The organism is Paraburkholderia madseniana, assembly GCF_009690905.1.
GTDB lineage: Bacteria > Pseudomonadota > Gammaproteobacteria > Burkholderiales > Burkholderiaceae > Paraburkholderia > Paraburkholderia madseniana.
Genome location: NZ_VOSW01000042.1, coordinates 1 through 56,786 on the forward strand (window position 1 = coordinate 1; position 56,786 = coordinate 56,786).

Consider the following 56,786-nt stretch of genomic DNA (forward strand, 5'->3'; position numbering starts at 1 on the left):
CGTCATCGGTTTCGACTTCGATGCGCTTGCCGTTGTGCGAGTAGTGGTACCAGTACAGCAGCATCGAACCGAGCGATGCCATCAGCTTGTCGGCGATGTCGCGTGCGCCCGGCAGGTTGTGGTCGTCTTTCTCAGGCAGCACGGTGCCGAGCACCGACACGCCAGTGCGCATCACATCCATCGGGTGCGCGGCGGCCGGAATCCATTCCAGCGCGGCTTTGACGTTCGCGGGCAAACCGCGCAGCGCCTTGAGCTTCGTCTTGTAGGCGGTCAGTTCGGCCTGCGTCGGCAGCTTTTCGTGGACCAGCAGATACGCGATTTCTTCAAATTCGCATGCACCGGCGATGTCGAGAATGTCGTAGCCGCGGTAATGCAGATCGTTGCCGGTCTTGCCGACCGTGCAAAGGGCAGTGTTGCCAGCCGTCACGCCGGACAGGGCGACGGATTTCTTCGGTTTGAAGGCGCCTGCGTTCGGCGTGCTGTTATCGGCTTCACTCATCATTTCGTCTCCAACTGCGGGGTTGCGTTCGTGCGGCAATCAGCGCGCCGAGCTTGTCTTTCAGGGTTTCGATGCGGTAACCGGTGAAAACGGAGGCTATAACGCAAAGAATGGGCCATGCGGAACGCACGCCGCTAAGTGCCTGATTTAACAAAAAATCATGTCCTGGCCACCTCGCCGCCTGATTTCATAAGTGAAATCGAAGATTTCAAATTCGAAAACGACAGGTGCATAATAGGCGAACCTCTCGTCCTTCCCGCCTCTCTCTCCAGACAACGAGCCCCCGCCGTGAGCACGCCCCCCTTCGACCCCGCGCAGCGCCCTCGCATCTGGGCCGTCAGCATCAGCCGTCTGCGTGATCTGTTCTTCGACATTGCCGGCGAGTACGTCGAACGCGCCGATCTGCGCATCGTCTCGCATGGCTTCGAAGACGCCGTGCATGAGATCGACGCGGTCGGTGCCGGGCGTCCGGATGTCGTGATTGCCGGCGGCTCCAACGGCGCGTATCTGAAAACGCGTGTCAGCGTACCGGTCGTGCTGATCGGCCCAACCGGCTTCGACGTGATGCACGCGCTTGCGCGAGCGCGGCGCGACGGCGCCAGGGTCGCACTCGTCACGCACGGCGACACGCCAGACGAAGTGCGGCGCTTCATCGCCGCGTACGGCATCGATGTGACATTTGCGTCGTATCAGTCGGCGCAGGATGCGGAGAGTGTCGTTCTCGATCTGCGCGATCGCGGCATCCAGGCCGTGGTCGGCCCGGGGCTCATTGCCGACCTCGCGGCGAACGCCGGCATGGGCGCGGTGTTTCTGTACTCACGCGCCTCGGTACGCGCCGCGTTCGATACCGCACTCGAAGTCGCACAGGCCACTCGCCGCGAAACAGTTCGGCGTCAACGGCTCGACAATCTGCTGCAGCATCTGCGCGACGGCGTCGTCGCGCTCGATGCGCAAGGGCGCGTCGAAGCGATGAACCAGCGCCTTGCCAGCGTGCTCGGCATCGATGCGGCACAGGCAGTGGGCCGGGCGCTGCTCGAGCTCGCGCCGGATCTCGCCGGCAGCTTGCCGGACTCAGACGGCGACACGTTCTGCACGGTACGTGGCGCGAGCTACGTCGTACATCGCGGGCCGCTCGCGAGCAGCAGCTCGGCGGCAGGCACCGTGCTGACGTTTCAGGAATCGCGCGCGGTCGAACGGCTCGACCGCACGTTGCGCTCGCGCCAGCGCGTGCAGCAGTTCAGCGCGCGTTATCAGCTTGGCGATATCGTCGGCGTATCCGATTCGATCGAACGGGTCCGCACGCTCGTGCAGCGCTACGCGAAATCGGACGCCACCGTGCTGATTCTCGGCGAAAGCGGCACCGGCAAGGAGATGGTCGCGCAGAGCATGCATCAGTTGAGCGCGCGGCGCGACTTCGCCTTCGTCGCCATCAATTGCGGCGCGTTTCCTGAGGCGTTGCTCGAGAGCGAGTTGTTCGGTTATGAGGAAGGCGCGTTCACCGGTGCACGCAAAGGCGGCAAGGCGGGGCTGATCGAGGTGGCGCACCGCGGGACGCTGTTTCTCGATGAAATCGCCGAGATGCCGCTGTCGTTGCAGAGTCGGTTATTGCGTGTGCTGCAGGAACGTGAAGTCGTGCGGCTGGGTTCGACTGAGCCGACGCGAGTGGACATCCGGGTCGTCGCGGCAACGCATCGCGCGTTGACTGAAGGGATCGAGGCGGGCAGTTTTCGCGCGGACCTTTACTACCGGCTCAACATTCTGAGCATCGCGCTGCCGCCGCTGCGCGAGCGGCCAACCGATCTGCTGCCGCTCGCGGTCGAATTGTTGCTGCAGGCGGCGTCGCGTGAGCCGAGACTGGCGGCTCGCCTGCCCCATGCGGATGCGGCGAGACGCGTCCTCGCTAGTCTCAGTGAGCCGTTAAAGCGCTACACCTGGCCGGGCAACGTGCGTGAACTACAGAACGTGATTGAACGGATTGCGGTTGAACTGGCAGATGCGGACGTGGGCACGGGCACTGACTCAAACGGCGCAGCAGAAACCCTCTTCACGCGCGAGGTACTGCGCACCGTCGCGCCTGAAATCTTCGAGCTGCCCCAAGCGCGCACGAAGAAAGCAGCGCTAACGTTACGCGAGCGCAGCCGTCACGTGGAAGCAGACGAAATCCGCGCCGCCCTCGCCGCCTGCGATGGCGATCGCGATGCGGTTTGCCAGGCACTCGGCATCAGCAAGACGACGTTATGGCGGAAGCTGAACGCGGCGCAGTAGTCTGAACGACGCCGCCGTGTTTTGCCGCGTTCGCACCGGCGCGCGCGATGAACATGCTGGGCGTCATCCCGCAGCATCGTTTGAAATGCCGGCCAAAGTGGCTTTGATCGAAGAATCCCACCTCCGTGGCAACGACCGATCCCGGCACACCTTCGAGCAACAGAGTCTGCGCCCGCTGAATCCGCAGCCCGCACAGATAGCGATACGGTGACGAACCATACTGCTGACGAAACACCGTCGCGAAGCGCGACACGCTGAGCGCGGACAGCGCGGCGAGTTGCGCGAGCGTCACCGGCTCGTCGAAATGGGCTTCGATAAACGCCCGGGCGGCATTGAGACTGATGGACTGTTTCATGGCGTCGCGATGGTCGAGCGGGGCGCGGCTTGCTTCGCGAACCGGGTAACGGAAAACACGTCGAGGGGAATGTCCGTACTACCTGTATCGACGAGCTCGGCCAGCGTCTCGCCAACACCCGGACCGATCTGAAAACCCGAGCCGCAGAAGCCGAATGCGTAGTAAAGACCGTCGACCTTGCTGCTCGGGCCGATCACCGGCTCGCCATCAGGCAGATAGCTTTCCACGCCGCTCCACACGCGAATCACATGCAGCGGCGCCATCGCGGGCACGAGCCGCCGCAACTGCGCGACTTGTCGCACGGTATTGCGCGGCAGGACCGATGCGCGGCTCATCACGGCATCGGCGGGCCCAGCAGGACCGCCGCCGAGAATGATATTGCCGCGCGGAATCTGGCGGAAATAGATGCTCTCTTCCTTGATCGATGTGAACACCCCCATCGACGACTTGAACACATACGGCACCGGCTCGGTCACCGCCATCTGCGGTCCACTCGCGACGAGCGGAACGGGTTCGCCGAACTGTTCGGTGAGGCGGCTCGCCCAAGCGCCCGCGCAGATCACGAGTTGCGCGGCCCAATACACGTCACCGCCTGCGCTCTCCACGCGAAACCGCTCACCGTCTTTTTCGACGCGCACGATCTCAGTGTTCTCGATCACCTGGGCACCGAGCCGCGCGGCCGCACGACCAAACGCAGGCGCGGCGAGACGCGGATTGGCGTGGCCATCGAGTGGCGAAATCGATGCCGCCAGCACCTCGCGTCCGAGAAACGGAAAGCGTTGGAACATGGCGTCGCCGTGCAGCACGTTGAGGTCGAGACCATACGCGCGGGCGTCGATCGCATATTGATCGAAATTCTCCACGTCTTTCTGGTGGTAGCACACGCGTGTGTGGCCCGACGCCAGAAACTCGATGTCCTCGCCAAGCAGTTCCGTGGAGCGTTGCCATGTGCGCAGCGCACGATTCGCCATTGCCAGTTGCGGTAGCGCGCGCCCCTGCCGACGAATGCCGCCGAAGTTCACGCCGCTCGCCTGCTGTCCCGTGAGTCCACGTTCGAGCAGGATCACCGAACGCTTGCGCTGACGCAGGAAGAAGGCGGTTGTCGTCCCCATGATGCCGCCGCCGATCACGATCACATCGGCTTCGTTTGTAGTCGTCGCGCTCATTCGCTCACCTCTTCGGTAAGCGCCACAGGCAGCGGTTTGACCGGCGCCTGGCCGCGCAACCGTCCCACCGAAGACAACGGCACACAAGCCGCCGCCGCGATGATTTCCGCGCCTGCGTGGCCGCAATAGCGCCCCTGACAGCGGCCCATGCCGACGCGCGAAAACGCCTTCGCGCGATTGGCTTCCTGCGCGCCGGTCGCGTGCACCACACGGCGCAGTTCGCCGGCTGTAATTGCTTCACAGCGGCAGACGATCGTTTCATCCGGCAAGGACGCGGCGAATTTCGCCGGCCATGGGAAGGCTTCCCGCAGGCCCGTGGCAAAGCGCGTGAAACGTGCGAGTTCGGCGCGCAACTGCTCGACGCCTCCGACCTGCATGCCGTGATCGCGCAACGCCGCCAAAGCCGCGAGGCGCCCCGAACGTTCGGCTGCATCCGCACCGCGCACTCTTGCGCCATCGCCCGCCAGGTAGACGCCCTTGACGCTGCTACGGCCGTCGTCGTCGATTTGCGGAAGCCACTGCTGCGCGTTGTCGTCGAACAGGAAGCGGCACCCGGCGAGGTCCGCAAGCTGAGTCTCCGGACGCAGGTGATAACCGAGCGCGACGGCATCGCATGCCAGCTCTAAAAGCTCGCCGTCGGCCAAAGCAACCAGGACGCCGCTTACGCCGTCTTGCGGCGAGCCTTTGATCTCCAAAGGTTGCACGCCGCGATGAACCGGCACGCGAGCCTTTGCCAACACACGCGTCAACGCAATCCCCTTTTTGAGCGCGGCGGGAATCGCCAGCAAACGCGGCAGCGCAGCCACACGCTGCATGAATGTCGACGTATCGAGCACTGCGGCCACTTGTGCACCCGCCTTCACGTATTGCGCGGCCACGAGATACAGCAGCGGCCCGCTGCCCATCATCACGATGCGCGAGCCGATCGCGCAGCCCTGCGATTTCAGCGCGACCTGCGCGCCGCCGAGGCTATACGTACCGGCCTGGTGCCAGCCCTTCACCGGCATCAGCCGATCCGTCGCGCCGCTGCAAACAATCAGGGAATCGAACGTTAGCGTCTGGTAGCGTATGCCGCTTGCCAGATGCACGGTGTTCGGCGAGATATTCCAGACCAACGTCTCCGGCAGATAATCGATCTTGTTCTTCAGCGCATCGAAGCTTTGATGCAGCGAAGCGGCGCGTTCAGCCTCGGTGCCGTACAGCGTTTCGTAGCTGCGCGAAAACCCTTCCGGTTGCCGCCGATAGATCTGGCCACCGTCACGCCGTCCTTCATCGATGACCGTCGGCCGCAGCCCCGCTTCGACCAGCGCCTGTGCAGCGCGCACGCCCGCCGGCCCGGTGCCGATGATCACTACACGCGGGGCCATACACCCTCCGCAGCTTCGGCCAGCTTCGTCACGATCGACATGCCCGGCGCCGCAGGCGTACTGCACGCCCGCATGCGTTCGCCTTGCGCGGTCCAGACCCAGCAATCCTGGCACGCGCCCATCAAACAGAAACCGGCCCGGCGGCCATCGCCGAATTCGGAATCGCGCAACGTGCTCACACCGGTCAGCAAGGCAACCATCAACGTGTCGCCCTCGGCGGCCTCGCGCTCGACGCCGTCTACGGTAATCGAAAACGTCTTGCGGCCCGTCTCCGCGAGCCGCACAAATCGTCCGTTCATACCGGGGCCACCTCTTCGGTCTGCAAGCGATTCAACTCGGCGGCCGGATGATGGCAAAGAATCTCCGCGCCCGAAGGTAGTTTCTTCAAGGACGGCGGCGTCATATTGCACATACCGTCGATACGCACCGGGCAGCGCGCGCGGAACGCGCACAACTCGGGAATATCCGCGCACTCACCCATCGCCGGCAACGTGGCACAACCGATCTCGCGGCGCGCATCGAGCCAGCCCGGTTTCAAAGCAGGCACCGAATCCACCAGCAATTCCGTGTACGGGTGATACGGCGGCGCTGCGAGCACATCGCGTTGCCCGGCTTCCACGCGATGCCCCGCGTACAGCACGATCACTTCGTCGCAGATGGCGCGCACGGTCGAGATGTCGTGGCTGATGAACATGTAAGACACGCCGAGTTCACGGCGCAATTCGGCCAGCAGGTCGAGGATCGCCGCGCCGACCACCGTATCGAGCGCGGAGGTCACTTCGTCGCAAAGGATCAACGCAGGATCGGCCGCAAGCGCGCGCGCCAGATTTACGCGCTGCTTCTGGCCGCCGGACAGTCCGGCAGGCGTGCGCGTGGCAATCGAGGCCGGCAGCTTCACCAGATCGAGCAGTTCGAGCATGCGTTTTTTCGCAGCCGAGCCACTCAGATGGTGATAGAACGCGAGCGGGCGGCCCAGAATATCGGCGATCGAATGACTCGGGTTCAGCGCCGTGTCGGCGTTCTGGAACACGATCTGGATCTGGCGATACTGCTCCGGCGTGCGGCGCGACAGTTGTGCGGGCAACGGCTTGCCGTCGAACAACACTTCGCCGCCCGCACGATCGACAAGACCGGCCACCACGCGCGCGAGCGTCGTCTTCCCGGAACCGGATTCGCCAATCACGCCGAGCGTGCTGCCGCGCGGAATCGACAAACTGACGTCGTCGAGCACGCGCACCGCGGGATTGCCGAAGCGATCGATACGTCCGTAACCCGCCGAGAGTCCGCGAATTTCGAGCAGCGGCGGGATGTGCTTGCCGAGACTCTGCGGCGTCTCCAGCTCCGCTTCCGGACGACGTGTAGCGGCGAGCAGTTGACGCGTATAAGCATCCACAGGCGCGTCGAGCACTTGCGCGACCACGCCGTTCTCCTTCACCGCGCCGCCATTCAGCACGACAATGCGGTCCGCCATCTGCGCGACCACAGCCAGATCGTGCGACACGTACACGGCGGTCGTGCCCAGTTCACGAATCACTTTCTTGAAGGCCGCAAGCACCTCGATCTGCGTGGTGACATCTAGCGCGGTGGTCGGCTCGTCGAACACCACCACCGCGGGATCGGTGATCAACGCCATCGCGGCCATCAAGCGCTGCAACTGGCCGCCGGACACCTGATGCGGATACCGCTCGCCGATCGTCTCCGGCGCGGGCAGCGCCAACGCGCGAAACAGGTCGATCGCTTTCGCGCGCGCGGCGTCTTTCGTCATCAAGTGATGCAGCAATGCGGGCTCGGTCACCTGATCCATGATCGTGCGCGCCGGATTGAACCCTGCCGACGCACTCTGCGCAACATACGCCACAGTCCGTGCCCGCAGTGCGCGACGGCCCTTGGCATCGAGCGACAGCACATCCACCTCGCCGACGCGCACCGAGCCACTGCTGATCGAACATCCTGCCCGCGCATAACCGAGCAACGACAACGCGATGGTCGTCTTACCCGAGCCCGACTCGCCGATCAGCGCCAGCACCTCGCCCTTCTTCACCGAAAAATCGACGCCCTTGACGATCTCCGTCACCGGCCCCGGCGCCGCACCGGCGACGACCCGCAGGCCCTTCACTTCAATCATGTCCCGATCAGCCATCATGCACCTCCATGGCTACGGCCACGGCGCCGCAAGTTGTCGATCAGCAGATTCATGCCGATGGTCAGCGTCGCAATCGCAACGGCCGGCATCAGAACGGCAGGCGCGCCCTCGGACAAACCACCGATGTTCTCGCGCACGAGCGACCCCCAATCAGCATTCGGCGGCTGCACGCCAAGGCCGAGGAAACTCAGCCCGCTCAGCAGCAGCACGATGAACACGAAGCGCAAACCAAAATCGGCGAGCATCGGATGAATCATGTTCGGCAGCACTTCGACGCGTGCAATATAGAAGATGCCCTCGCCGCGCGCTCTCGCCACCTGCACGTACTCCAGACCCATCAGGTTCACCGCGAGCGAGCGCGAAATACGGAATGCGCCGGGGATGTAGGCCAAAGCGGCAACCGTCGTCAACATCGGGATCGACGAACCGAACGCCGCGATCACCACGAGCGCGAGCACCTTGCTCGGAATCGAAATCAACGCGTCGAACAGACGGCTCAGGATTTCATCGACCCAGCGCCCGGACACCGCGGCGAGCAAACCGAAGAACGTGCCGATCAAACTGGCGAGCACGGCTGCGGCCAGCGCGAGGCCCATCGTATAGCGCGCGCCGTAGAGAATCCGGCTCAACATATCGCGGCCGAGATAGTCGGTGCCGAGCGGATATGCCGCGCTATAGCGGCCGAAAATCTCCGTCGACGTCAGCGTGCCGCCTTTATACGGTGCAACCAGCGGCCCGATGAACGCGACGATCAGCCAGAAAGTCACCAGCACGAGGCCGATCAGGCCGAGCACGGAGAAACGGTGCACCAGCCGTTTCAACAGGCCCTGCTTCAGCGTTGCCGTCTCGACGACCAGCGGCTCGACGGTGGGTTCATCGAGGCCCAGGTCGTACAGCTCGGTGCTGGCATGGGGAACATGAGGAACGTGGGGATTGGTAGGTTGGCTCATCATCGACGCAGCCTCGGATTGGATACGATTTGACACAGGTCGGCGATCAACACCAACGCGAGATACGCTGCGCAGAACACCATCACGCAGCCCTGCACGAGCGGCATGTCACGATTGGTGACGGCATCCACCATCAGGCTCGCGAGGCCAGGATAGTTGAAGATCGATTCCACGATCACCACGCCGCCGAACAGATACGACAGGCTCAACGCCACCGCATTGGCAATCGGGCCGATGGTGTTGGGCAACACATGCCGCAGCACCACGCGCGCAGGCGACGCGCCCTTCAACACCGCCATTTCCACATACGACGAATTGAGCTGATCGAGCACCGCGGCTCGCGTCATGCGCGCCATCTGCGCGACAATCACGCAGCACAGCGTCATGACCGGCATCGCGTAGATGCGCAGCAGCGCGCCGAACGAATGCACTTCCGAGAGATACGACAGCGCCGGCAGCCAGCGCAGCTTGACAGCGAAGATCAGCACCGCGATGGTGGCGATCAGAAACTCCGGCACGGCCACCGTCGACAGCGTGAGCACGTTGAGCGTGCGATCGAGCAGCGAACCACGGAACATCGCTGACGAAATACCGATCAGCAAGGCCACGGGCACCGAGACCAGCGCCGTCAGCCCGGCCAGCACCAGCGAATTCGGCAGGCGCGTGGCGATCAACTCGCTCACGGGCAGATTGTTCGACAGCGAGGTGCCGAAGTTGCCGCTCACAATATGAATGAGCCACTCGAAGTAGCGTTGCAGCGCCGGCTGGTCGAGCCCGAACTGATGCCTCAATGCCGCGACGGCTTCCGGGGTTGCCGCCTGGCCGAGCGCCTGTTGAGCGGCATCGCCGGGAAGCAGCCCGGTGATGGCGAACACGACCGCGGAGACCAGCAGTAGCGTAAGCAGCGCGAGGCCAAGGCGCGCGGCGATGAGTCGTTGCGCATGTGCTTTCATCGAAAGTCTCCTCTGTCGACCAGAGTTAGCGCTTTAGCTGTCGACTGGAGTTAGCGCTTTAGCGCTTACTCCGGTCCCATGCAAAGCACTTACTCTGGTCCCATGCAACGCAGTTGCCGGTGAAGCCGCACGCCGCGAACAAGCGGCGTGCGTATTGCCGGGTTCGACTTCCCAGTTCGTCAGACTGGAAACCCTTTGTTACTGTCCGTCAGGCACGGCCGGCTCAAGCATCCAGCCAGACGTTTTCCGCGAACATGAAGCCCATCAGGCCGGCCAGCGGAATCGAGCCAAGGCCCTTGAGTTTCGTCGTGTATGCATCGAGCGAACTCTGGAACAGCGGAATGCCGACGCCGCCGTTTTCATGCACCAGCACCTGCATGTCGCCGTAAATCTTCTTGCGCTTCGCATCGTCCGGTTCGCCGCGTGCCGCAAGCAGCATCTGGTCGAACTTCGGGCTCTTCCAGTTCGCTTCGTTCCACGGTGCGTCCGACTTGAAGAACTGGGTGAAGATCACGTCGGCGCTCGGACGCGCGTTGACGTTGCCGAAACCCAGCGGATGCTTCATCCAGTGGTTCGACCAGTAACCATCCGACGGCACGCGCGACACCTGCAGATTCAGACCGGCTTGCGGCGCGACCTGCTGCAGGAACATCGCCATTTCAACGGAGCCTTCCGCTGCCGGCGACGCGAAAATCTGGATCGGCGCGCTGCCGACCTTCGCCTTCTGGAAATAGAACTTCGCCTTGTCCGGATCGAAGGTACGCTGCGGCAAACCGGCCAGGTAGTACTTGTTGGTCGGATCGATAGGTTGGTCGTTGCCGATCGCGCCGTAACCCTGGAAGATCGCGCGGCGCATCTGCTCGCGGTCCTGCAGGTACATCATGCCTCGCCGAAAATCGTCGTTGCCGGTAATGCCGCCTTCGTCGCGAACAACCAGGTCGGTGTACAGACCCGTCTTCGTCTCCAGCACGGAGAATCCGCCGGCGCCCTTGATCTGCGTGGTCGAACGCGGGCTCACCGCGTTGATCAGTTGCACGTCGCCCGAGAGCAGCGCGTTCACGCGCGCCGATTCGTCGCCGATACCGATCAGTTCGACTTCGTCCAGATGCGGCAGGCCCGGCTTCCAGTACTTCTCGTTCTTCACGCCAACCGTACGCACGCCCGGCGAGAATTCCTTGACCTTGAACGGGCCGGTGCCGACCGCCGTTTTGAAGTCCTTGGTGCCATCCTTGATGATCTGGAAATGCGAGGTGGCGAGAATTACCGGCAGATCGGCGTTCGGACCTTCGAGCGTGATCGTCACTTCGTTCGGACCCGTCGCCTTCACTTCCTTGATCTGATCGGCGAGCGTCTTCGCTTTCGACGCCGTCGCCGGATCTTTATGGCGCATGATCGAGTACACGACGTCTGCCGGCGCGAGCGACTTGCCGTCGTGGAACTGCACACCGGGGCGCAGCTTGACGACCCACACCGTCGCATCCGTCGTCTCCAGCGAGGTGGCGAGCGCCATCTTCGCGCCGAGATGCGAATCGAGTTCGGTCAGGCAGTTGTAGAACATGAAGCCGCGGACATAGTCCGTGCCGAGCGCCCCCTTTGCGGGATCAAGCGTGTCGGCGGCCGATGCGGACTGCGTCGCCACCCGGATCTTGCCGCCCTGCTTCGGCTTCGCTTGCGCAAATGCCTCGCCGCTCGCGGTCAACAGGCCGGCGCCCGTCACCGACATCATCCCGGCCGCGGCCATCGCGCGCAGCACGCCGCGCCGCGACGTGCCTTTTGACGTCAATCGCTCCAACTCGGTGCCGAGTTGAAGAGCGCCATGTTGTGAGGTTTCCTTATTCATCGAACTTCTCCGCGAGGGTGACAGGGATAGCAGCGTGGTTTCTAGTGGCAAATACAACAGTGAAGAATCAATAGAAAATGTCTTTGATGCGGTAGTACGTCCCTACCAGCGGCAGGAACCAGGGTTTGCCGGTGTGGCCTGGAATCGCGGGCCACTCGGACTCACGCCACGGATTGCGCTCTTCGTGGCCGTCCATCACGTCGGCCATCACCTGGCCCATGTGCGTCGACATCTGCGTGCCGTGGCCGCTGTAACCCAGCGAAAAATAGATGCCGTCGTGCTGCCCGGCATGCGGCAGGCGGTCCGCGGTCATGTCCACAAGGCCGCCCCAGCAATAGTCGATGCGAGCGTTGGCCAGCATCGGGAACATCGCCGCGAGACCTTGCTGCAGAATTCTGCCGCTCTTCGCGTCCGATGGCCGCTCGGACGCCGTAAAGCGTGCACGGCCACCGAACAGCAGACGTGAATCAGGCGTCACGCGGAAGTAGTTGTGCATCAGCCGCGTGGTGGTATACGCGCGCCGGTTCGGAAACACCTGTGCCAACAGTTCCGGCGACAGCGGTTCCGTCACGACGATGAACGAACCGACCGGCGCAAGCCGCCGTCGGTACCAGCCGAACGGACCATGCCGTGAGGGACCGGTGGCGATCAGCACCTGTTTCGCGCGTACTTCGCCTCGTGCGGTCGTGACCTTGAAGCCGGCGCCGTCCTTCGCGATCGCGGTGACCGCCGCGTTTTCATACAGCTTCGCGCCGCGACGAACCGCGGCATCGGCGAGTCCGACCGTGAACTTGCCCATATGCATCTGGCCGCCGTGCCGTTGCAGCAGTCCGCCGTAAAAACTGTCCGACTGGATCTCGCTGCGAATCCGCTCACGTCCGATTAATTCGATATCCGTATCGACTTCGCGCCGGATCAACTCCGCCGTCTTCTCCAGATGCGCGAGGTGATGCGGTTTCGAGGCCAGCTTCAGCTTGCCGGTTGCGCTGTAATTGCAATCGATGTTTTCCTCGCGAATCAGACGCTCGACCGTATCGACCGCATCCGAAAACGCGCGGTAGCAGGCGCTCGCCCGCTCCACACCGAGTTGCGCGACCAGCGCGACGAAGTCCTGTGCGACGCCGGTATTGACCTGCCCGCCGTTGCGCCCGGACGCGCCGCCGCCGATTCGCCCCGCGTCGAGCACCGTCACCGAAGCGCCGCGCTTGCCCAAGGCCTGCGCCGCCGACAGCCCGGTGAAGCCGCCACCGATCACGACGACATCGGCCTGGCCCTCGACCGGACCTTCACACGCCGAAACGAGCGGCGGTGCGGTGTCGAGCCAATAGGAATCGAGCTTCATCCGGTCTGTCCTTGAGATGGGCAATGAGCGAGGCGGTAAATGTGCAAACGTCGCTTACAGGCCGAGTTCCGCGGCCAGATGCGGAATGTCGTTGACTTCGTAGTACTGGTAGTACGGCGTCGACGGTTCGTGGCCGCGCTTGACGAAGGCCTTGTGTTTGACTCCCATGTCATGCACTGTCATCAGGTCGTAGCGCAGGCTCGACGACACGTGCAGCACGTCTTCCGGATTGCAGTTCAACTGGTCGAACATGTATTCGAAGCCTTGCATGCGCGGCTTGTACGACTGCGCCTGCTCGGCGGTGAAGACTGCGTGGAACGGCGCGCCGAGCTTGTCGACGTTGCTCTGGATCTGGTTGTTCGACGCGTTCGACAGAATCACCAGCTTGTACTTCTTCGCCAGACGCGAAAGGCCTTCCGGTACGTCCGGATGCGGACCCCAGGTCGGCACCGCCGTGTAGATCTTCTCGGCTTCGACTTCATTGAACTCGACATTCATGCGCTTGCAGGCGCGGCGCAACGCATTGACGACCACGTCGCGATACGGCTTCCATGCACCGAGCACTTCGTCACGACGATAGCCGGAGTAAAACGTAACGAGCTTCTCCAGGTCGTCGCCTTGCAGCACGTGGCCGAACATTTCGCGGGTCATGTCCGCCATGCGAAATTTGGTCAGCGTGCCGTAGCAGTCGAAGGTGATGTACTTCGGTTCGAATTCGATCATGGTGCAGTCCTATCGTGGTGGTGAACCCACATTGAGTTCAGTGACGAAAACAGATAAAGCTCATTCCTGTTAAAGATTTAATCAGCGCAAAAACATAGATGTTCCTGATTAGGGCGCTGCTGATGACACAAACCATGCGTTTTGAGGCCGTTGCGCAGCACAGTCTGCGGTGGGTGGGCTGAAAGCCCCGTCCGTATTGGTTTTGCGGGATTCGGTGCTGGCCGGTTCGTTGTACGGGCCGATGAAACCCGAACCCGTGGAACCGCGTACGGGTTTCCGCTTACGAGTCCTTGCTGACATCAAGCACGCAAGTCGATCAACACGCTCTTGAAGCGCAGGTTAGCCTCGTAAGCCTCACGACCGAGGTCCTTGCCGATGCCTGAACGCTTGTAGCCGCCGGTGGGGATCATGAAATCGGAGGTGCGGCCGTAGCGGTTGACCCAGACCGTCCCCGCTTCGAGGCCGCGCACGAAGCGCAGCGCCCGGCCGAGGTCGGCAGTGTGCACACCGGCAGCGAGGCCGTACTCGGGATGCTGGGCGAGCGCGAGCGCTTCTTCTTCGGTGTCGAAGGTTTGCAGTGTCAGCACAGGGCCGAACACTTCTTCCCGCACGGCTTCGGAGTGGGCCGTGACGTCCGTGAGCAAGGTGGGTGTATAGAATGCGCCGCTCGATGCACCCGCCGCCCCGCCGTCGGCCCGCACGCCGCCAAAGCGTAGCGTCGCCCCCGCATCCAGCGTGCGTCCGACGATCCCTTCGATGCGCGCCGCCTGTGGCGCGGAGATGATCGGCGACAACGTGGTGCCCGCTGCCCATGTCGCGCCAGGTTTCAACTCGGCGAAGACCTTGCCGATGCGCTCGGCGAGCGGCTCCGCCAGGCTTCGCTCGACCAGCAGGCGCGAACCCGCCACGCACACCTGGCCGGCATTGCCGGTAATAGCGCCGGCGATCCGGCGCGCTACGTCGTCGAGACGCGGGGCGTCGGCGAACACGATTTGCGGGCTCTTGCCGCCCAGTTCGAGCGTGACCGGCTTGGTGCCGCTATTGGCGCAGGCCGCCATGATCGCGGCGCCGGTACGCGTGGAACCGGTGAAGGTGACCTTGCTGATCTTCGGATGGCGCACCAGTTCATCGCCGGTGACACGGCCATCGCCCTGGATCACGTTGAAGATGCCGGCCGGCACACCCGCCTGCACGGCCAGCTCGGCAAGCCGCAACACCGAAAACGGCGTCATCTCCGAGGGCTTCAACACGACGGCGTTGCCCGCCGCCAGTGCGGGCGCGATCTTCCACGACGCCATCACCAGCGGGAAATTCCATGGCGCGATTGCCCCGATCACGCCGTACGGCTCGGCGATGGTCATGCCGAGGTGGTCATGATCGGTTGCTGCCACATCGCCACCCACCTTGTCGGCGAACTCGGCGTAGAAGCGGATGCCCTCGGCAGTGAACGGCACGTCCCAGCCAACTGCCTGAGCAATCGGACGCGTCGAACCGAGCGCCTCCAGACGGCCCAGGAACGGCGCATCGGCTTCGACCAGCTCGGCGAAACGGCGCAGGATCTTCGCGCGCTCACGCGGCGCCATGCGCGCCCAGCCGCTCGTTCTGAAAGCCTGCCACGCGTTCTCCACCGCGCGGTCTACCATCCCGGCGCCGGCGAGCGGCACTGATGCATAGATCACCGCGTCCGAGGGGCGCGCCACCTCGATGCGGCGCTCACCGCCGCGCTCGTTCTCGTCGACATACTCACCGCCGATGAAATGCCCGCTGCGAATCGCGACGTCGTCCGGATTGAAGCTGTCCATGAGAAAGATTTCCTGTGTGACTGCTGTGGGTCCCGGGCGGTGCGTCTCGACCGCGCCGCCGCCATGGCAAAATCGTAGAGCCAGAGGCGCGGCATATATCGCCGACAAAAATCCCCACGCAGCAGAACACGCTTGTAATGCGCGATGAAACGTGGTGTTTTGCATCGATTTACGATGCGGCCCTGTCGGGCGGCCCGGATAAAAAGATCGTCCTAGTCACACCGCGCACCGAATGACAAAGTGACGGCGTAAGCCTTCAGCCATCCAGGGAGTACGGCGTGTCCGATTCGATTACCTACAGACGCTTTACCCACGAGGACATCGCCGCCGCGCATGCGCTGACGGTCGAGCTCAAATGGCCGCATCGCCCGGACGACTGGAGATTCGTGGCGCAACTCGGCGTGGGTTTTGTCGCGGAAGATGCGAGCGGCGTGATCGGCACGGCGTTGTGCTGGAAATACGGCGCCGACCGGGCCTCACTCGGGATGGTGATCGTCTCCCCCGAGCAGCAAGGGCGCGGCATCGGCAGGAAGCTGATGGATCTGGTGCTGGAAGAACTCGGCGGCCGGGTCACGTTGCTGCACGCCACCACTGCGGGGCAGCCTTTGTATGAAAAGCTCGGCTTTCGCGCGATCGGTACGCTCGACCAGCATCAGGGCGCCGCATTTCAGCCGCCCCTCGTTTCATTGCCGCCGGGGGAACGTCTGCGCCCGCTCGGTTCAAGCGATACGGCACGACTGGTCGAACTGGCCTCGCAGGCAAGCGGTCTGGATCGCGGAGAAGTCTTGCCCGCACTGTTGAGCGCCGCCGACGGCATCGCCCTCGATCGCGACGGCGAACTGGTCGGCTTCGCCCTGTTTCGCCGCTTCGGACGGGGCTTTGCGATCGGACCGGTGGTCGCACCCGAGTCGGAAGATTCGAGCCGCGCCAAAGCGCTGATCAGCCACTGGCTCGCGCTTAACGAAGGCGTGTTCGTGCGCATCGATACGCCGGGCGAGAGCGGGCTAACCGAATGGCTGGAACAGTTGGGGCTGCCGCGGGTAGATACGGTCGTCAAAATGGTTCGACACGCCACGCCGGCTGATCTTGCGAGCGCGGGCAACACCAGCACCAGCGCCGGCAAGGACGCGCCCTACCTGCAATACGGCATCATTAACCAGGCAATCTGCTGATCCACCATGGCTTTCCTTTACAAAGCCGACCCGGCGCGTGGCGCGCAATGGGCCAAACTCTTCGCGCAGAAAGCACCGAACCTGCCGTTCCACGTCTGGCCCGATCTCGGCGACCCGGCAGCAATCCGCTACCTCGCCGCCTGGCAACCGCCGGAAGATCCCACCCGCACCTTCCCCAACCTCGAAATCGTGTTCTCGGTCGGCGCGGGCATCGACCAGTTCGACCTGTCAGGCGTGCCGGCACATATACCGGTGGTTCGGATGATCGAGCCGGGCATTATTGAAGGGATGGTCGAGTACGTGACGCAAGCCGTGCTGACGATTCATCGCGATCTGTTCGACTATGGCCATCAGCAACAACAGCAGGTCTGGCGTGAACTGCCCGCCCAGCCGGCCAGCGCTCGCCGCATTGGCGTGCTGGGGCTCGGCGTGCTGGGCACGGCGGTGCTGGAAAAGCTGCGGCTATTCGGCTTCGCCTGCGCGGGGTGGAGCCGTTCGCCGCGTGAGATCGAGGGCGTCGATTGCTATGCAGGCGAAGGCGCCCTAGACAGGTTTCTCGCCCGCACCGATATTCTGATCTGCCTGTTGCCGCTCACCCCCGCCACACGCGGCCGGCTCAATGCCGAATTGTTCGCGAAGCTGCCGCGCGGCGCATCGCTGATTCAAACGGGGCGCGGTCCGCATCTGAATCAGCCTGATCTGCTGGCAGCGCTGGACAGCGGCCAGTTGCACAACGCCATTCTCGACGTCACCGATCCCGAGCCGCTACCCGCTGGTCATCCGTTGTGGACGCATCCACGTGTGCGTATCACGCCCCATATCGCCAGCTCGACGCGCCCCGAGAGCGCTGTCGACGTGGTGCTCGAGAACCTGCGCCGCCATCGCGAAGGCCTGCCGATGCTCGGTCAGATTGACCGGACCCAGGGATATTGACTCTGGGACACTGAGCGCAGCGCTGAATGGAACCCCCACCCGTCGCGGCTTTTCAGCGTCCGCAGCAGAAAATGCTGAGGCCGCACATCAAAACGCGTCGGATGCGCTTTTCAGACAATTGTTTAGGTGAGCGGGCGATCGTCGTGGGTCAGTAGTATGGAACAGTCAACAGCCCTTCCCCGCGACGAGAAACCATCATGCCGATTCATTCGCTCATTGAAGCCGACCGCAAGCATCTGATTCACCCGGTCATCAACTACCGCGCGCACGAAGCCCGCGGCGTCACCGTCCTCGAATCGGCCAGCGGCGCGTTCCTGCGCGACGCGGCCGGCAACGAACTACTCGATGCCTTCTCCGGCCTCTGGTGCGTGAATGTGGGCTATGGCCAGCAAAGCATTGTCGACGTCGCCACCGAGCAGATGAAGAAACTGCCCTACGCGACCAGCTATTTCCATTTCGGCTCGGCTCCGGCGATCGAATTGGCGCAAAAGCTGGTGGAGGTGTCGCCCGCTTCGCTGCAACACGTGTACTTCACGCTCGGCGGTTCCGATGCAGTGGATTCGGCGATCCGTTTCATCACGCACTACTTCAACGCAACCGGGCGGCCGTCGAAGAAACACATCATCGCGCTGCAACGCGGCTACCACGGCTCGTCGACGATGGGCGCGGGGCTGACCGCCTTGCCCGCGTTCCACCGCAATTTCGATCTGCCGCTGCCGAACCAGCATCATCTGCCGTCGCCGTACGCGTACCGCAACGATTTCGCCGACGGCGCCGCGTTGATCGCCGCCTCGGTCGCCGCGCTCGAAGCAAAGGTGGCCGAACTCGGCGCGGACAACGTCGCGGCCTTCTTCTGCGAACCGATCCAGGGCTCGGGCGGCGTGATCGTGCCGCCGGTCGGCTGGTTGAAAGCGATGCGCGAAAGCTGCCGTAAGCTCGGCATTCTGTTCGTCGCCGATGAAGTCATCACCGGTTTTGGCCGTACGGGTCCGCTGTTCGCATGCCAGGGCGAAAACGTCGAACCGGACCTGATGACGGTGGCAAAGGGTTTGACCTCCGGCTATGCGCCGATGGGCGCCGTGCTGATGTCTGACGAAATCTATCAAGGTATCGCCGATGGCGACGCCGAAGCGATCGTCGGCCACGGCCATACGTATTCGGCGCATCCGGTCAGCGCGGCGATCGGTCTCGAAGTGCTGCGCCTCTATCACGAAGGCGGCCTGCTTGCGAACGGCGTGGCACGTGGCCCGCGTTTCGCCCGCGGCCTCGACGCGCTGCTCGCGCATCCGCTGGTGGGCGACTCGCGCCATCGTGGCCTGCTCGGCGCACTCGAACTGGTATCGGACAAGGACACCAAAGCGGGTTTCGATCCTGCGCTGAAACTGTCCGAACGGATCGCCGCGGCTGCGTATGAAAACCGCCTGATTTTCCGCGCGTTCGGCGACAATATTCTCGGCTTCGCGCCGGCGCTGTCGTACACCGAGGCCGAGTTCGATCTGATGTTCGAGCGCCTTGAAAAAACCCTCGATGACGTTCTCGGAGAAGCCGATGTCCGGGCCGCGCTGAAGGTCAAAATTCATGCCACTGCATGCTAGAGTAGAGGGTCCTTCGAGACCCTTTCACCCATCGCCGGAGCGATAACGTTACGATGAGCAGCGACAGCAAGCTGGACCGGATTGACCTGCGCATACTTTCCCAGTTGCAGAAGAAAGGCCGCATAACCAACGTCGAGCTTGCCGACGCGGTCGGCCTTTCGCCCAGTCCTTGCCTGATCCGCGTCAAGCGTCTGGAGAAGGCCGGCTACATCATCGGGTACGGCGCGCAGATCCAGCTCGAAAAGCTCGGCGACGTGCAGATCGTGTTTACCGAAGTCACGCTCGCCGATCATCGGCGGGAAGACTTCATCAAGTTCGTGAATGCGATCAAAGACGTCGACGAAATCGTGGAGTGCCATCTGGCGAGCGGCGGCTACGATTACCTGCTGAAGTTCGTCACCCGCAGCGTGAGCCACTATCAGAGCATCATCGAGGGTCTGCTGGAGCGTGATATCGGCATCGAGAAGTACTTCAGCTACGTGATCATCAAGTCGCCGTTCGTGAAGAGTCACTATCCGCTCGAAACGCTGTTCTCGCAGAATCACAACTAGTCCAGCAGCCCGTTACGGATAATCGCTGAAGCGGGATGTCGGTTCGGTTTCCGTTGTCGCCGGTGTATAGCCCGGCACATTCGCGCGAAACTGATTGAGCAGACCGTTATCGACCTGCGAAAAGCCTTTGAGCTGAAGCTGCATCAACACGCGCGTGCCGGTGCTCGGCGACGTGGTCGAGCTGGTGGCGTTGGTGTATTTCTCGAACGCCACGCCGAGCGACCAGCAATCCGCGTCGTATTGAAGTCCCAGCAAGCCCGCGATCAGCCGATGGGTGCTCATGTCGTAATTGACACGCGCCACGCTCACAACGTTGTGCAATAAGGGCCATTGCTCGGACACGATGAACTGATTGACCGGTTGAAAATCGAGCGTGCTGTTGGCACGCGTATAGCGATACGCGACATTCAACACCTGCCGTGAAGCCGGTGACCAGCCAAAGCCGGCTTCCGCATTCGTCAGATAGTGGTTGGCCTGACTGTACTCCACCGCCTGTTCCGCCGAAAAACCCGCCCCCAGCTTGTACGACGCGCCGCCAATCACACTCGTGCGCGCAACGGTGCCAATTGCATCGTCTGTGTTGAGCGTCACGCGTGGCGTGCGAAAGTCGTATTGCTCTGCAAGGACGAAACGGGATCGTTCGTCACCGCTCGAAGCATCGATGAAGCGCGTCGTCAGCGCCGCCGTGAGGCGGTTAGCATCCGACACCCGGTCATTGCCGACGAAGCTGTTAGGCATGAACAGTTCCGCCAGCCCGAAATCGGCCGTCGCCGTATCGAACAGCGGCGCGAATGCCTGGTTGCGGTAAGGCGTGTACACATAGAACAGCCGCGGTTCGAGTGTCTGGATGTACGACTGTCCGAAGAGCCGCACGCTTCGCTCGAAGCGCATGCCCGAATCGAGGGTGAAGGTCGGCACGTTGACGTCGAACGTCTTGGGCTGCCCGGCAGGCGCATCCGATCCGATCGTCGTCAGGTCATACGCGGCGAAATGCCATGCGAGCTTCGGCGTGATGAACCAGCCAGGACGCTCGATCGGATAGCTGACGTACGGGTTGAAAACGAAGCGGCTGCCTTGCGTCGCATCGGCCGACGAAATCGTGAAGCGCGTCGCATCCGCTTCGGCGCCGAAGTCGAAGCCCCCCACGTTATAGCGTGCGTAATGAACGTTGACCTGCGGTTCGCGGTTATAGGTCGAGTCGCTTGTAAAAGCCTGCCAACGTTGCTCGCGAGCCAGCACACTCCACGGCCCGTTTGAGTAAGTCAAACCCGCTTCCTGCTGATACAGCGTGGTGGAACCCGTCGGAAACGCGACACCCGACGCAAGATCGGTCACCACCGTCGAGTCCGACACCCGGCTGTAGTTGACGTAGGCGCCAAAGCCCGAGCCGAGGTTCCAGTTCTGATTCAGCGCGATCGAGTACCGATCGGTGTTGGTGATCGCATCGTGTGGCAGCCACGCGATCGAGAGCGTCCCCGAATCGTTCGGCTGCAGATAGCGGTAGCCCGCCGTCAACATCTCGCCTCGCTTCGACATGATGCGAGGCGTCAGCGTTAAATCGTAGTTCGGTGCGAGGTTGAAGTAGTACGGCAACGCGACGTCGACGCCGTTGGTCGAACTGATCGAGAACGTCGGCGGCAGGAAGCCGCTGCGCCGCGCGCCGGACAAGGGAAACGATAGCCATGGGCTCGCCAGTAGCGGCACGCCCTGAAAAAACAGCACACCGTTGTGCGCGATCCCCTCGTCGTTGCCGCTGTCGATGTCGAATTCGGAGGCCTTCAGATACCACGCGGGTTCCGACTCGCATTGGCAGGTGCTGTACGTACCGTGATGAACGACCGTGCGCTCGTTATCGACCAGATCCACGCGTTGAGCGCTACCCCAGCCACCTGTCAGATGAAACCGGTATTTCGGCACGCTGATGTAGCCTTCATTCGCTTCGACGTAGAAATGCGCGTCCGGGCCATCGAACACATTGCCGTTGTCGACCAGTCGCACCTGTCCAAAAGCGTCGGCCTTGTCGGTATCGACGTCGTAGTGCAGTGCATCGCCTTTAACGATCGACGCGTAACGCCGCAGTTGCGCGTGACCCTTCAGCGAAACGTCCGTGGCGGTGGTGGCGGTTACCGAATCGGCGATGGCCGAAGTAACGGACTTGTCGCCCGGCCGCAGGGGTTGCTCGGTCAGTTGCGGATCCAGCCGCAGACCCCAGACACCGTCGAGCGGTTCCGGAATCGCAGACGCACCGACTAATTGAGCATATCCGGCGAGGGGCACGCATCCAGCCGTACCCAGTATGAAAGAAACGAGAGGCCTTAAGCGTAGGCGTCGAAATACACCGCGTAGTATCAAAACAGATAAGGATCGGAAAGGATGACAGACGCATCAAGGCGAACGGAAGCCCTGACTTGCGTCAGGATGAACAGCGGCGAATGCACACGGTGCTATTGGAGTGTGACGTCGTTAGAGCGGGGGTCCGCTGCTGCGCCTGCCCCGCTCGCAGCGCCGCCCAGCGCCTGAAGCAGATACGGAATCTGCTCCGCAGGCAACGAAAACGACAGCCCCGCGCTGCCGGATAGACGGAACCGGATCACGACCATTTCCATGCCGTTCAGTCGGCCGACTTCCCAACCCTGGCAGTGCAGCGCGAAGCCCATCTCCTGATTGTTATGAATCACGCGGTCGGCGTGCTCTATTGCGTTAGGCAGCGCCACCAGCAGATCGTTGAGCACCGAACGGTGCAGCGCCGCCGTGGGTTGATTGCCGTGAATCAGCAGATATTGACCGTCCGCCGTCAACTGCATATCGGTGATCGAATTCAGCATGAACGTCGACGGATCAGACATGACGTGTGCCCTCCTGCACAAGCTCGGAGCGGCCTGCCGCACCGCTCACCGAGTTGCCGGGCGCAGCGCGAAGCGTGCGCATCGACGCCATTGCCAGACGGACTGAAAAGATCAGTGAGGAACTGACGCGCAAGACAGCCGCAAGAACCGCCGGTGAAAGAAATTCAATCATGACCACTTCTCCAGATCGCGTTACGCAGGTAGCGGAATCGACAATTTGACGATAGCAGTGCAAAGTCGCCGCCAGGTTACGCGCGGACTACGCTTCTTTTGAGTCTGTAACGCATTATTTCGACACTCGCGCTCCAATCGGCGTCCGCCTGCGCGGGCGCTCGATGCGCACCTTGGCGGCCTGAATGGTTGGAAAGTTTTCAGTAACGATCGGCAGAAAACGCGTCCCTATACTTCGCGCTTTCCAGAGTCATGGAACGTCGTTTCGAATGCGTCGCTTGCTTTCGAGCGCTCCCGTCTGCGCTCCGCGCGCTGCATCAGGACTGAAAACCCAAGATGAAACTTCAAGTTTTAACGAACCGTATCGCCGGCGCACTCTCGCTCGCCGGTGTCGCGCTGACAAGCGGGGCAGTCCACGCAGCGCAGCCGTTCGTGGTGCAGGACATCCGGATCGAGGGATTGAAGCGCGTCGAGCCCGGTACCGTGTTTGCTTACCTGCCCATCAAGCAGGGCGCCACGTTTAACGACGATAAGGCTTCGGAATCGATTCGCGCGCTGTACGCCACGGGCTTCTTCAACGACGTCAATATCTCGACCGAAGGCAATGTCGTCATCGTTCACGTTCAGGAGCGCCCCGCGGTCGGCACGATCGACTTCGCCGGCATTCACGAGTTCGACAAGGAAAACCTGACCAAGGCACTCAATGCGGTTGGGCTTTCGCACGGCCGCTACTACGACAAGGCGCTAGTCGACAAAGCCGAGCAGGAGTTGAAACGCCAGTACCTGACGCGTGGCTACTATGCCGCCGAAGTCACCACCACGATCACGCCGATCGACCGCAACCGGGTCGCGATACTGTTCTCTGTCGCAGAAGGCCCGAGCGCGAAGATCCGCCAGATCAACTTCATCGGCAACAGCGTTTTCAGCACGGACACGTTACGCGACGAAATGCAGATGTCCACGCCGAACTGGTTCTCGTGGTACACGAAGAACGACCTGTACGCGAAAGACAAGCTGACCGGGGACCTGGAGCGCATCCGCTCGTACTACCTGAACCGTGGCTATCTGGAGTTCAGCTTCGAGTCGACCCAGGTATCGCTTACGCCGGACAAGAAGGAGATGTACCTCACGGTCACGCTGCACGAAGGCGAGCCGTACACGATTTCGTCGATCGAGCTCGCGGGCAATCTGCTCGATCGCGAGCCCGAGCTGGCCAAGCTGATCAATATCAAACCAGGCGAGCGTTTCAACGCTGAAAAATTGCAGGCAACCACCAAGGCGATCGTCGACAAACTCGGTGAATACGGCTACGCGTTTGCCACCGTCAACGCGCAGCCGCAGATCGATCAGGAACACCACAAGGTCGACCTGACGCTGCAAGTGGACCCGAGCCGCCGCGTGTACGTGCGTCACATCAACGTGGTCGGCAACTCACGCACGCGTGATGAAGTGGTGCGCCGTGAAATGCGTCAGCTTGAAAGCTCGTGGTTCGATTCGAACCGCCTCGCGCTGTCGAAAGACCGGGTCAACCGTCTCGGCTATTTCACCGATGTCGACGTGACCACAGTGCCGGTGGAAGGCTCGCCGGACCAGGTCGATGTGGACGTCAAGGTGAGCGAAAAGCCCACCGGCGCGATTACCTTGGGCGCGGGCTACTCGTCCACGGACAAGGTGGTGTTGTCGGCCGGGATTTCGCAGGACAACGTGTTCGGCTCCGGCACCAGCCTCGCCCTCAACGTGAACACCGCGAAGACCTACCGCACCCTGACCCTGACGCAAACCGATCCGTACTTCACGGTGGACGGCATCAAGCGGATCACCGACGTCTACTACCGAACCTCCTATCCGCTTTACAACTATACCGACACGAGTTTCCGGATCATCACCGTGGGCGCGGACCTGAAATTCGGCATTCCGTTCTCCGAAGCCGACACCGTTTACTTCGGCGCCGGTCTCGAACAGGACCGGCTGTCCATTGATTTGTCGACACCTCAGAGCTACAAGGACTATGTAGCCGAATTCGGCAGCGTGGTGAACAACGTGCCGCTCACGGTGGGTTGGGCCCGGGACAATCGCGACAGTGCATTGGTGCCGAGCCGGGGCTATTTCTTTCAAGCCAATGGCGAAGTGGGCACCCCACTTGGCAACACCGAGTACTACAAGGCGGACGTTCAGGCGCAGTATTACTATTCGTTCGCACGCGGTTTCATTCTCGGCTTGAATCTTCAAGGCGGCTACGGCAACGGCTTTGCCGGTAAAGCCTATCCGATCTTCAAGAATTACTACGCGGGTGGTATCGGCTCGGTACGCGGCTACGACGCGGGCTCACTCGGTCCGACCGACAAGACGACCGGCGACCCGATCGGCGGCTCGCGCATGGTCGTGGCCAACGTCGAGATGACCTTCCCGCTGCCGGGCACCGGCTGGGACCGCACGCTGCGCGTCTTCACCTTCATGGATGCGGGCAACGTCTGGGGCGACGAAGGCAACAGCACGGGCGCCAACGGCTTGCGGTACAGCTACGGCGCGGGTCTTGAGTGGATTTCACCGATCGGCCCACTCAAGCTGTCCGTCGGTTTCCCGCTAATCAAACACTCCACCGACAAGTACCAGGTATTCCAGTTTCAGATCGGCACATCGTTCTGATCACGTCGTTCTGCTTTTCAACGCCCGCGGTCATGGCATGAGGACCGCGAGCGTCACCTGCATCATTCCCTCACGCTTTCAGCCGCGCCCATGCGCCCAACCGGTATGAATCAGTTCGGGGCCCGTTCAAAGCACATCATCTGCGTCCTCCTGCTCCAATTTCACAAAGTCTCCTCAATTTCACCATTGTTGCTGCGACATTGATATCTATCATTCGCTCATCATCAGCGCGACCCTGTCCGGTCCGCTTTCTGAGTTCGATAGGTCGCTCCAAAGCAGCAGATGGTTGAATTGGCTGAATGTGAACATCGCACGGGCTGCAACCGTCGATTCCGGTTGGGAGGTAACGCAGATTTATGACGATCAGCCTTCTTGTAGTCGAACCCGATCAATCCGTCCGGGATCAGTTGCGCTTTCACCTTCACAAGAACCAGATCGCACTCTCCGTGCTGTATAGCGCGGCTCAGCTTGTCAGCCGGGTGGAACTGGAGTGTCCGTCAGCGATTCTGTTGCGCGCCGAGTCGCCGATGAGCGAGGCGCGTGAGGCGCTCCGGCAACTGCGGCTCGCGGGCTACGACATGCCCATCTTCGTACAAAGCACCTCTGATGAGATCGTCGACAAAATCGTCGCCTTCGAATTGGGTGCGGACGACTATATCGTCGACCCAATCGATCCATACGAATTGACCGCCAGAATCAAACGCGCCGTGCAACGCTGCAACCGATCGCTTTGCGACGCGCCGGAAATTCGTGAGAAGGTGTTGTTCGGCAGTTACCAGATAGACTTCGCTACGCGGCGCCTGCTCAAGGACGGCTCCGAAATCTCGCTGCGCTCAGGCCAGTTTGCGTTGCTCAAGCTGTTCGCAAGCAATCCGATGCGAATCTTGACGCGTTCGATGGTCAACAGCCAGCTAGGAAGAGCGGAGAGCCAGAAGGCCAGTCTGGATGTTGCGGTCTGCCGCTTGCGCGGCGTGATAGAGGCAGATCCGGCCAATCCCAGGTTCATTCAGACCCTGCGCGGACGAGGCTATATGTTCGTACCGTCGCTCGAATAGCTCGAATAACAACCCTTGCTTGAGGCGGGCAAAAGCGAACGGCATCGCACGACACGTTGCGTGCTTGCCGCCATACCGCGTTACTTTTGAACTTCTTCTAACGCTAGCTGCATGATGGGCAACGTCATCGCGGCGTCGATCACGTCAATGATGTCGATATAGCCGACATAGTCGGAATACAGGTCACTGGTCGCCGCCAGCAGGCCACCGAACCCGTAGTTGAAATCCGCCGAAACGATTGGCCTGAATCCCGAGGCATAGTGTGCCCGCGACGCGCACCCGTTCAGATCATCGACAACGCCGGCAGAAACGCTGTGATTTCCAGGTGCGAAAGCATTGATGCTCTCCCGGCGCAAACCATGGCGAATTGGAGGGCAGCAGATCGATGCCACGACCAGGACGACGATGAGGATGCGCATAAGGGAAGTGTTCAGAGTTGATCTTGAAAGTCAGACAGCCATAGGATAACGAAGTTTTTTTGGCTCAATTACAATCCCTTTCCGCTGGCCCGACCTACATGCAGCAACCAGGTTCAGCAGCGCTCAACCGCGCCGCAGACGCCCGCGGCCCGCAGGCGTAGAGGGGTCGTCTGCCAGAGTGTGGCGCTGACCGTTGCGATGCATCCGCACGCGCTCCCGAATCTCGGCCGCGGTCGCGGCGCCTCGCACGGCAACGCAAGAGTATTCACCGTTGCGGTTGATCCATTCCACGATCCGGCAGCACTCGCCCCACGGCTGCATGAGCGGTGCTGACACGCGGCAGCCGCGTATCTTCACGACGTCGGTGGCGAGTGGTGCGCTAACGCCGTTTTCAGCCGCGCCGCGAGTTGCGGCAGCAGTTGCTGTCTTTCGGCCGGGCCGGAAACCGCGCGACTCGGCGCGATTCACAGGTGAGGAGACTTGCATGAGATTGCTCCACTGACGGATCTGATCACCGGACATGGCCTCTTTGTCAGGCCATCGTAAAAGTGCCATACCATCATATCCAGACAACACGCAGACACAACGAAGAAAGGATGGAGAAGTTGTGGAGATTCGTCGGTAAGTGTGGATTGACGTAGCATTCATCTAGAATTCAGACATGCAAAGTGAAACTATCCGAATTCGTCCAAGCCGCCCTTTAGGGACCTTTCTCTCGCGCGCGCGGCAGCAGCGAACGAAGATGCGCTTTGGCATTACCTGGAAAATGTTCCTCGCCGTTTTAATCGCTTGTCTCGCGATTTCCCTGACGATGGGCTACGCCTTGCGCGTGAGCTTCGAAAACGGCTTCCTGCACTACGTTCGGGAACGCAACGCCGGGCGCATCAAAGCCGTCATGGCGAAGGTGACGAGCGAATACGCCGCTCACGGCAACTGGAATTTCCTGCGCGAGCATCCCGAAGCATGGCTCACGCTGCTGGACGGCGCCGCGCACGACGCCCTGCGCGAAGAACTCGCCACGGCGCAGATGGGCAAGTTGCCAGGCTGGAGAACCTTTCCCGGGAGTGGCAGCGTGCAGCAACTGCTTGGGCCGCTTTCCGGCCCGTCTGAGGGACCGCACTGGGGCATGCGCCTGCCACCTGCGCCACCTTCCGGTCCAGACATCGCAATGGAACGTGACCGTGTATCGGCAAGCGGTGTCGTGAGCGGCGACAGTCGCTATGACCGGCCGCCTCCTTCAGCCCCATTGGCGTCGTCTCCCGTCTCGCCCCCGTCGCATGACAGCATGACCCGTGACACGCCGCCCGAGGGGCCGCCCGTCACACTCTACGACGCCCGCCATGAACTCGTGGCGAGCACCGGCCAGCCACCCCCACCCGGCAGCACGATGCGACCCGTCGTCTACGCCGGCAAGGTGGTGGGCTGGCTTGCCGTGAACGGGCCCGACACCCTGTCGGACGCCGCCGACATCGCATTCCAGGCACAGCAGAAACGCGCGACCTGGGAGATCGCGGGCGTGGCTATCGTGCTCGCGGCGCTAGTCGCGCTGGTCCTTGCGCGCATCGTGCTCGCACCAGTCAAGCGCTTGATGAATGCGACCCACCGCCTGGCCGGCGGGGACTACACGGCCCGGGTGCCGGCCGGCAGACGCGACGAGCTCGGCCGGCTTGCGGGCGACTTCAACGTATTGGCCGACTCGCTGCAAAAAACCGAGCGCTCCCGGCGCGATTTCATTGCGGATATTTCACACGAGCTGCGCACGCCGCTCGCCGTGCTCCGCGGCGAGCTGGAAGCCATCGAAGACGGCGTGCATGTGTTCAACCGCGATTCGCTCACTTCGCTGCAAACCGAAGTGAACATGCTCAACAAGCTCATCGAAGATCTGTACGAGCTTTCGCTGAGCGATGTCGGCGCACTCAGTTATCGCAAGACGCCGACCCATGTCGGGCAACTGGCGCGGGCGTCGATCGAGGCCATGCGGGAGTCGTTCAAGGCGAAACGGATCGAGCTCGACCTGACCTGCATGCCGGACATTGCCGACACGGCTTTCGCGGTCGATCCCGCGCGCTTCGTACAACTGCTGAAAAACCTGTTGCAGAATTCGTTGCGGTATACCGATCCGGACGGCCACGTGCGCGTGTCGCTTTCGCAGAGCGCCAGCGGTTGGCAACTCGACGTGCAGGACTCCCTGCCCGGCGTGCCCGAAGCCGCGCTCGCGCACCTGTTCGACCGTTTCTATCGCGTGGACGAATCGCGCAGCCGTCAGAACGGCGGTGCGGGCCTCGGCCTCTCGCTGTGCCACGCTATTGTGACGGCGCATGGCGGCACGATCGGCGCCAAGGCCTCGCCTCTGGGCGGCGTCTGGATCACTGCCCGCTTTCCATCGGAAGGAGACGTGACAACATGACCGAAGGGCGCCCTTCGCACATCCTGATCGTCGAGGATGAACCCAAGCTCGCCGCCGTGCTCGAAGCGTATTTGCAGCTCGAGGGCTTCGCCACCACGATCCTCGACGATGGTCATCAAGTGATGCCCTTCATTCGCTCAACACCGCCGGCGCTGATGCTGCTCGACCTCATGCTGCCCGGGCGCAGCGGCATGGATATCTGCCGCGAGCTACGGCAATTTTCGGCGTTGCCCGTCATTATCCTGACCGCGCGCATCGACGAAATCGACCGTCTGCTGGGTCTCGAGATCGGTGCCGACGACTACGTCTGCAAACCGTTCAGTCCGCGCGAAGTGGTGGCGCGCGTCAAGGCAATCCTGCGCCGTGCAACGCCTGCCGCGGCGGCTGCGGACGGATTGCCACAGGGGCAACCGGGTTCACAGGGTCTCCAGGTCGACGAGCAGTTTCATCACGCCTTACTCGACGGTAAGGAACTCAAGCTCACCCCGCTTGAATTGCGGCTCCTCGCGCTACTCATGAAATCGCCGGGACGCATTTTTTCCCGCGACTACCTGCTGAGTCATCTCTACGCGGATCACCGGGTGGTCACCGACCGCACCATCGACAGCCATATCAAGAACCTGCGCCGCAAGCTGCAGGGTGCGCGGCCGGACAGCGAACCTATCGCGTCCGTGTACGGCGTAGGTTACCGGCTGGAAATCTGATCGATACGATCGGATGCCTCTATGCCGTCTTCATCTGACGCTGGCCGTTTTCGAATTCAGCTCGCCTTTTCCGCCGCCGTTGTATCGGGCGGCGGACTCCATTGCGCGAACTCCTCGCTCAGAAAGTCGACACATACCCGCACTTTCGCCGACTGAGCGAGCCGCGCCGGATACACCGCCCACAGGTTCGCGGGTTGCGTGACATCCGGCAACACCTGCCGCAACTGGCCGCTGTCGAGCAACGGCCGCACGTCCCACATCGAGCGCAGCACGATTCCGCGTCCGGCCAACGCCCATTGCACGGCCACCTCACCGTGATTGGTCGACAGCGGTCCCGTGACCTTGATCGATGCCGCCTCGCCGCGCACCGTCAAACGCCAGAGACCGAATGGATGGTCGCGCTCCTTGATCGCGAGACACGCGTGCGACGACAGGTCCGCGAGTTGCCGCGGCGCACCGTGCCGCGCGAGGTATTCCGGCGACGCGCACAGTACCCGGTGATTCGACGCGAGCCGTTTGGCGATCAGATGCGGCGCGATTTCGTCGCCGATACGGACATCGAGGTCGAAGCCTTCGCCGCCCACGTCGACGAGCCGGTCGAACAGATCGAGCCGCACACTCAATTGCGGATACCGGTCGGAGAACCGGGCCAGCGCGGGCGCGACGAAACGGCGGCCAAAGCCGAAGCTGCTGGAGATGCGCAATTTGCCGCCAGGGATGCGGCGCGTAGTGGAAACGTCTTCCACCAGCTGGTCGACGTCGTCGAGAATCTTTTCGGCCCAGGTGTAGACCCGTTCACCAGCCTCCGTAATCGCGACGCGCCGCGTGGAACGGTGCAATAACCGCGTACCGAGCGTAGTCTCGAGCACATTGATGCGTTTGCTGACGTACGCCGCGGACACCGACAGCGCCTCCGCCGCCGCGCTGAAACTCGATTTGCGCGCCACTTCGCAAAACACGCGCAAATCGCCTAGATCGGGTGATGGGACGGCGTTCATAGGTCGCTCGGTCGCAGAAGGGTTTGTACACGATTCGTGCACAGTGGCTTAACTAAAGTGACTATTTTAAGCTCAAACAGCAGGAATAAAATAAGCGCTATCGAACCATCGAAATTCCCAACGGAGGAGCAGGAACATGTCGAAGACCTATCGGATTGCGGTCATACCGGGCGACGGCATCGGCGTCGAAGTGATGCCGGAAGCCATTCGCGTGCTGGAGACGGTGAAAAAGCGCTTCGGCATCGAACTGGAGTATCAGCACATCGAATGGGCGAGCTGCGATTACTATGCCAAGCACGGCAAGATGATGCCGGACGACTGGAAAGCCCAACTGCAATCCGCCGACGCGATTCTGTTCGGCGCGGTCGGCTGGCCCGACACGGTGCCTGACCATATCTCGCTGTGGGGGTCGCTCCTGAAGTTCCGGCGCGAATTCGACCAGTACATCAACCTGCGCCCTGCCCGGCTCTTCGCCGGTGTGCCTTCGCCGCTCGCGGGCCGCAAGGCGGGTGACATCGATTTCTGGATCGTGCGTGAGAACACCGAGGGCGAATATTCGTCGGTGGGCGGCGTGATGTTCGAAGGCACCGAGCGTGAGTTCGTGCTGCAGGAATCCGTGTTCACGCGGCACGGCAGCGAACGCGTGCTGAAGTTCGCTTTCGATCTCGCGCAACGGCGCGAACGCAAGAAGATCACCGTGGCGACGAAGAGCAACGGTATCGCGATCAGCATGCCGTGGTGGGACAAATGCGCGGCCGGCGTCGCGGCGCAATACCCGGATGTCACGTGGGACAAGCAGCACATCGACATTCTCTGCGCGCGCTTCGTGCTCAACCCGGATCGCTTCGACGTCGTGGTTGCGACCAATCTGTTCGGCGACATCCTCTCCGATCTCGGTCCGGCCTGCACGGGCACGATCGGCCTCGCGCCGTCGGGCAATCTGAACCCGGACCGCAAGTTTCCGTCGCTGTTCGAACCGGTGCACGGTTCGGCGCCTGACATCGCCGGCAAGAACATCGCCAATCCGATTGCGATGATCTGGTCCGCCGCGATGATGCTCGACTTCCTCGGCAATCACGAAGGCAAGGAACGCGAGGCGCATGACGCGATTCTCGCGGCGATCGAAGCAACGCTGATCGAAGGCCCGCATACTGGCGACCTCGGCGGCAAGGCGAACACCACCGAAGTCGGTCAGGCAATCGCGGCTAAACTCGCCTGAGCCTAACGATCTGTCGCGATCTGTCGATCCTAACCCTCTGCGAGGACACGTTCGAATGAGCATGGAAGCCTATCCCATCGAAGTCGAATTCCCCGATATTTCGGTTCACGAGCAATCGTCGTCCGGCATTGCCTACGTTCATACGTTCGACTCCGGCGTGCCGGGACCGCATGTGATGATCAACGCGCTCACGCACGGCAATGAAGTGTGCGGGGCGATCGTCGTCGACGAACTGCTGCGGCGCGCGTTGAGGCCGCGTCGTGGACGCCTTACGCTTGCCTTTGCGAACGTCGCTGCGTATCGGCGCTTCGACCCGGCAAAGCCCGACGCCGCCCGCTTCGTCGATCAGGACTTCAACCGCGTGTGGACCGCCGCGGTGCTCGACGATACGTCGCGCACGTCGAGCGAATTGACCCGCGCACGCGAGATGCGCCCGGTGATCGACACAGTCGATGCGCTCCTCGATCTGCATTCGATGCATGAGAAATGCAAGCCGCTGATCGTGGCGGGACCGCTGCAGAAAGGCATCGACCTTGCGGTGCGTCTCGGCACACCCGCTACGGTGATCTGCGACGAGGGCCATCCCGAAGGCCGCCGCATGCGCGATTACGAAGGCTTCGGCACCGCGGATAGCGCGAAACACGCCTTGCTGATCGAATGCGGACAACACTGGGAACGAAGCGCAGTCGCCGTGGCTCGCGATACGACCGCACGCTTTCTGCTGCTGGCAGGCGTGATCGATGAAGCCGATCTGCCGGACGGCTGGCTGGCGCCGCTGCCGCCCACCCAGCACATCGTCCGCGTCACACAGCCGGTGGTCGCGACCAGTATGGATTTTCGTTTCGCGGCGCCCTACACCGGACTGGAGATCTTTCCGGAGGCCGGCACGGTCATCGGCTGGTCGAATGGCGAAGCGGTGGTCACGCCTTACGACAACTGCATGCTCGTGATGCCGTCGCTGCGGCAATTGCGTCCCGGTGTCACCGTCGTGCGGCTGGGCAAGATCGAACAGACCGTGACGAACACGAGCGGCCGGTGACTCGGCTCATGCACATTCAAAAGGTAACGTGAAAATGAAGGTTCAAAGCATCAAGCAAAGCGTGAATCTGCAGAATCTGGAGGACTGGGGCACGGCGGGGCTGCCGGGCACGACGCCGATTCAGGTGTCCGGCGTGCAGCGCGTGATCAAGGGCAGCGAAGCCATCGACACCGGTATTTTCGAATGCACGGCGGGCACGTACCGTCGCTCGGTCAAGCAGGCCGAGGTGATGCACTTCCTCGCGGGACGCGGCCGCTTCACGCCCGATAACGAAGAGACCATCCATTTCGAAAGCGGCGACACGCTCTTTTTCGAAGCCAATACCGAAGGTCTTTGGGAAGTCGAGGAAACCATGCGAAAGGTCTATGTGATCTTTTGAGCACGGCCCCGAGCGCCGTCCTCGGCGCTCGCCCCACCTGCACGTCCCGTTCCCGGCGCACCCTGCGCCGCGGCATCCCCAGCCATTCCCACTGTTCTGTCGCTCTGCCTCATTGGATGGGGCCTCAGTGCCATGGTCGGGTAATCCCGCGTTGCCCCTCGTTGTCAAACTACTTACAGTTCGGCGTGTTCTTATAGAGAATCAGCGTTCTTTATACGAACAAACCAGGTGAAATTATCGGCGCCTGGATCACCTGCATCTTCTCGCAGGTCGAGGCAGGTCAACCTGCCCGAGTACTATGCATTGTCGAAGCGCATCGATCTGTATGCGCTACAGGCGTTCCAGCGCACCAACGGCAACACGCTCGGCACGGCAGGTTCGGGCCTCATCGTCACGGCCAGCGCGACCATCGGCGATGGCTTCCACAGCGCGCCGTCGCCGGCATAGGCATCGTGCACCGCTTCCAACCGGCGTACGATCGTAATAGAAAGGAAGGCTCGTTACGGCGAGCCTTTACGTATTCTGCAGTCAGGAGACCACCATGAGCCGCAGCAACGCTGTGAACGTTCAAACGTTTATCAACGACCACCCCTTCTCGCCGTTCCAGTGGCTCATCTTTTTCATGTGTTTCATCATCGTCCTGCTGGACGGTTTTGACACGGCCGCGATCGGCTTCATTGCACCGTCGCTGATCTCCGAATGGGGCATCACCCGGCCGGCGCTCGCGCCAGTGTTGAGCGCGGCGCTGTTCGGCCTCGCGTGCGGCGCGCTCGTCTCAGGGCCGCTGTCCGACCGGCTCGGGCGGCGCTCGATGCTGCTCGGCTCGGTGCTGCTGTTCGGCGTGACCTGCTTCGCTTCGGCGTTCTCGAACAACATCGAACACCTGACGATCTTGCGCTTCGTCACCGGCGTCGGCCTCGGCGCGGCCATGCCGAACGCCGTGACGATGATGGGCGAGTACTGTCCGGATCGCCGCCGCGCGACCGTGATCAATCTGATGTTCTGCGGCTTTCCGCTCGGCGCCGCCTTCGGCGGCTTTCTCGCTGCGTGGATGATTCCGCACTTCGGCTGGCGCAGCGTGCTGGTGCTTGGCGGTATCACGCCGCTCTTGCTGCTGATCGTGCTGGTGCTGAAGATGCCGGAATCGGTCCGCTATATGGTGGCCAATAGCAAGCCGGTCGAACGGATCCGCGCAGCGCTGGCACGCATTTCGAGCGACGCCACGCAGGCCGACAGCTTCGTCATGACCGAAACCGCGCCGCAAACCGGCGGCAAGGGCATAGGCGTGGTGCTCTCGCGCTCGTACATCGTCGGCTCGGTGATGCTGTGGATCGCCTACTTCATGGGCCTCGTGATCTTCTACGCGTCGATCAACTGGATGCCGATTCTGCTGAAGGACGCCGGACTCACGCCGCAACGCGCGACGCTGATTTCCGCGCTGTTCCCGCTCGGTGGCGTCGGCGCCGTGCTGTGCGGCGTGCTGATGGACCGCTTCAACGCGAACCGCATCATCGCGGCCTGCTATGCGCTGACCGCGGTGAGCGTGTATTTCATCGGCCAGGCAGTTGGCAATGTGGGCGCGCTGGTGTTTATCGTGTTCGTCGCCGGCGTGCTGATGAATACCGCGCAATCGTCGATGCCGGCGCTTGCCGCCGCGTTCTACCCGACGCAGGGTCGCGGCACGGGCGTGGCGTGGATGCTGGGGATCGGCCGCTTCGGCGGGATCGCGGGTTCGTTCCTCGTGGCCGAACTGACGCGCCGCCACTTCACCTTTGGCGGGATCTTCGCGATGGTTGCGGTGGCAGGTCTGATTTCGTGCGTGGCGTTGCTGATCAAGCAGGCGGCACGGCCGCATGTGGCGGCAGAGACCGGCGCGAAAGCGGAGTCGTTTGGGCATTGAAAAGGCGGGAGGTGCGAGTAAAAGGCACCGTCCGTCACTTCCCGATAAACTACGCCGTTATTGATTCGGGCGGGCACGGCAATGGTCAATGCCATTGCCTTTGCACCGTCGCCCATCTAACGACAGGATTCAGTCAATGAAACGCGTAGTTGTATCGGCCGTGCTCGCACTGTGCCTCGCACAGCCGACCGTTGAAGCCGTTGCACAAACAGTCAGCGATCAATGTTTTGCGATCGGCGATATTGCCGGCCAGGTGGCTTCGTGGCGTGCGCACAAGAAGACGAAAGCGCAGGCGCTTGCCCAAGCGGCCAAGTACTACAAAGGTGAATCCGACCGGCAAGCAGTCTCCGCCATCGTCGAAAAGATCTACAGCCCGAACGCCCCCCACATGACACCCGATCAGGCCAGCATGGCGTTCACATCGGACTGTGCAAACCAGCAGAAATCGCAGGCACCCGCGCAGTAGTGCCTGCTATCCGCACGGCCATTTCGCCGCACTAGCGGTTAGAGCCAGGACTAGCGCTTGCGGAACGCATCCAGCGACGTCAACGCGTTGCCGTGAAAATCGAACAACGTGTTGTTGTCCCACTGATCGCCCGCGCCGACTTTCCATCCGACATTCGGCGTCGGAATCCATTCCGGCTCCCACCAGAACACGCCCTTGCCGTGGCCACCGGGTATCGCCTTCACGATATCCGTCACCGCACCGATAAATTGCGCCTGGCCGGCCGGTGTCTGCGGGAAGGTCGTGGAGCCGGTATTGGTCATCGCGTTGGGTTCCGAATCGCCGTCGCTGGTGGTCCACGGATACGCGGTCTCGACGACCATCACGTCCTTTCCGTAGCGCGTCGCCATATCGTTCGCATTGTTCTGCAAATCGCTTAGCGCGCCTTGCCACTGCGGGTAGTAGGACAAGCCGATCACATCAAACGTGACGTCGCGTTGTACCGCGCTGTCGAACCACCAACGGCTCGTTGCATTGTTGCCGCCGCTGTCGAGGTGCAGCATGACCTTGATCCGTTCATCGACGGATTTCACCGCGTCGTGCCCGGCCTTCAACAGTTGCGCGAGGTTGTCCCACTGATCGTATTTGCCGAGCGGCCACAGCATGCCGCCCGTGATTTCGTTGCCGACCTGAACCCACTCCGGATGCACGCCATCGCGCTTGAGCATCGTGAGGACCTTCGACGTGTACTCGGATAGCAGCGCACAGGTTTGCTCGATATCCTTGCCAGCCCAGTCGTGAGGCGGATACTGCTTGCCCGGATCGGCCCACCAGTCGCTGTAGTGGAAATCGATCAGTATGCGCATGCCGAGCGCAGCGACGCGGCGAGCCAGAACGCGTACATGTTCGGCATTGTTGTAACCGGTGGCGGGACTTTGGTCGGCCGGAAAAAAGTTCGGATTGCCAGGATCGTTCCACACTTTGATGCGGATCGAGTCGACACCATGACTCTTCAGAATGAAAAGACAGTCGAGCGGCACACCGTGCTCGTAAAACTTCGCGCCATTGGCCTCGAGTTCCAGCAGCGTCGACACGTCCGCTCCCTTTGCAAACCCTTTTCCGCGGCCGAACAAACCCAGTTCACCGGCAACGGCTGGCACGCCGACCGTTGCGCCAACACCAGCGGCGGCCCCAGCAGATGCAAGCCACCCGAGCATTTCTCTTCTGTTCATCCGTCATCCTCCATCGATTGAATGGCGGTTCTTTTAGAGGCCGCCTGTTCCGGGTTGAAGTGCCTAAATTTCTGGCGCCATTTCTCCCTCCGATAACGCGCTCATCTCACTTCTCGCTTCTCACTTGCTCAAGCCCGTTGACGTGCTGGGCTACGCATTCCTCCACGCACATACGTCACCGGTTTTCAACTCCGAATGTCCCAGCACAAACATCGCATTGGTTGGCGCTGGCGCTTGCACTAGCTCCGGACCGAAGTTGAACGCGAAGGTCAGATCGCCGCGTCGGCGAATGCGCAAGCCCTCAGCCAGCAATTGCGTCTCGATACCCGCCTGCTTCGCCGCCTGCTGCAAAACCTCGCGATGCAACGCGTGCGACAACCACCCCGCCACATAGCGAACCCTTCCGTGGGTGAGTATCGCCGGCCACGTGTCGTCGAATTGCGCGTCGACGGTCGTCTCGCCATTGGCGCGAACGTGCTCACGCCAATGCAGCGCAACGCCCTGCGTGTCTCCGATCGAAAGCGCTGGCGTAAGCGTCGGGCGCAGCGTTTCGACTTCGAGCACCTGCATCGGCAGAACGCGTTGCAATGCGCCGGGTGGCAAGCTCGAAGGAATGGCGAAGGTCGTGGTCTTCGAACCGCTCCTCGGGCCGAATACCCATTGCGCCGAACTCCGCTCGATCTGATCGACGAGCGTGTCGTCGATCACGGCAATGCTCGGCACCACCACTAACCGGTACGGCGAAAGATCGGCCTTGCTCGACACGATATCGACGTCGAGGCCGAGTTCACGCAGCGCCTCGTAGTAGTCGAACGCCAGCGTCTGATAGTCGAAGGTTTTGCCATGACGCTGAATCTCGAACATCCACTGCGTCTCGTAGTCGAACACGATCGCGGTGGCCGCGCGCGCCGGCGCACCGAGGCCGGACAGCACTGCGGACGAGGCAATTTCACGCGCCGCCTGCTGCACTTCAAGGCCGCCAGGCGACAGTTCGTTGTTCGGCAAGTTGAGACCCGAATGCATCTGTTCCTGCGCATACGGACACTGACGCCAGCGGAAATACGACACCAGTTCCGCGCCATGTGCGAACGCTTCATAAGCCCACAGCCTGACCATGCCCTTCGCGGGCACCGGATTCCACGGCGCCCAGTTCACCGGCCCTGCCTGTTGCTCCATCACCCAGAAGCGGCCAGCGCCAATCGCGCGGTAGCGGTCGTGATCGAACGCGGAGACGTCGGGATGCGCGGTGCGCGCGTAACGCGCCTTCTGCTCTTCAGGCAGTGCGATCGATTCCGTACGCGCGATCGGATAGCTGTCCCAGGCCGCCACGTCGAGCGCGTTGTCTTCGGTGAAACGGTAATGATCGAAGGTCGTAAAGAAGCCCATGAAGTTGTGCAGCAGATCCGCCTCGGGTGCATGCTCACGCAGCACGTCGATCTGCTCGCGATGGAAGCCGGCCACCTCATCCGACATGAAGCGGCGGAAATCGAGCAGATGGATCGGATTGGCGTCGGTGGGCGTGAGGTTCGGCAGGCCGATCGTCTCGAACGACGGATACTCCATGCTCCAGAACACGTTGCCCCATGCATCGTTCAACGTCTCGACGCGCTCGTAGCGATGCTGCAACCACGTCTGAAAGCGCGCCAGTGCCGCGCCCGAATAACTCGGCACGGTCTCGTGGCAGCCGAGTTCGTTGTCGGTCTGCCACGCGACGATAGACGGATGCCGTCCATAGCGCTCCACCATCGCGGTGACAATGCGTACGCACTCACGCCGATAGGTTTCGCTGGAAATATCGTAGTGGCGACGCGAGCCGAAATTCCAGCGCACGCCGTCCGCACGCACCGGCAACACGTCCGGGTGCGCGTCGATCAACCATTTCGGCGGCGAAGCGGTGGGTGTACCCAGCACGAGTTTCAGTCCCGCCGCCGCCAGCGTCTCGACGGCTTCATCGAGCCAGCCCCAGGCGAATTCGTCGGCGCGCGGCTCCATCCGGCTCCACGCGAATTCGGCGATCCGCACATGCGTGATGCCGAGCTCGACCATACGTTTCGCATCGTCGGCCCACATCGAACGCGGCCATTGTTCGGGGTAGTAGCAAACACCAAGTTGCATGAGAGAGTCTCTTTGTTAAATGACGGCAAACGGGCGATCAGCCCTTGCTTGCGCCGAAAGTCAGACCGGCGACGAAATGCTTCTGCATCAGGAAAAACATCAGCACGGAGGGCAATGCGGCGAGTACCGAGCCGGCGGCAACCAGATTCCATGCCGTCGTCCACTGGCCTTTAAGCGCGGCGACGCCCACGGTGATCGGCGCAGCCTCATCGCCTTGCGTGAGGCACAGCGCCCAGAAGTAGTCGTTCCAGACAAACGTGAACACGAGGATGCCCAGCGCGGCGAGCGCGGGACGAATCAGCGGCAGCACGATGCGCCAGTAGATCGTCCATTCGCTGGCCCCTTCCACGCGCGCCGCCTCGATCATCTCGAACGGCAACTGCTTGATGAAGTTACGCAGAAACAGCGTGCAAAAGCCGGTCTGAAACGACACATGAAAAATCACCAGCGCCCACACGCTATTGAATAGGCCCACTTTCAGCGCCATATCACGCACCGGGATCATCAGAATCTGGATCGGTACGAAATTGCCGGCTACAAAGGCGAACAGCACAGCGGTATTGCCCGGGAACCGGTAGGTCGCCAAAGCAAAACCCGCCATCGAAGCGAGCATGATCGCGCCGATCACCGAGGGCACCGTGATCAACACGCTATTGGCGAAGTAATGGAGCATCGGCGTTTGCGTGAGCGCCGTGCCGTAGTTTTCGATTAACGTAAAATGCTTGGGCCAGCCCCAGTAATCGCCTTGCGACAACTCGTCCGACGAGCGGATCGACGTGACGAGCACAGCCAGCATCGGCAGCAGCCATATCAGCAGCGCAAGCGGCAACGACGCTTTGTACAACGTGCGGTTGAGCGGTTTCCAGCGTTCGACGGGAAGCGGATACATGACACGTGACTCCTGGAAATCAGTGTTCTTCGCGCAGCATGCGGCGCAGATGAAACACGATGTAGACGAGCATGATGGCGAACAGCACGACGGCAATCGCCGCGGAATACCCTTCGCGGTAGTACTTGATCGCCTGGTCGTACATGTAATAGGCGAGCACGGTCGAGCTATCGAAGGGACCGCCGCCGCTCATCACCGCAATCAGGTCGAAGCTGCGCAGCGCGCCGATCACGGTCAGCACCACTGCCATGAATGTGGCGGGCCGTAGTTGCGGAAGGATCACGTGCCATAGCAGACGCACGCCTTTTGCGCCCTCCATGCGTGCCGCCTCGACCACTTCGGGATTGATGCCTGTCAGCCCGGTGAGATACAGCACCATGCAAAACGGCGTTTGCGGCCACAGCGCGGCGAAGATGATGCCGAAGGTGACGGTGTGCGGATCGCCGAGCACAGGAATGCCATGACCGACGATCAACCTCAGCAAGCCGAAACCCGGATCGTAAAACCAACTGAACACGAGCCCCACCACCACGCCCGATAGCACGAATGGCGCAAAAAACAGCGACTTCACGACCCGCATGCCACGGATATGCTGGTTCAGATACAACGCGAACAACAGCCCGAGCGGCGGCGCCAACAGGAATAGCGCGAGCCAGATCAGGTTGTTCTTGAGCGCCGTATAGAACGTGTCCGCATGAAACAGTTCGATGTAGTTATCGAAGCCCGCGAACGTCTTCGGCGTCATGCCGTCCCAGTTGTAAAAGCTGAGCGAAATACTGCTGATGATCGGGTAGACCACGCACAGGCAAAACAACACACAGCCCGGCAGCAGGAAGAAAAGCGCCGCGCGGTGCTGATGACGGCGCGTCGTAGAGACGTGCCGGTGCCGCGCCGCGGGTAGGCGGCGCGCTGCGGAATGAGACATGATCGGGCCTCGTCGGAGATCGAAGGCGAGCGCCAGCGCTTGCTGCCTTGCTGGCGCTCCGGGGCTTACTTCTTGTAGATGCGCTTGCGGGTCGCTTCGAGGCGGACCAGCATGGCGTCGAGTTGCGACGGATCGCTGTAGAACTGCTGCATCGCCTTCATGCCTTCGTCGGCCATTTCCTTCTGCATGTCGCGATCGTAGAACTGCGCGATACCGCCCTTCGTGTTCGCGAGGGTCTGGAAGCCGACCTTCGAAATCTCGTCTTCAGGTTCGGCCGACTGGCTGTTCGACGGCAACGTCCCCCAACCCTTCGCGAGATCGGCGTTGATCTGCGGCTGTTCCATGAAGGCAAGCAGTCTGCGGGCATCGGCCTTGTTCTTTGCTTTGGCCGGAACCAGCAGCACATTGACCGGACCGTCTTCGGCCATCGGTACGTTCGCGTCGATCACCGGGAAGCGGAAGAAACCGGTCTGCGGCCGGAGGGACGCCGGAATGCTCGCTGAGAAAAACGTGCCCATCAGCATCATCGACGCCTTGCCATTCACGAGAAACGGCGCAATCGAATCGAGGTCGTAGGAGAGCGCGTTGTCGATGAAGTAGTGATCGTCGATCAGCGTTTTCCACGCGGTGTAGACCTTTTTAACGCGTGCATCGGTGTAGGGAATTTCGCCGGCCATCAACTGCTGGTGGAATGCGTTGCCGTTGATGCGCAGGTCGAGATAGTCGAACCACGCGGCAAGCGTCCAGCTATCGCGCGCCGCGACGGCGATCGGTGCCACGCCGCTGGCCTTCAGCTTCTTGCAGGCGTCGAGAAATTCATCCCACGTTTTCGGTTCGCCTTTGATACCGGCCTTCTCGAACAGATCCTTGCGATAGAAGAAGCCGTAGGCGTCGTAACCGAGCGGCGCGGCGTACTGCTTGCCCTTATACGTCGAGGCGTCCTTCACCGACGCATACTGCTGCGACCAGCCGTTCTTGCTCCAGTCCGAGGACAGGTCTTCTAGCAGGCCGCGTTGCGCGTAATACGCCATGCGCTCGCCGTCGTGCCACGACACGACATCAGGCGGATCGGTGGCGAGCCAGCCGCCCATCTGCACCTTGTACGCTTCCTCGCTGATGTAGGTCACCTTGAGGTCGACGTCGGGATTGGCTTTCTTGAACTTGTCGAACGCGTCCTGCCACGTAGAGCGCTGATTACCGCGCGCCGATACGTTGACGGTCAACGTGGCCGCGTCAGCCGCGGTGGCGCAGAGCGCGCCTGCAACCAGTGCGACCCCAATCGACGCGTATGCCAGACGGCGAAGGCGAAGAGAAATCATCTTATGTCTCCTTGACTACCTTGTTGGCTGACAGCGGCTCGCTGCCAGACGATGTACCCGCTCTTTGGCGGAATAGGGTTTTGTGAACTCGGTGGTGCCCTGGATTCCCGAGATGCGCCAGGCGCCTCAAGCGGCGACCCGCTCGGGCTCGAACGTGCTGCGCCGCAGTGCAACGCCATCCGCATCGAACAGATGACATGCGGCAGGCGGAACGTGAATGCAGATGCGCTCGCCCGAACCAATCGGCGTATCGCCCGCGGCCTTGGCGATGAGCGTGCCACCGGCGTGATCCGCGTGAATATAGCTGTGCTCGCCGAGGCGCTCCGATAGCACCGTGACGCACTGAATAAACTGCTCGTCGCCAGAAAGGCGCAGATGTTCCGGGCGCACGCCGAGCGTGACAGACTGCCCGCGCTGAAGACGTTGACCGTCCACGTGAGCGACCAGCCGTTCGCCGCTTTCCGTCAGCGTGACGGCCACCTTGCCCGCTTCGATCGAATCGACCACGGCATCGATGAAATTCATTCGCGGCGAACCGATGAAGCCCGCCACAAAGCGCGACTTCGGATGGTGATACAACTCGAGCGGCGCGCCGCTCTGCGCGATGCTGCCGAAGCGCTCGGCATCCGCTCCTGCATGCAGCAACACGATTCTGTCGGCAAGGGTCATCGCCTCGACCTGATCGTGGGTCACATAGACCACGCTCGCGTTCGCGAAGCGCTGGTGCAGGCGGGCGATTTCGACACGCGTCTGGCCGCGCAATGCGGCGTCGAGATTCGACAACGGTTCGTCGAACAGGAACACGCCGGGCTCACGCACGATGGCCCGGCCGATCGCAACACGCTGCCGCTGCCCGCCCGAAAGCGCTTTCGGATAACGGTCAAGGAAGGCGTCCAGTTGCAGAATGCGCGCGGCTTCGTGCACCTTCCGGTCGATCACGTCCTTGGGTTGCTTCGCGAGTTTCAGGCCGAACGCCATGTTGTCAAACACGGTCATGTGCGGAAACAGCGCGTAGCTCTGGAACACCATCGCCACGCCGCGTCCGGCGGCGGGCACATCGTTCATGAGGCGGCCGCCGATGTGCAGCTCGCCTTCGCTCAGGTCTTCGAGACCGGCGATCATTCTCAGCAGGGTCGACTTGCCGCAACCCGAGGGCCCGAGAAACACGCAGAACTCGTGCTGCGCGATCTCGAGATTCACGCGCCGGATCACCGGCAGATGGTCACCGTACGACTTCTGCACGTTCGTAAGACGAATCGTTGCCATGCTGCTGCCTCCTTGATTTAACCGCTTAAATTTCTATGAAAAATAAACGGCTGGCTCTTGTGCAGCAGGCATTTAATCGCTTAAATTCGAGTTCGAAGGGAAAAGTCATAGTGGGTGTCTCCGCTGTATTTTCCAGCAAGTTATCAATGTCGCCGGTTGCTTGCAACATTTGAATCGCGCTCCCTGAATATGGGATAAACAGAACATGGTCACCCTTTCCGAAGTCGCAAAGCGCGCACACGTTACTGCCGCCACCGTTTCCAACGTCCTGCGCAACCGCGAGAAGGTCCGCCCGGAGACTGCCGAACGCGTGCTCAAGGCGATCGCCGATCTCGGCTACCGGCCCAATCTGAACGCCCGCGCGCTGGCCGAGGGTCACTCGTCGACCTTGGCCTTGATGTTGTCGAACATCTCGAACCCGTTCTACCCCGAGTTCGTGTTGGCCGCCGAGCGAGCGGCACGCAAAGCCGGATACTTCCTGATGGTTTGCAATACCGACGACGATGCGGAGGTCGGCCGTGCGTATCTGAACCAGATCGCCGGCACACTCGCGGACGGTGTCCTCGTGATGAACACGGACATCAAGTTCAACGATTTGTGCGCGTCGGCCACGCACGGCGCGCCGATCTTGCTGGCGATGTGGGAACACCCGGAGGCGCCGCCCGCCCTGCCCTGCATCGCCGTGGATTTTGCTCATGCGGGTGCGCTTGCCGCGAGGCATCTGCTTGAATTGGGTCACCGCGAGATCGGTCTTCTGATCGGCGACGGGTGCGGCGGCTTGCAGGATGCGCGCTCCAACGGATTTCGCGCGGTGGTGCACGAGGCCGGTATCGAAACAGACGCGGCCGCAGTGCTGCAGATCCGCGACTCGATCGACGCTGGCTACGCCGCCTGCATGCAGTTGATGGCGAACCGCCCTCACCTCTCCGCGATTTTCGCGACCAACGATCTGCTGGCGATCGGCGCGGCACAGGCGTTGATCACGCTTGGCCGCGCCGTGCCGAACGACGTGTCGGTCATCGGCATTACGGACATTCAACTGGCGCACCAGGTGCATCCTGCGTTGACGACGGTCGCGATCCAGACGGCAGCCGTCGCGGAGTTGTCGATCGAGAGCCTGATCCGGCTGATCCAGACGCCTGAACAGCAACCGTCGATGGTGCTCGCGCCGCCGCCGCAACTCATTGTGCGGGCGTCGACGGGACCGCGGCGCATGAGTTGAGGCGCGAGCCTGTGCGTACAGCAGGCCGCGCAACAGGGCCGTCGCCAGCCGCCACCCATCCCGGCACGGTGCCTTCACCGCAGATTCAGCAGAAAATGCTGTGGCGGCCCGAAAAAAACGCTCCGTGCGCCGTCCAGACCTCGATTGGCGATTTCATCGACTGTCGCGCACGGGTAGCATCGAAGCATCAATCTGAAGGAGCAACCCCGATGTCTCTCGCATTGACCCGCAAAGAACTGATTCGCCCGCAGAACCTGATCGACGGCAAGTGGATCGACGCCGCCGACGCCGCGCGCTTTCCCGTCACCAACCCGGCCACCGGCGAATTGATCGTCGAAGTCGCGAACAGCGGCGCAGCGGACGCCCGCGCCGCCACCGACGCCGCGGCCCGCGCGTTCCCCGCATGGCGCGACAAGCTGCCGCGCGAACGCGCGGAGATTCTGCGCCGCTGGCACGCGCTGATCGTCGCCAATACCGAAGACCTCGCCAAGCTGATGTCGACGGAACAAGGCAAGCCGCTCGCGGAAAGCCGTGGCGAAGTCGCCTACGGCGCCTCGTACGTCGCGTGGTTCGCCGACGAGGCGACACGCATCTACGGCGATCTGATCCCGCAGCAACAACGCGGCAAACGCATGAGCGCGGTGAAGGAACCGGTCGGCGTGGTCGCGGCGATCACGCCGTGGAATTTCCCGCTGGCGATGATTGCGCGCAAGATCGCGCCCGCGCTCGCGGCTGGATGCACGGTCGTGGCCAAGCCCGCGGAAGACACGCCACTCACGGCGCTCGCGCTGGCCGCGCTCGCCCAGGAAGCGGGCTTGCCGGACGGCGTGCTGAACATGCTGTCGGCTTCGCGTGAACAGGGCATTGCGGCGGTCGCTGACTGGCTCGCCGACGGACGCGTACGCAAGATCACGTTCACGGGCTCGACGCCGGTCGGCAAGCATCTCGCCCGCGAATCGGCTGGCACGCTGAAGAAGCTGTCGCTGGAATTGGGCGGCAATGCCCCCTTCATCGTATTCGACGACGCCGATCTCGACGCGGCGGTCACCGGTCTGATGGCATCCAAGTTCCGCAACGGCGGTCAGACTTGCGTGTGCCCGAACCGGGTTTATGTGCAATCGGGTGTCTACGCGCGTTTCGCCGATCTGCTCGCGAAACGCGTCGCCGCGCTGAAGGTTGCGCCCGCAACCGATCCGGACGCGCAGATCGGCCCGATGATCAACGAACGCGCAATCGACAAGATTGCCCGGCACGTAGAAGATGCCGTCAAACACGGTGCAAAAGTGCTGACTGGCGGAAAGCGCCTGACCGAACTCGGCCCGAACTACTATGCACCGACCGTGTTGACCGACGCGCGGGACGACATGATCGTTTGTTGCGAAGAAACCTTTGGGCCCGTTGCGCCGCTGTTCCGTTTCGATGACGAAGCCGAAGCGATCCGTCTTTCCAATGACACGCCTTTCGGCCTCGCCGCCTACTTCTACACGCAGGACGTGCGACGCATCAATCGCGTCGCAGCCCAGCTCGAAGCGGGTGTGATCGGTATCAACGAAGGCGCCGTGTCGAGCGAAGCGGCGCCGTTTGGCGGGGTGAAAGAATCGGGCTACGGCCGCGAAGGGTCGAAGTACGGGCTCGACGATTACATGTCGATCAAGTATCTGTGCCAGGGCGGACTGGATTAAGGAGCCGCCGCGCGTTCCATGATCTGGCGCCCCAACGCGGCCTCTTCGAGGAGCCGCTGCGGCGCCAGAACTTCCCCCCGGGCGCACCGGCATTGCACCGTCCACCGCATAACCCGTTATCCTCTTCCTACTGAAGATCAGGAAAAACGGATATGAATCTTAGGGCGTTGCAGTGCTTCGTGATTCTGGCGGAGGAGCTCAATTTCAGCCGCGCCGCCGAGCGCTTGCATATCGCGCAGCCCGCGTTGAGCCAGCAGATCCGATCACTTGAGGAGCGGCTCGGCACGCAACTGGTCGATCGGGCAAGACGCCCGCTGAGTCTGACCGAAGCCGGCCACTACCTCTGCACGGAGGCGCGTCAGATACTGGGTTCGTTGGAACAGGTGTCCCTTACAGCGCAAGAAATCGGTGTCGGCCGGCGCGGCTGGCTCAGCATCGGCTTCACGCGCTCGGCGATGTACAGCATCCTGCCGCCCGCGCTCAAGGCGTTTCACAACGCGTTCCCTCAGGTCGAACTCAAGCTTTTCGAGTTGCTCACCGAGGAACAAACCGATGCGTTGCGCGACATGCGCATTCACATCGGCATCGGGCGACAGCCGCTCGCGATTGATGGCTGCACGTCCTATCCGCTGCTGCGCGAGCGTGTCATGGTCGCGCTCGAACCGGGTCATCCGCTCGCCGCGCACAAGACCGTGCGAATTGCCGAGCTCGCCGATACGCCCTTGATTCTGTATCCGAAGCACCAGAACGCACAGTTCAAACGCTCGGTGCAAACGCTCTATCGCGATGCGGGCGTGACTCCGGTTGTCGCTCACCAGGCCTATGAAATTCAAACCGCGATTGCACTCGTAGCAGCGGGCCTCGGCGTGACGTTCATCGGCGAATCGGTTGCACGGCATGGACGCACGGACGTTGTGTTCCGCCACCTTAGTGGTCCCGGTTCGTCATACCGATCGACGCTCGCGGCCACCTTTCGCACCGACGATGCCTCACCGCATCTGCGCGCCTTCCTCGCCTGTCTCCCCGCGCCGCTTGCTGACGCCGCACTATAAGTAAAAACCTATACAAGCATAAGCAAGCGGTCTTGGACTCTCCGTCCGGGCGTTCTTATCATTGGCTTCACGCTTCAGCCACCGCCCGTTCATGAGCGCATCAGCGCATACAGGCACGAGCGGCGGCCGCTGAAGTCCGGCCGTCAAACGTGCGGCCAACGGGACACTGCCGGCGTTCGATCCGGCAGGCCAACCATAAGAACGCCGCCACGGCTGATGAAGCCGTCGCAGCAAGGTAGGAGACAGCATGACCTCATTCGACGAAGCCGCCACCATGCGCAAAGTGTACGGGCGATTAATGCCCCTGCTCTTTGCGATGATGTTCTTCAACTATCTGGACCGGATCAATATCGGATTCGCCGCGCTGGACATGAACAAGCAGTTGGGCTTCAGTCCAGCCGTGTTCGGTTTCGCGGGCAGCATCTTCTTCGTCGGCTATATGTTGCTGGAAGTGCCGAGCAATCTGTTGCTGCATCGGGTCGGCGCGCGCCGCTGGATCGCGCGCATTCTGCTGACGTGGGGCGCGGTCGCGGCAGCCACCGCCTTCGTCTTCAACGATTCGAGCTTCTATGTGTTGCGCTTTCTGCTGGGCGTGATGGAAGCGGGCTTTTTGCCGGGCGTAGCGGTCTATCTGACGAAATGGTTTCCGGTGCGCTACCGGGCGCGCGCGGTGGGCGGCTACATCATCGCGGGTTCGTTTTCGGCAGTACTGGGCGGTCCGATCTCGACAACGTTGATGACCTACGCGAACGGCATTCTCGGTTTGCAGGGATGGCAATGGATGTTCATCCTCGAAGGCCTCCCGGCGATGGCGCTCGGTCTGCTGACGCTGCGCATCATGACCGAACGTCCGGCCGACGCCAAATGGCTCTCCGATGACGAAAAGCGTTGGCTCGAATCGACGCTCGCAGCCGAACGCGAAGCTGTGGGCGGTAGCACCCATTTTCCGCTGCTGCGCGTGGCGAGTGACATCCGCGTATGGAGTCTCGCGTGTCTGTTCGGCTGCGCGCTGGTCGGCATTTATGGCCTGTTTCTGTGGCTGCCGCAGATCGTCAAGAGCCTCGGCCATCTGAGCAACATCGAGGTCGGCTTTCTGTCCGCCGCGCCGCCGCTCTTGGGCGTGTTGGGCACGTTCCTGATCAGCCGCAGTTCCGATCGCACGGGCGACCGCAAGAAGCACCTCGCCTTCGTGTACGGCATGAGCGCATTGGCGATTGCCGGCAGTGCGTATGCGCCGAACCCTGTGATCGCCTACGCGCTGCTGTGCCTGACTGGTTTGTTCATCTATGCGGGTAACCCGCTGTTCTGGAGCCTCGCGTCGTCGTTCAGAACGGGCGCTGCGGGCGCCGCGACGATCGCGCTGATCAATACCATCGCGCAGTTCGGCGGTCTGGTCGGTCCCTGGAGCATCGGGCTGGTGCGCAACGCCACCGGCAACTTCAAGCTGGCCTTGCTGACGATTGCAGCGTTTCTGGTGGTCGCGACGATCATCGCACTCGTGATGCGCGTCACGCCGGCTGAAGACGAAGCCGCCTCGCTCGCGACCGGCGACCCTGCCCCGCGCATCTGAGCACCGTGACCGACGAAACAGCGAAGGCAGCGAACGCATAGCGCGGACAGGTAAACATCCACAAGGACACCAACGGGTTTTTCACACCATGATCATCGATTGCCACGGTCACTACACCACTTCGCCGCCGCAGCACGAGGCCTGGCGCGCGCAGCAGATCGCCGCGCTGAAAAACGGCGGCTCGCCGCCACCACGCCCCCTCATTACGGACGACGAAATTCGCGAGAGCATCGAAACCGGCCAGATTCGCATCCAGCGCGAACGCGGCACCGACCTCACGATCTTTTCGCCGCGCGCCGCCGGCATGGGGCATCACCTCGCCACGGCCGAAGCCAACGCCGTTTGGTCGAGCGAATCCAACGACCTCATCCATCGCGTGGTTTCGCTGTTTCCGCGCAACTTCGTCGGCGTGTGCCAACTGCCGCAGGCGCCGGGCGTGGCGCCGGCCAATTGCATCGCCGAACTGCGGCGTTGCGTGGAAGAGCTGGGCTTTATCGGCTGCAATCTGAATCCGGATCCTTCCGGCGGACATTGGTCGGGGCTGCCGATTACGGACCGCTCGTGGTATCCGCTCTATGAAGCGATGGTGGACCTCGACGTGCCTGCAATGATTCACGTGTCCTCGTCGTGCAATCCGAATTTTCATGCGACGGGCGCGCATTACATCAACGGCGACACCTCGGCGTTCATGCAGTTGCTGCAGGGCGATCTGTTCGCCGACTTCCCGACCTTGCGCTTCATCATTCCGCACGGCGGCGGCGCGGTGCCCTATCACTGGGGCCGCTATCGCGGACTCGCGCAGGACATGAAGCGGCCGCTGCTCAGTGAATACCTGATGAAGAACGTGTTCTTCGATACCTGCGTGTATCACCAGCCCGGCGCTGAGCTGCTCGCCAAGGTCATTCCTGTTGAGAACATCCTGTTCGCCTCGGAAACCATCGGTGCGGTTCAGGGTATCGATCCGGAAACCGGTCACTACTACGACGACACGCGGCGCTATATCGACGCCATTGAATGGCTCAGCGCCGCGGACCGTCAGCGCATCTACGAAGACAACGCCCGCGCGGTGTACCCGCGGCTGTCCCATCAACTCGAGCAGCAATTCGCCACGCAAGGGGCAACGATATGACTGTCACTACGAATCCCATCGGCTGGCGCGAACACGAATCCGCGCCTCAGGCCAACCCGGCAACGCTCGACGCATTGCGTGAACTGGCGGTTTCTCTCCTCAGCGACAACATGGCGCGTGCGAGCGGCATGGTCGGCTTGCGGCCGTATCATCAGCCCAAACCGATGGCTGGCACGGCGGTCACGGTCCACACCCGCCCCGGCGACAACCTCGCGATCCATCGCGCGTTCGACTTTTGCCGGCCGGGCGACGTGCTCGTGATCGACGGCGCAGGAGATCTGACGCAAGCGCTGATGGGCGAGATCATGGCCAGCTTCGCGGAGAGTCTGGGCGTGCAGGGCCTTGTGATCGACGGTGCGATCCGCGATGTCGGCGCGCTACGTCAGCGCGATTTCCCGGTATACGCGCGCGGCGTGACGCATCGTGGGCCTTACAAGAACGGCCCTGGCGAGATCAACGTGCCGGTCACGGTCGGCGGGATGGTGGTTCATCCTGGGGACATCATCGTTGGCGATGAAGACGGTTTGCTCGCGATCTCGCCGGCTGACGTAGAAGCGGTGATCGAAGGCGCGCGGCGGCAGAATGCGAAAGAAACGGCGGCGTTGAAGTCGATCGCCAATGGGTGCTTTGACCGTTCGTGGGTCGTGCCGCATCGCGACCGGATGATGAACGGCTGACTTCACGCACGACGCCAGAGCGTGCATGATGCTGGCTGGTTCCTGCCGCGTAGCTTGAGTCGCGGCGAACCAGCTAACATCGTCCTAAACCTGCAGGAATCGTGTGCCTCATGGCGGAATATCTGAACGCTGCAATGCTCCTTGAACTTGCGCAACGTGCGGAAGAGCGCACTGCCGCGCCTTGCATGTGTACAAAAACGCCGCTGGACGGTTGGCACTCGCAGCCGCTGTCTCTCGACGAAACGCAGTTCAAGGAAGTCGGCACGCTTGCACCGGAGGACGATCCGGAACCGACGTTCAGCGAATACCTACCGGGCAAAACGACCTACTGGTCGGCCGACGCACCGATCGCACCGCGTTACTTCCCATACAACCGCTGTGCCGTCTGGCAGTGCGGGTTATGCGACCGTCTTTATCTGCGGTACACGGAAGGGGGTGGCTACTTCGTCGATCGCAGGATTCGCGCTATACAGTCGGCACTGATCGAGGACATTCCGCTTCCCGAGTAACGCTAGAGATGCAACGCGCGGAGTTAATGCCCCGGCTTCAGCGCCGCATACGTCCCCGGCGTGATCCCATAGGCCCGCTTGAAAAGCCGGTTGAGATGGCTTTGATCGTAAAAGCCGACGGCCGCGGCAGCGCTCGCCGCACTGTGCCCCGCCGCAAGCATGCGTTTGGCCGCGAGTAGCCGCACCTGCGTTGCGTAGGCGTGCGGCGGCAGGCCAAACTCCTTGCAGAAGGCACGCGTGAGGTAATAGCGGCTCAGCCCCACCAGTTCCGCCAGCTCATCGACCGGAATATCGCGCGCATAGTTGGCGGCAACGTACTCCCGCACCTGCGCCATCTTGTGGGCTTCGCGCCGCGCCTCGCCGAGCTCGTGTCGCGATTGTCCATATCGTCCGACCAGCATCCCCATCGCCGCCCACCAATTCGCCTGCCGCTCCATCAGCGAGACCGAGCCGTGCTGGTCGAGACTCGCATGCGCTTTGACCAGCAGGCCGGCCAGATGCGCATCCTGATAGAGCCCCGGCGGGATCAGAAGCGGTTTGTCGGAACGCGAGTCCGGTGAAAACACAGCACCCAGCGCGCCCAGGCCTTCCATGTCGAGATAAATGGCGCGGTAATTCCATTCGCGGCCTTCCCACACCTCGCCGCTGTGATATTCGCCGGGTCCAAACACGAGCACGCTACCGGGTCCGGCGACATCGCTGCCGGTGCGCGTATGACACTGCCCCGCACCGGACTGCGTCATGACAATGACGAGTTCGTCGTGCAGATGCCGGTCGAATTTGTGCTCGCCGTAGCGGGCGCTGGCGAGACAGGCGCCGTCGAGCGCGCCGTCTCGCCAGCACACCACTTCCGGCTCGCTTTTATCCGATGTGTCCATGGCTCGCTCTCCCGGGATGCCCTTCAAACCAGCTCGATTCTGACCCGGCGATTGCGGCGCCCCTTGTTTTCTATCTTCACGATGCGGATCGGTTTCGATTGCGCCGTGTTGGTCAGATGCGTGCCGCCGCAAGCCTGCCGGTCCAGGTCGCCGATTTCGACGATCCGCACCGTGCCGTCGGAGGTCGGCGGCGGCGCCACCGAGAGGCTGCGGATCAGGCCCTGCGTCGATTTTGCCTCCGCTGCGCTGACGTAGTAGGTCCATACGTCCATGGCGCTGCGGATCACCTCGTTGGCCGGTTCCTCGAGCAGGCGCAATGCATCGTTGTCCGCCTCAGGCAGATCGAAATCCATGCGGGCGGTGCCGTCGGCATTGATCTGCGCGCCGGTCACGAGTGCGCCGGCGAAGCGCTGATACACGAGGGCGTTGAGAATATGCGTGGCGGTATGAAGCTGGGCGACGGTGGCGCGCCGGGCCGCGTCGACGGCCACGTGGACCTCGCCGTTCAGTTCGAGCGGCTCGTCGAGCAGATGCCAGAGCATGCCGCCTTCCGGCGCGACGCCGGTAATGCGGACGGCGCCGTGCGCGTGGGTCAGGGTTGCGGCGTCCGAGACCTGGCCTCCGCCGCCCGGGTGCAAGGCCGTGCGGCCTAGCACGACGGCGCCGGGCCGCGAGGCGATCACGCTCGTTTCAAACTCGAGTAAGTCCGGCTGCTCATGGCAAAGATAGTGCGCCACCTTGAATTCCCCGCATGAAATGACTGATTACGCCTAGGATACTCAGTCTCATGGGAGGTCGTCTTGGTCAAAAATGCTCTGTGCGGTTGGGGCCGGACCATCAGTTTCACGGCGTCCGGAAACAAACCCCCGGTTGATATAATTTTCCAGTCGCCTATGACCGGGCACGCTCACCAGAAGCAAATATTTCGCCCGTCATACGTCAATCTGACTGGAAGATTCGATGTCCCAACAAATTGCCAACACGAGTCGACCGCCCACCCTCACCGGGCTTTTCCTTATATTCAGCCGTATTGGACTCACCAGCTTCGGTGGTGGCCTGAGCGGTTGGCTCCTGCGCGAATTCGTCCAGGATCGCGACTGGATCAGTGAAGAAGACTTTTTGAACGGCCTGGCCATCTCTCAAGCGCTGCCGGGCATCAACGTCAAAAACATGGCGATCTGGATCGGCCACCGTCTGCTCGGTTGGCGCGGCGCGTTGCTGGCGGTTGCCGGCATCATCATCCCACCCGCGATCGTCATCATTATTCTCGGCACAGTCCTCAGTCATCTGCTGCAGTATCCGCTCGCTCACATCCTGCTTGCGGGCGCAGCGGCAGCGGCCACCGGCCTGTCGTTGTCGATGGGCGTGACGACCGCACGCCGGGTGCCACGCAGACTCCTCCCGCTGCTGTTCCTCGCGGGTACCTTCGTCGCGGTCGGCATATTGCGCCTGCCGCTGGTGTGGGTCGTGATCGGCGCGGGAGGCCTGAGCGTGCTGTTCGAATACATCAAACTGCGCAAAGCCTGACCATGTCGAATCGCGTTCTTCTACAGCTTGCGGCCGTTTTCGCGCCCCTGTCACTGGTGACGATAGGCGGTGGCCAGGCCATCATCGCCGACATCCAACGGCAGGTTGTCGACGTGCATGGATGGCTGACACATGCCCAGTTCGGTGTCGACTTCGCCATCTCGCGCATGGCGCCCGGCCCCGGGTCGCTGCTAGCCACCTTGATCGGCTGGCAGATTGCCGGGTTCTGGGGCGCCGTGGTGGCCACACTGGCATTGCTCGCCCCGACCGGCATCCTGATCTACGGCGTGACCCACATCTGGACGCGCTATAAAGGCGCGGCGTGGAAACTGGCGCTCGAGCGCGGGCTGCGCCCCGTCGCCTCCGGCATGATTCTCGCCGCGGGATGGGTTCTGTTGAAATCTCTCGACGGTGGGCTTCCGGCTAAAGCGATTGCCCTCATGTCAGTGGGGACGCTGCTTGGCACGCGGATCAATCCGCTGCTTCTGTTGCTTTGCGGTGCGTTGATGCTGCTCGGTATGTACGAGCTTGGCGCCAGCCTTCCGTCCATCCTTCAAGTTCACATGGCAAGCTAGTGCAATTCCGTCACGGCGTCTGCAGCGTGCCGTCCTTCAAGCGGGTTTGCGTCCACGTCGTCACGGTGTTTTCGCAAGGATATTTCGCGGCCTCGGTTTCGTCGATGTCCACGCCCAAGCCCGGTTTGTCATTGGCATAAACGTGTCCGTTCCTGAATTCCGGCAGACCCGGGAAGACATCCAGCAAGGCGTCTCTCGGCCCCTTAAGGTCCTGGATCACGAAGTTCGGCGGCTCGGTTCCCGACCATTCCTGCACGCCGAAATTGCGCGCGGCGAGATCGATATGGATATTCGCTGCATGCGCCAGCGGCGACATATCGCCCGGACCGTGCCATGCGGTCCGTACCCCGAACTGCTCGGCGAATATCTGCAGCTTACGGCCTGCGGTGATGCCGCCGATCTGGCTGAGATGCACACGAATAAAGTCGATCAGGCGCTCGGTGATCAGAAACCGCCATTCATACGGGTTGTTGAACAGCTCGCCCTGGGCCAACGGCGTAGTCGTTTTGGCGCGTAGCTGACGCATCCATTCGCCTTCCTCGAGCGCAATCGCGTCTTCGAGAAAGAACAGCTCGTACTGTTCCAGCTCGCACGCGAAGCGGATCGCTTCAACCGGCTTCAGGCGTTCATGCACGTCATGGCACAACTCGACGTCGAAACCAATCTTGCTGCGAATGCCGTCGAACAGCTTGAGCGTCTCCCGCATGTACTTTCTGCTGTCGAGATACACGCCATCCGCGGCGCCTTCGGGCGCGCTCGCTGGCGCCTTGCCGAAGCTACCCCCGCCATAGCCGCCGCTCTGGCAACGAATATGCGTGATGCCCTGCTCGCGATACTTCTGGATGTTCTCGCACAACTCGTTCAGATCGCGACCGTCCGCATGGCGATAAATCGGCACGCCTTCGCGGCACTTGCCGCCGAACAACTGATAGAGCGGCATGTTCGCCATCTTGCCCTTGATGTCCCACAGCGCCATATCCACACCGGAAATCGCGTTGTTCTCGATCGCACCGTTGCGCCAGTACGCGTTCTGATGCATCAGTTGCCACAGTTCCTCAATCGTCTCGGCGTCACGACCGATCAGCAACGGCCGCAGGTATTCCTCGATGAGGCACGTCACCGCCACGTGCCGGTAGGCGAATGTCGCGCATCCGAGACCGACCAGACCGGGCTGGTTAGTCTCGATCTTCACGACGATCAGGTTGATGCCTTCCGGCGCGGTCAGGATGACCTTTACATCGGTAATCAGGGTTGCCATGTTCTGTCTGCCAAAATCGAATCAATCAAACGAAGTCGAATTGCGCTCTTCTTCGCCAAAACGTGACGTCCGAGGTGTCAGGAAAGACGGACCTGCGCGAGAGATTCCCCGGGCGTTACGTGCGACGCAACGACAATGAAGCAGCACGCTTGGCGTGCTCGTCGGCATTCGCGGGCACGGTCATCATCAGGATCACCGAGAGAAGCAGGCCGGCCGCCATGAAAATATACGAAGCCGCCGGGCTGCCGGTCGCGCCGTTCAGATAGCCCACCACCCACGAACCGAGAAACGCCCCCAACGCACCGCATGCGTTGATGAGGCCGATCGCGCCGCCCAGCACGTTGCTCGGAATCAGTTCCGGCACGAGTGCGAAGAACGGGCCATACGGCGCGTACATCGTTGCACCTGCAACGACCAGCAGCGCGAACGAGATCCAGAAGTGCGAGCCGCCGATCAGATAGGAAGCGACGAACGCAATGGTCCCGACGAGCAGCAGCGGCCAGACGAACAGCTTGCGATTACGCGTCTTGTCCGAGAGCCACGACGCGAGCAGCATCAGGATGATTGCGGCGAGATAAGGCACAGCGGCGAGCCAGCCCACCGACACGATGTCGATCGTCGAGGCGGCTTTGAGGATCGACGGCAGCCACATGATGAAGCCGTACACGCCGATGCTCCACAGCGCATGAATCGCGCAAAACTTGATCACGATCGACGAACGGAACGCTGCCTTGTAATTACGCACCGGCGCGATATGGGCCTGCTCGGCCGTCAGGCGCGCGTCGAGTTCAGTCTTTTCGGCATCGCTCATCCAGGGCGCGTCGGCCGGACGGTCTTTCACCGTGAACCACCAGACCACGGCCCATGCGATGGCAGGCATGCCCTCAAGGATGAACATCTCGCGCCAGCCGAAACTGCGAACCAGATAGCCCGACACCACCGACATCCACAGCACCGTCACCGGATTGCCGAGAATCAGGAACGTGTTGGCGCGCGAGCGCTCGCTGCGTGTGAACCAGCGGCTGATGTACATCAGCATCGACGGCATCACGGCCGCCTCCACGACGCCGAGCGTGA

51 protein-coding genes and 1 pseudogene (1 of these 52 running past the window's edge) are annotated in these 56,786 nt (G+C 62.0%); 24 read left to right on the forward strand and 28 right to left on the reverse strand.

All coding sequences use genetic code 11. The features are described 5' to 3' along the window. Nucleotides 1-499, reverse strand: a 499-nt coding sequence (locus FSO04_RS21980; protein ID WP_325063531.1) for a citrate/2-methylcitrate synthase, incomplete at its 3' end; no start/stop codon positions are given. A 288-nt stretch (nucleotides 500-787) separates the two neighbouring features. Here FSO04_RS21980 and prpR point away from each other — a divergent pair. Continuing rightward, nucleotides 788-2,764, forward strand: coding sequence for a propionate catabolism operon regulatory protein PrpR (gene prpR / locus FSO04_RS21985; protein WP_168435783.1), 1,977 nt, complete (start codon nucleotides 788-790; stop codon nucleotides 2,762-2,764). On the opposite strand, the gene FSO04_RS21990 is transcribed toward prpR, so the two are convergent. The 11 genes from FSO04_RS21990 to FSO04_RS22040 all read right to left on the reverse strand — a co-directional run bounded on the left by FSO04_RS21990 (nucleotide 2,721) and on the right by FSO04_RS22040 (nucleotide 15,405). Beyond that, nucleotides 2,721-3,119: a helix-turn-helix domain-containing protein gene (locus FSO04_RS21990; protein WP_154562419.1), complete on the reverse strand. Its 399-nt coding sequence runs from the start codon at nucleotides 3,117-3,119 to the stop codon at nucleotides 2,721-2,723. The genes prpR and FSO04_RS21990 overlap by 44 nt on opposite strands. Continuing rightward, nucleotides 3,116-4,285: an NAD(P)/FAD-dependent oxidoreductase gene (locus tag FSO04_RS21995; RefSeq protein ID WP_154562421.1), complete on the reverse strand. Its 1,170-nt coding sequence runs from the start codon at nucleotides 4,283-4,285 to the stop codon at nucleotides 3,116-3,118. Before FSO04_RS21995 ends, FSO04_RS21990 begins: the two co-directional genes overlap by 4 nt. Beyond that, nucleotides 4,282-5,652 (reverse strand): FAD/NAD(P)-dependent oxidoreductase, encoded by a 1,371-nt coding sequence (locus FSO04_RS22000; protein WP_154562423.1) that lies wholly within the window; start codon nucleotides 5,650-5,652, stop codon nucleotides 4,282-4,284. The genes FSO04_RS21995 and FSO04_RS22000 overlap by 4 nt, the downstream gene beginning before the upstream one ends. Beyond that, a complete protein-coding gene (locus FSO04_RS22005; RefSeq protein ID WP_154562425.1) occupies nucleotides 5,637-5,951 on the reverse strand; it encodes a (2Fe-2S)-binding protein in 315 nt (104 codons plus the stop codon). The genes FSO04_RS22000 and FSO04_RS22005 overlap by 16 nt, the downstream gene beginning before the upstream one ends. Beyond that, nucleotides 5,948-7,792: an ABC transporter ATP-binding protein gene (locus FSO04_RS22010; RefSeq protein WP_154562427.1), complete on the reverse strand. Its 1,845-nt coding sequence runs from the start codon at nucleotides 7,790-7,792 to the stop codon at nucleotides 5,948-5,950. The genes FSO04_RS22005 and FSO04_RS22010 overlap by 4 nt, the downstream gene beginning before the upstream one ends. After that, nucleotides 7,792-8,748 carry an ABC transporter permease gene (locus FSO04_RS22015; RefSeq protein ID WP_154562429.1) on the reverse strand — a complete coding sequence of 319 codons (957 nt, stop codon included), beginning with the start codon at nucleotides 8,746-8,748 and terminating at the stop codon, nucleotides 7,792-7,794. The genes FSO04_RS22010 and FSO04_RS22015 overlap by 1 nt, the downstream gene beginning before the upstream one ends. After that, complete coding sequence (locus FSO04_RS22020; RefSeq protein WP_097394290.1) at nucleotides 8,745-9,698, reverse strand: ABC transporter permease; 954 nt, start codon at nucleotides 9,696-9,698, stop codon at nucleotides 8,745-8,747. The genes FSO04_RS22015 and FSO04_RS22020 overlap by 4 nt, the downstream gene beginning before the upstream one ends. A 223-nt stretch (nucleotides 9,699-9,921) precedes the next feature. Beyond that, entirely contained in the window at nucleotides 9,922-11,538 is a 1,617-nt protein-coding gene (locus FSO04_RS22025; protein ID WP_154562431.1) for an ABC transporter substrate-binding protein, read from the reverse strand. 67 nt (nucleotides 11,539-11,605) lie between these two features. After that, complete coding sequence (locus FSO04_RS22030) at nucleotides 11,606-12,880, reverse strand: NAD(P)/FAD-dependent oxidoreductase (protein WP_154562433.1); 1,275 nt, start codon at nucleotides 12,878-12,880, stop codon at nucleotides 11,606-11,608. A 54-nt stretch (nucleotides 12,881-12,934) separates the two neighbouring features. Next, nucleotides 12,935-13,603, reverse strand: a complete 669-nt coding sequence (locus FSO04_RS22035) for a haloacid dehalogenase type II (protein WP_154562435.1) — start codon at nucleotides 13,601-13,603, stop codon at nucleotides 12,935-12,937. Nucleotides 13,604-13,902: 299 nt separating this feature from the next. Continuing rightward, nucleotides 13,903-15,405: an aldehyde dehydrogenase family protein gene (locus tag FSO04_RS22040; protein ID WP_154562437.1), complete on the reverse strand. Its 1,503-nt coding sequence runs from the start codon at nucleotides 15,403-15,405 to the stop codon at nucleotides 13,903-13,905. A gap of 278 nt (nucleotides 15,406-15,683) precedes the next feature. Here FSO04_RS22040 and FSO04_RS22045 point away from each other — a divergent pair, with 278 nt between their 5' ends. The 4 genes from FSO04_RS22045 to FSO04_RS22060 all read left to right on the forward strand — a co-directional run bounded on the left by FSO04_RS22045 (nucleotide 15,684) and on the right by FSO04_RS22060 (nucleotide 19,656). Then, nucleotides 15,684-16,577, forward strand: a complete 894-nt coding sequence (locus tag FSO04_RS22045; protein ID WP_168435784.1) for a GNAT family N-acetyltransferase — start codon at nucleotides 15,684-15,686, stop codon at nucleotides 16,575-16,577. A gap of 6 nt (nucleotides 16,578-16,583) precedes the next feature. Further along, nucleotides 16,584-17,510: a 2-hydroxyacid dehydrogenase gene (locus tag FSO04_RS22050; protein ID WP_154562439.1), complete on the forward strand. Its 927-nt coding sequence runs from the start codon at nucleotides 16,584-16,586 to the stop codon at nucleotides 17,508-17,510. A 197-nt stretch (nucleotides 17,511-17,707) separates the two neighbouring features. Continuing rightward, nucleotides 17,708-19,105: an aspartate aminotransferase family protein gene (locus tag FSO04_RS22055; RefSeq protein WP_154562441.1), complete on the forward strand. Its 1,398-nt coding sequence runs from the start codon at nucleotides 17,708-17,710 to the stop codon at nucleotides 19,103-19,105. Between the two features lie 53 nt (nucleotides 19,106-19,158). Next, nucleotides 19,159-19,656, forward strand: coding sequence for an Lrp/AsnC family transcriptional regulator (locus FSO04_RS22060; RefSeq protein ID WP_054039304.1), 498 nt, complete (start codon nucleotides 19,159-19,161; stop codon nucleotides 19,654-19,656). A gap of 12 nt (nucleotides 19,657-19,668) precedes the next feature. On the opposite strand, the gene FSO04_RS22065 is transcribed toward FSO04_RS22060, so the two are convergent. From FSO04_RS22065 to FSO04_RS22075, 3 genes are all read right to left on the reverse strand, one after another. Continuing rightward, nucleotides 19,669-21,954, reverse strand: a complete 2,286-nt coding sequence (locus FSO04_RS22065) for an LPS-assembly protein LptD (RefSeq protein ID WP_168435788.1) — start codon at nucleotides 21,952-21,954, stop codon at nucleotides 19,669-19,671. A 146-nt stretch (nucleotides 21,955-22,100) separates the two neighbouring features. Further along, a complete protein-coding gene (locus FSO04_RS22070; protein ID WP_154562445.1) occupies nucleotides 22,101-22,502 on the reverse strand; it encodes a hypothetical protein in 402 nt (133 codons plus the stop codon). Continuing rightward, the gene (locus FSO04_RS22075; protein WP_154562447.1) at nucleotides 22,495-22,674 is read right to left on the reverse strand and encodes a hypothetical protein; all 180 of its coding nucleotides are present in this window, start codon (nucleotides 22,672-22,674) and stop codon (nucleotides 22,495-22,497) included. Before FSO04_RS22075 ends, FSO04_RS22070 begins: the two co-directional genes overlap by 8 nt. A 335-nt stretch (nucleotides 22,675-23,009) precedes the next feature. Between FSO04_RS22075 and bamA the strand changes: the two genes are divergently transcribed. Next, entirely contained in the window at nucleotides 23,010-25,319 is a 2,310-nt protein-coding gene (gene bamA / locus FSO04_RS22080) for an outer membrane protein assembly factor BamA (protein WP_154562449.1), read from the forward strand. Between the two features lie 356 nt (nucleotides 25,320-25,675). After that, complete coding sequence (locus FSO04_RS22085; RefSeq protein ID WP_154562451.1) at nucleotides 25,676-26,374, forward strand: winged helix-turn-helix domain-containing protein; 699 nt, start codon at nucleotides 25,676-25,678, stop codon at nucleotides 26,372-26,374. Between the two features lie 80 nt (nucleotides 26,375-26,454). Here FSO04_RS22085 and FSO04_RS22090 read toward each other — a convergent pair whose 3' ends face one another. Next, on the reverse strand, nucleotides 26,455-26,793 hold the full coding sequence (locus FSO04_RS22090; RefSeq protein ID WP_154562453.1) for a hypothetical protein: 339 nt from the start codon (nucleotides 26,791-26,793) through the stop codon (nucleotides 26,455-26,457). Nucleotides 26,794-26,916: 123 nt separating this feature from the next. After that, nucleotides 26,917-27,114: a DUF2866 domain-containing protein gene (locus FSO04_RS48750; RefSeq protein ID WP_233464946.1), complete on the reverse strand. Its 198-nt coding sequence runs from the start codon at nucleotides 27,112-27,114 to the stop codon at nucleotides 26,917-26,919. Nucleotides 27,115-27,535: 421 nt separating this feature from the next. Here FSO04_RS48750 and FSO04_RS22100 point away from each other — a divergent pair, with 421 nt between their 5' ends. Together FSO04_RS22100 and FSO04_RS22105 are read left to right on the forward strand one after the other, a co-directional pair. Beyond that, nucleotides 27,536-29,200: an ATP-binding protein gene (locus tag FSO04_RS22100; RefSeq protein ID WP_154562457.1), complete on the forward strand. Its 1,665-nt coding sequence runs from the start codon at nucleotides 27,536-27,538 to the stop codon at nucleotides 29,198-29,200. Next, nucleotides 29,197-29,904: a response regulator gene (locus FSO04_RS22105; RefSeq protein ID WP_154562459.1), complete on the forward strand. Its 708-nt coding sequence runs from the start codon at nucleotides 29,197-29,199 to the stop codon at nucleotides 29,902-29,904. The genes FSO04_RS22100 and FSO04_RS22105 overlap by 4 nt, the downstream gene beginning before the upstream one ends. A gap of 56 nt (nucleotides 29,905-29,960) precedes the next feature. Here the strand turns inward: FSO04_RS22105 and FSO04_RS22110 are convergent, their stop codons facing one another. Then, entirely contained in the window at nucleotides 29,961-30,902 is a 942-nt protein-coding gene (locus tag FSO04_RS22110) for a LysR substrate-binding domain-containing protein (RefSeq protein ID WP_154562461.1), read from the reverse strand. A 136-nt stretch (nucleotides 30,903-31,038) separates the two neighbouring features. Here FSO04_RS22110 and FSO04_RS22115 point away from each other — a divergent pair, with 136 nt between their 5' ends. The 6 genes and pseudogenes from FSO04_RS22115 to FSO04_RS22140 all read left to right on the forward strand — a co-directional run bounded on the left by FSO04_RS22115 (nucleotide 31,039) and on the right by FSO04_RS22140 (nucleotide 35,905). Further along, nucleotides 31,039-32,121 carry a tartrate dehydrogenase gene (locus tag FSO04_RS22115; protein ID WP_154562463.1) on the forward strand — a complete coding sequence of 361 codons (1,083 nt, stop codon included), beginning with the start codon at nucleotides 31,039-31,041 and terminating at the stop codon, nucleotides 32,119-32,121. Nucleotides 32,122-32,176: 55 nt separating this feature from the next. Then, nucleotides 32,177-33,160, forward strand: a complete 984-nt coding sequence (locus tag FSO04_RS22120; RefSeq protein WP_154562465.1) for a M14 family metallopeptidase — start codon at nucleotides 32,177-32,179, stop codon at nucleotides 33,158-33,160. A 34-nt stretch (nucleotides 33,161-33,194) separates the two neighbouring features. After that, nucleotides 33,195-33,539, forward strand: coding sequence for a cupin domain-containing protein (locus FSO04_RS22125; protein WP_154562467.1), 345 nt, complete (start codon nucleotides 33,195-33,197; stop codon nucleotides 33,537-33,539). Between the two features lie 267 nt (nucleotides 33,540-33,806). Then, nucleotides 33,807-33,986 (forward strand): annotated as a pseudogene (locus FSO04_RS48755) (porin); the annotation flags it as partial. Nucleotides 33,987-34,080: 94 nt separating this feature from the next. Then, nucleotides 34,081-35,439: an MFS transporter gene (locus FSO04_RS22135; protein WP_154562469.1), complete on the forward strand. Its 1,359-nt coding sequence runs from the start codon at nucleotides 34,081-34,083 to the stop codon at nucleotides 35,437-35,439. A 136-nt stretch (nucleotides 35,440-35,575) separates the two neighbouring features. Next, on the forward strand, nucleotides 35,576-35,905 hold the full coding sequence (locus FSO04_RS22140; protein WP_154562471.1) for a hypothetical protein: 330 nt from the start codon (nucleotides 35,576-35,578) through the stop codon (nucleotides 35,903-35,905). Nucleotides 35,906-35,955: 50 nt separating this feature from the next. Here FSO04_RS22140 and FSO04_RS22145 read toward each other — a convergent pair whose 3' ends face one another. From FSO04_RS22145 to FSO04_RS22170, 6 genes are all read right to left on the reverse strand, one after another. Further along, complete coding sequence (locus FSO04_RS22145) at nucleotides 35,956-37,116, reverse strand: glycoside hydrolase family 53 protein (RefSeq protein ID WP_154562473.1); 1,161 nt, start codon at nucleotides 37,114-37,116, stop codon at nucleotides 35,956-35,958. Between the two features lie 150 nt (nucleotides 37,117-37,266). Next, on the reverse strand, nucleotides 37,267-39,231 hold the full coding sequence (locus FSO04_RS22150; RefSeq protein ID WP_154562475.1) for a beta-galactosidase: 1,965 nt from the start codon (nucleotides 39,229-39,231) through the stop codon (nucleotides 37,267-37,269). A 37-nt stretch (nucleotides 39,232-39,268) separates the two neighbouring features. Then, on the reverse strand, nucleotides 39,269-40,120 hold the full coding sequence (locus tag FSO04_RS22155) for a carbohydrate ABC transporter permease (protein ID WP_154562477.1): 852 nt from the start codon (nucleotides 40,118-40,120) through the stop codon (nucleotides 39,269-39,271). Nucleotides 40,121-40,139: 19 nt separating this feature from the next. Beyond that, the gene (locus tag FSO04_RS22160) at nucleotides 40,140-41,045 is read right to left on the reverse strand and encodes a carbohydrate ABC transporter permease (RefSeq protein ID WP_093641242.1); all 906 of its coding nucleotides are present in this window, start codon (nucleotides 41,043-41,045) and stop codon (nucleotides 40,140-40,142) included. Nucleotides 41,046-41,110: 65 nt separating this feature from the next. Beyond that, nucleotides 41,111-42,364, reverse strand: a complete 1,254-nt coding sequence (locus FSO04_RS22165; RefSeq protein WP_154562479.1) for an ABC transporter substrate-binding protein — start codon at nucleotides 42,362-42,364, stop codon at nucleotides 41,111-41,113. A 126-nt stretch (nucleotides 42,365-42,490) separates the two neighbouring features. After that, nucleotides 42,491-43,630, reverse strand: coding sequence for an ABC transporter ATP-binding protein (locus FSO04_RS22170; RefSeq protein ID WP_154562481.1), 1,140 nt, complete (start codon nucleotides 43,628-43,630; stop codon nucleotides 42,491-42,493). A gap of 205 nt (nucleotides 43,631-43,835) precedes the next feature. Between FSO04_RS22170 and FSO04_RS22175 the strand changes: the two genes are divergently transcribed. The 7 genes from FSO04_RS22175 (at nucleotide 43,836) to FSO04_RS22205 (ending at nucleotide 51,471) form a co-directional block, all read left to right on the forward strand. Then, on the forward strand, nucleotides 43,836-44,852 hold the full coding sequence (locus FSO04_RS22175) for a LacI family DNA-binding transcriptional regulator (RefSeq protein WP_154562483.1): 1,017 nt from the start codon (nucleotides 43,836-43,838) through the stop codon (nucleotides 44,850-44,852). 209 nt (nucleotides 44,853-45,061) lie between these two features. Further along, nucleotides 45,062-46,534 carry an NAD-dependent succinate-semialdehyde dehydrogenase gene (locus tag FSO04_RS22180; protein WP_154562485.1) on the forward strand — a complete coding sequence of 491 codons (1,473 nt, stop codon included), beginning with the start codon at nucleotides 45,062-45,064 and terminating at the stop codon, nucleotides 46,532-46,534. A 152-nt stretch (nucleotides 46,535-46,686) separates the two neighbouring features. Further along, the gene (locus FSO04_RS22185; protein WP_154562487.1) at nucleotides 46,687-47,586 is read left to right on the forward strand and encodes a LysR family transcriptional regulator; all 900 of its coding nucleotides are present in this window, start codon (nucleotides 46,687-46,689) and stop codon (nucleotides 47,584-47,586) included. Between the two features lie 247 nt (nucleotides 47,587-47,833). Further along, nucleotides 47,834-49,156, forward strand: a complete 1,323-nt coding sequence (locus FSO04_RS22190) for an MFS transporter (RefSeq protein ID WP_154562490.1) — start codon at nucleotides 47,834-47,836, stop codon at nucleotides 49,154-49,156. An 88-nt stretch (nucleotides 49,157-49,244) separates the two neighbouring features. Further along, entirely contained in the window at nucleotides 49,245-50,285 is a 1,041-nt protein-coding gene (locus tag FSO04_RS22195) for an amidohydrolase family protein (protein ID WP_154562493.1), read from the forward strand. Beyond that, nucleotides 50,282-50,962 (forward strand): RraA family protein, encoded by a 681-nt coding sequence (locus FSO04_RS22200; RefSeq protein WP_154562495.1) that lies wholly within the window; start codon nucleotides 50,282-50,284, stop codon nucleotides 50,960-50,962. The genes FSO04_RS22195 and FSO04_RS22200 overlap by 4 nt, the downstream gene beginning before the upstream one ends. A gap of 110 nt (nucleotides 50,963-51,072) precedes the next feature. Then, nucleotides 51,073-51,471: a hypothetical protein gene (locus FSO04_RS22205; RefSeq protein WP_154562497.1), complete on the forward strand. Its 399-nt coding sequence runs from the start codon at nucleotides 51,073-51,075 to the stop codon at nucleotides 51,469-51,471. 23 nt (nucleotides 51,472-51,494) lie between these two features. Here the strand turns inward: FSO04_RS22205 and FSO04_RS22210 are convergent, their stop codons facing one another. Beyond that, nucleotides 51,495-52,349, reverse strand: coding sequence for an AraC family transcriptional regulator (locus FSO04_RS22210; RefSeq protein ID WP_154562500.1), 855 nt, complete (start codon nucleotides 52,347-52,349; stop codon nucleotides 51,495-51,497). 23 nt (nucleotides 52,350-52,372) lie between these two features. Then, nucleotides 52,373-53,086, reverse strand: a complete 714-nt coding sequence (locus tag FSO04_RS22215; protein WP_168435785.1) for an alanyl-tRNA editing protein — start codon at nucleotides 53,084-53,086, stop codon at nucleotides 52,373-52,375. Nucleotides 53,087-53,309: 223 nt separating this feature from the next. Between FSO04_RS22215 and FSO04_RS22220 the strand changes: the two genes are divergently transcribed. After that, complete coding sequence (locus FSO04_RS22220; RefSeq protein WP_154562503.1) at nucleotides 53,310-53,876, forward strand: chromate transporter; 567 nt, start codon at nucleotides 53,310-53,312, stop codon at nucleotides 53,874-53,876. Between the two features lie 2 nt (nucleotides 53,877-53,878). Further along, nucleotides 53,879-54,451: a chromate transporter gene (locus tag FSO04_RS22225; protein WP_154562505.1), complete on the forward strand. Its 573-nt coding sequence runs from the start codon at nucleotides 53,879-53,881 to the stop codon at nucleotides 54,449-54,451. A 10-nt stretch (nucleotides 54,452-54,461) separates the two neighbouring features. On the opposite strand, the gene FSO04_RS22230 is transcribed toward FSO04_RS22225, so the two are convergent. Together FSO04_RS22230 and FSO04_RS22235 are read right to left on the reverse strand one after the other, a co-directional pair. Then, on the reverse strand, nucleotides 54,462-55,709 hold the full coding sequence (locus FSO04_RS22230; RefSeq protein WP_154562507.1) for an enolase C-terminal domain-like protein: 1,248 nt from the start codon (nucleotides 55,707-55,709) through the stop codon (nucleotides 54,462-54,464). A gap of 115 nt (nucleotides 55,710-55,824) precedes the next feature. Further along, nucleotides 55,825-56,786: the 3' portion of an MFS transporter gene (locus FSO04_RS22235; protein WP_154562510.1), read on the reverse strand. Its footprint extends 331 nt past the window's final position; only the last 962 of its 1,293 coding nucleotides appear in the window; its start codon lies beyond the right edge, outside the window; the stop codon is at nucleotides 55,825-55,827.

What these genes read in the sequence shown, in the direction of transcription:
- FSO04_RS22020 (WP_097394290.1), bottom strand. Translation starts at nt 9,698, where the DNA reads ATGAAAGCACATGCGCAACGACTCATCGCCGCGCGCCTTGGCCTCGCG.
- FSO04_RS22050 (WP_154562439.1), top strand. Translation starts at nt 16,584, where the DNA reads ATGGCTTTCCTTTACAAAGCCGACCCGGCGCGTGGCGCGCAATGGGCC.
- FSO04_RS22070 (WP_154562445.1), bottom strand. Translation starts at nt 22,502, where the DNA reads ATGTCTGATCCGTCGACGTTCATGCTGAATTCGATCACCGATATGCAG.
- FSO04_RS22010 (WP_154562427.1), bottom strand. Translation starts at nt 7,792, where the DNA reads ATGGCTGATCGGGACATGATTGAAGTGAAGGGCCTGCGGGTCGTCGCC.
- FSO04_RS22085 (WP_154562451.1), top strand. Translation starts at nt 25,676, where the DNA reads ATGACGATCAGCCTTCTTGTAGTCGAACCCGATCAATCCGTCCGGGAT.
- FSO04_RS22000 (WP_154562423.1), bottom strand. Translation starts at nt 5,652, where the DNA reads ATGGCCCCGCGTGTAGTGATCATCGGCACCGGGCCGGCGGGCGTGCGC.
- FSO04_RS22100 (WP_154562457.1), top strand. Translation starts at nt 27,536, where the DNA reads ATGCGCTTTGGCATTACCTGGAAAATGTTCCTCGCCGTTTTAATCGCT.
- FSO04_RS22025 (WP_154562431.1), bottom strand. Translation starts at nt 11,538, where the DNA reads ATGAATAAGGAAACCTCACAACATGGCGCTCTTCAACTCGGCACCGAG.
- FSO04_RS22155 (WP_154562477.1), bottom strand. Translation starts at nt 40,120, where the DNA reads ATGTATCCGCTTCCCGTCGAACGCTGGAAACCGCTCAACCGCACGTTG.
- FSO04_RS48750 (WP_233464946.1), bottom strand. Translation starts at nt 27,114, where the DNA reads ATGCAGCCGTGGGGCGAGTGCTGCCGGATCGTGGAATGGATCAACCGC.
- FSO04_RS22090 (WP_154562453.1), bottom strand. Translation starts at nt 26,793, where the DNA reads ATGCGCATCCTCATCGTCGTCCTGGTCGTGGCATCGATCTGCTGCCCT.
- FSO04_RS22120 (WP_154562465.1), top strand. Translation starts at nt 32,177, where the DNA reads ATGAGCATGGAAGCCTATCCCATCGAAGTCGAATTCCCCGATATTTCG.
- FSO04_RS22145 (WP_154562473.1), bottom strand. Translation starts at nt 37,116, where the DNA reads ATGAACAGAAGAGAAATGCTCGGGTGGCTTGCATCTGCTGGGGCCGCC.
- FSO04_RS22225 (WP_154562505.1), top strand. Translation starts at nt 53,879, where the DNA reads ATGTCGAATCGCGTTCTTCTACAGCTTGCGGCCGTTTTCGCGCCCCTG.
- FSO04_RS22180 (WP_154562485.1), top strand. Translation starts at nt 45,062, where the DNA reads ATGTCTCTCGCATTGACCCGCAAAGAACTGATTCGCCCGCAGAACCTG.
- FSO04_RS22005 (WP_154562425.1), bottom strand. Translation starts at nt 5,951, where the DNA reads ATGAACGGACGATTTGTGCGGCTCGCGGAGACGGGCCGCAAGACGTTT.
- FSO04_RS22105 (WP_154562459.1), top strand. Translation starts at nt 29,197, where the DNA reads ATGACCGAAGGGCGCCCTTCGCACATCCTGATCGTCGAGGATGAACCC.
- FSO04_RS22175 (WP_154562483.1), top strand. Translation starts at nt 43,836, where the DNA reads ATGGTCACCCTTTCCGAAGTCGCAAAGCGCGCACACGTTACTGCCGCC.
- FSO04_RS22200 (WP_154562495.1), top strand. Translation starts at nt 50,282, where the DNA reads ATGACTGTCACTACGAATCCCATCGGCTGGCGCGAACACGAATCCGCG.
- FSO04_RS21990 (WP_154562419.1), bottom strand. Translation starts at nt 3,119, where the DNA reads ATGAAACAGTCCATCAGTCTCAATGCCGCCCGGGCGTTTATCGAAGCC.
- FSO04_RS22195 (WP_154562493.1), top strand. Translation starts at nt 49,245, where the DNA reads ATGATCATCGATTGCCACGGTCACTACACCACTTCGCCGCCGCAGCAC.
- FSO04_RS22110 (WP_154562461.1), bottom strand. Translation starts at nt 30,902, where the DNA reads ATGAACGCCGTCCCATCACCCGATCTAGGCGATTTGCGCGTGTTTTGC.
- FSO04_RS22220 (WP_154562503.1), top strand. Translation starts at nt 53,310, where the DNA reads ATGTCCCAACAAATTGCCAACACGAGTCGACCGCCCACCCTCACCGGG.
- FSO04_RS21995 (WP_154562421.1), bottom strand. Translation starts at nt 4,285, where the DNA reads ATGAGCGCGACGACTACAAACGAAGCCGATGTGATCGTGATCGGCGGC.
- FSO04_RS22150 (WP_154562475.1), bottom strand. Translation starts at nt 39,231, where the DNA reads ATGCAACTTGGTGTTTGCTACTACCCCGAACAATGGCCGCGTTCGATG.
- FSO04_RS22030 (WP_154562433.1), bottom strand. Translation starts at nt 12,880, where the DNA reads ATGAAGCTCGATTCCTATTGGCTCGACACCGCACCGCCGCTCGTTTCG.
- FSO04_RS22015 (WP_154562429.1), bottom strand. Translation starts at nt 8,748, where the DNA reads ATGATGAGCCAACCTACCAATCCCCACGTTCCTCATGTTCCCCATGCC.
- FSO04_RS22135 (WP_154562469.1), top strand. Translation starts at nt 34,081, where the DNA reads ATGAGCCGCAGCAACGCTGTGAACGTTCAAACGTTTATCAACGACCAC.
- FSO04_RS22185 (WP_154562487.1), top strand. Translation starts at nt 46,687, where the DNA reads ATGAATCTTAGGGCGTTGCAGTGCTTCGTGATTCTGGCGGAGGAGCTC.
- FSO04_RS22040 (WP_154562437.1), bottom strand. Translation starts at nt 15,405, where the DNA reads ATGGACAGCTTCAATCCGGACGACGTCGCGATTCGCAGCGGGCATTTC.
- FSO04_RS22190 (WP_154562490.1), top strand. Translation starts at nt 47,834, where the DNA reads ATGACCTCATTCGACGAAGCCGCCACCATGCGCAAAGTGTACGGGCGA.
- bamA (WP_154562449.1), top strand. Translation starts at nt 23,010, where the DNA reads ATGAAACTTCAAGTTTTAACGAACCGTATCGCCGGCGCACTCTCGCTC.
- FSO04_RS22210 (WP_154562500.1), bottom strand. Translation starts at nt 52,349, where the DNA reads ATGGACACATCGGATAAAAGCGAGCCGGAAGTGGTGTGCTGGCGAGAC.
- FSO04_RS22125 (WP_154562467.1), top strand. Translation starts at nt 33,195, where the DNA reads ATGAAGGTTCAAAGCATCAAGCAAAGCGTGAATCTGCAGAATCTGGAG.
- FSO04_RS22170 (WP_154562481.1), bottom strand. Translation starts at nt 43,630, where the DNA reads ATGGCAACGATTCGTCTTACGAACGTGCAGAAGTCGTACGGTGACCAT.
- FSO04_RS22205 (WP_154562497.1), top strand. Translation starts at nt 51,073, where the DNA reads ATGGCGGAATATCTGAACGCTGCAATGCTCCTTGAACTTGCGCAACGT.
- FSO04_RS22140 (WP_154562471.1), top strand. Translation starts at nt 35,576, where the DNA reads ATGAAACGCGTAGTTGTATCGGCCGTGCTCGCACTGTGCCTCGCACAG.
- FSO04_RS22035 (WP_154562435.1), bottom strand. Translation starts at nt 13,603, where the DNA reads ATGATCGAATTCGAACCGAAGTACATCACCTTCGACTGCTACGGCACG.
- FSO04_RS22055 (WP_154562441.1), top strand. Translation starts at nt 17,708, where the DNA reads ATGCCGATTCATTCGCTCATTGAAGCCGACCGCAAGCATCTGATTCAC.
- FSO04_RS22115 (WP_154562463.1), top strand. Translation starts at nt 31,039, where the DNA reads ATGTCGAAGACCTATCGGATTGCGGTCATACCGGGCGACGGCATCGGC.
- FSO04_RS22075 (WP_154562447.1), bottom strand. Translation starts at nt 22,674, where the DNA reads ATGATTGAATTTCTTTCACCGGCGGTTCTTGCGGCTGTCTTGCGCGTC.
- FSO04_RS22160 (WP_093641242.1), bottom strand. Translation starts at nt 41,045, where the DNA reads ATGTCTCATTCCGCAGCGCGCCGCCTACCCGCGGCGCGGCACCGGCAC.
- FSO04_RS22165 (WP_154562479.1), bottom strand. Translation starts at nt 42,364, where the DNA reads ATGATTTCTCTTCGCCTTCGCCGTCTGGCATACGCGTCGATTGGGGTC.
- FSO04_RS22060 (WP_054039304.1), top strand. Translation starts at nt 19,159, where the DNA reads ATGAGCAGCGACAGCAAGCTGGACCGGATTGACCTGCGCATACTTTCC.
- FSO04_RS22230 (WP_154562507.1), bottom strand. Translation starts at nt 55,709, where the DNA reads ATGGCAACCCTGATTACCGATGTAAAGGTCATCCTGACCGCGCCGGAA.